The sequence below is a fragment of the Mesorhizobium sp. M1365 genome, assembly GCF_040317865.1.
Taxonomy (GTDB): domain Bacteria; phylum Pseudomonadota; class Alphaproteobacteria; order Rhizobiales; family Rhizobiaceae; genus Mesorhizobium.
Window position 1 is genome coordinate 54604 of record NZ_JAMYLG010000017.1, and the last position, 53429, is coordinate 108032.

47 protein-coding genes and 2 pseudogenes (1 of these 49 running past the window's edge) are annotated in these 53429 nt (G+C 61.8%); 23 read left to right on the forward strand and 26 right to left on the reverse strand.

Annotation, left to right across the window (positions count from 1 at the left end; all coding sequences use genetic code 11):
* The 7 genes from NKH04_RS19285 to NKH04_RS19315 form a co-directional block, all read left to right on the forward strand.
* A protein-coding gene (locus NKH04_RS19285; protein WP_353044767.1) for an alpha/beta fold hydrolase crosses the window boundary here: on the forward strand, nt 1–76 show its end. 1724 nt of this gene lie to the left of the window's left edge; the window shows 76 of its 1800 coding nt (coding positions 1725–1800); its start codon lies off the left edge, out of view; its stop codon occupies nt 74–76.
* Nucleotides 77–81: 5 nt separating this feature from the next.
* The gene (locus NKH04_RS19290; RefSeq protein WP_352919684.1) at nt 82–1140 is read left to right on the forward strand and encodes an LLM class flavin-dependent oxidoreductase; all 1059 of its coding nucleotides are present in this window, start codon (nt 82–84) and stop codon (nt 1138–1140) included.
* Nucleotides 1137–2612 carry an aldehyde dehydrogenase gene (locus NKH04_RS19295; RefSeq protein ID WP_352540532.1) on the forward strand — a complete coding sequence of 492 codons (1476 nt, stop codon included), beginning with the start codon at nt 1137–1139 and terminating at the stop codon, nt 2610–2612. The genes NKH04_RS19290 and NKH04_RS19295 overlap by 4 nt, the downstream gene beginning before the upstream one ends.
* A gap of 83 nt (nt 2613–2695) precedes the next feature.
* Nucleotides 2696–3715 carry an ABC transporter substrate-binding protein gene (locus tag NKH04_RS19300; RefSeq protein ID WP_352646106.1) on the forward strand — a complete coding sequence of 340 codons (1020 nt, stop codon included), beginning with the start codon at nt 2696–2698 and terminating at the stop codon, nt 3713–3715.
* A 66-nt stretch (nt 3716–3781) separates the two neighbouring features.
* Complete coding sequence (locus tag NKH04_RS19305) at nt 3782–4642, forward strand: ABC transporter permease (protein WP_502906645.1); 861 nt, start codon at nt 3782–3784, stop codon at nt 4640–4642.
* A 1-nt stretch (nt 4643) separates the two neighbouring features.
* Entirely contained in the window at nt 4644–5444 is an 801-nt protein-coding gene (locus tag NKH04_RS19310; protein WP_352774140.1) for an ABC transporter permease, read from the forward strand.
* Nucleotides 5441–6517, forward strand: a complete 1077-nt coding sequence (locus NKH04_RS19315) for an ABC transporter ATP-binding protein (protein ID WP_352575042.1) — start codon at nt 5441–5443, stop codon at nt 6515–6517. The genes NKH04_RS19310 and NKH04_RS19315 overlap by 4 nt, the downstream gene beginning before the upstream one ends.
* A 505-nt stretch (nt 6518–7022) precedes the next feature.
* Here NKH04_RS19315 and NKH04_RS19320 read toward each other — a convergent pair.
* The 4 genes from NKH04_RS19320 to NKH04_RS19335 form a co-directional block, all read right to left on the reverse strand.
* Nucleotides 7023–8060 (reverse strand): phosphatidylglycerol lysyltransferase domain-containing protein, encoded by a 1038-nt coding sequence (locus NKH04_RS19320; RefSeq protein ID WP_352816444.1) that lies wholly within the window; start codon nt 8058–8060, stop codon nt 7023–7025.
* Nucleotides 8061–8328: 268 nt separating this feature from the next.
* Nucleotides 8329–9051, reverse strand: coding sequence for a glycosyltransferase (locus NKH04_RS19325; RefSeq protein WP_352766550.1), 723 nt, complete (start codon nt 9049–9051; stop codon nt 8329–8331).
* 108 nt (nt 9052–9159) lie between these two features.
* The gene (locus tag NKH04_RS19330) at nt 9160–9933 is read right to left on the reverse strand and encodes a glycosyltransferase family 2 protein (RefSeq protein ID WP_352502417.1); all 774 of its coding nucleotides are present in this window, start codon (nt 9931–9933) and stop codon (nt 9160–9162) included.
* Between the two features lie 113 nt (nt 9934–10046).
* Entirely contained in the window at nt 10047–11210 is a 1164-nt protein-coding gene (locus NKH04_RS19335) for a glycosyltransferase family 4 protein (protein WP_353044768.1), read from the reverse strand.
* Between the two features lie 221 nt (nt 11211–11431).
* Between NKH04_RS19335 and NKH04_RS19340 the strand changes: the two genes are divergently transcribed.
* The gene (locus NKH04_RS19340; protein WP_353044769.1) at nt 11432–12412 is read left to right on the forward strand and encodes a glycosyltransferase family 2 protein; all 981 of its coding nucleotides are present in this window, start codon (nt 11432–11434) and stop codon (nt 12410–12412) included.
* Nucleotides 12413–12442: 30 nt separating this feature from the next.
* Here NKH04_RS19340 and NKH04_RS19345 read toward each other — a convergent pair whose 3' ends face one another.
* The 11 genes from NKH04_RS19345 to NKH04_RS19395 form a co-directional block, all read right to left on the reverse strand.
* The gene (locus tag NKH04_RS19345) at nt 12443–13132 is read right to left on the reverse strand and encodes a sulfotransferase family protein (protein ID WP_353014143.1); all 690 of its coding nucleotides are present in this window, start codon (nt 13130–13132) and stop codon (nt 12443–12445) included.
* A 20-nt stretch (nt 13133–13152) separates the two neighbouring features.
* Complete coding sequence (locus tag NKH04_RS19350; protein ID WP_353044770.1) at nt 13153–13932, reverse strand: sulfotransferase domain-containing protein; 780 nt, start codon at nt 13930–13932, stop codon at nt 13153–13155.
* 301 nt (nt 13933–14233) lie between these two features.
* The gene (locus tag NKH04_RS19355; RefSeq protein WP_353044771.1) at nt 14234–15412 is read right to left on the reverse strand and encodes a glycosyltransferase family 9 protein; all 1179 of its coding nucleotides are present in this window, start codon (nt 15410–15412) and stop codon (nt 14234–14236) included.
* Nucleotides 15402–16586: a glycosyltransferase family 9 protein gene (locus NKH04_RS19360; protein ID WP_352613690.1), complete on the reverse strand. Its 1185-nt coding sequence runs from the start codon at nt 16584–16586 to the stop codon at nt 15402–15404. Before NKH04_RS19360 ends, NKH04_RS19355 begins: the two co-directional genes overlap by 11 nt.
* 9 nt (nt 16587–16595) lie before the next feature.
* Nucleotides 16596–17777 carry a glycosyltransferase family 9 protein gene (locus tag NKH04_RS19365; protein ID WP_353022666.1) on the reverse strand — a complete coding sequence of 394 codons (1182 nt, stop codon included), beginning with the start codon at nt 17775–17777 and terminating at the stop codon, nt 16596–16598.
* A gap of 6 nt (nt 17778–17783) precedes the next feature.
* Entirely contained in the window at nt 17784–19571 is a 1788-nt protein-coding gene (locus NKH04_RS19370; protein WP_352471929.1) for an ABC transporter ATP-binding protein, read from the reverse strand.
* A 237-nt stretch (nt 19572–19808) separates the two neighbouring features.
* Nucleotides 19809–20351, reverse strand: coding sequence for a class I SAM-dependent methyltransferase (locus NKH04_RS19375; RefSeq protein WP_353044772.1), 543 nt, complete (start codon nt 20349–20351; stop codon nt 19809–19811).
* A gap of 388 nt (nt 20352–20739) precedes the next feature.
* Nucleotides 20740–20994: a DUF6894 family protein gene (locus tag NKH04_RS33235; RefSeq protein ID WP_352977186.1), complete on the reverse strand. Its 255-nt coding sequence runs from the start codon at nt 20992–20994 to the stop codon at nt 20740–20742.
* 215 nt (nt 20995–21209) lie between these two features.
* On the reverse strand, nt 21210–21500 hold the full coding sequence (locus NKH04_RS19385) for a hypothetical protein (protein WP_353014155.1): 291 nt from the start codon (nt 21498–21500) through the stop codon (nt 21210–21212).
* A gap of 195 nt (nt 21501–21695) precedes the next feature.
* Complete coding sequence (locus tag NKH04_RS19390) at nt 21696–22220, reverse strand: hypothetical protein (RefSeq protein ID WP_353044773.1); 525 nt, start codon at nt 22218–22220, stop codon at nt 21696–21698.
* A gap of 27 nt (nt 22221–22247) precedes the next feature.
* A complete protein-coding gene (locus NKH04_RS19395) occupies nt 22248–22673 on the reverse strand; it encodes a hypothetical protein (protein ID WP_353044774.1) in 426 nt (141 codons plus the stop codon).
* A 49-nt stretch (nt 22674–22722) separates the two neighbouring features.
* On the opposite strand from NKH04_RS19395, the gene NKH04_RS19400 reads away from it, so the two are divergent.
* The gene (locus tag NKH04_RS19400) at nt 22723–24048 is read left to right on the forward strand and encodes a methyltransferase family protein (protein ID WP_353044775.1); all 1326 of its coding nucleotides are present in this window, start codon (nt 22723–22725) and stop codon (nt 24046–24048) included.
* Between the two features lie 33 nt (nt 24049–24081).
* Here NKH04_RS19400 and NKH04_RS33240 read toward each other — a convergent pair whose 3' ends face one another.
* On the reverse strand, nt 24082–24654 hold the full coding sequence (locus NKH04_RS33240; RefSeq protein WP_502893790.1) for a DUF982 domain-containing protein: 573 nt from the start codon (nt 24652–24654) through the stop codon (nt 24082–24084).
* Between NKH04_RS33240 and NKH04_RS19410 the strand changes: the two genes are divergently transcribed.
* From NKH04_RS19410 to otsB, 4 genes are all read left to right on the forward strand, one after another.
* Nucleotides 24640–25701, forward strand: coding sequence for a glycosyltransferase family 4 protein (locus NKH04_RS19410; RefSeq protein ID WP_353044776.1), 1062 nt, complete (start codon nt 24640–24642; stop codon nt 25699–25701). The genes NKH04_RS33240 and NKH04_RS19410 overlap by 15 nt on opposite strands.
* Nucleotides 25702–25748: 47 nt before the next feature.
* Nucleotides 25749–27911: an amylo-alpha-1,6-glucosidase gene (locus NKH04_RS19415; protein ID WP_353044777.1), complete on the forward strand. Its 2163-nt coding sequence runs from the start codon at nt 25749–25751 to the stop codon at nt 27909–27911.
* Nucleotides 27912–28090: 179 nt separating this feature from the next.
* Nucleotides 28091–29872 carry an alpha,alpha-trehalose-phosphate synthase (UDP-forming) gene (locus tag NKH04_RS19420; RefSeq protein WP_023674969.1) on the forward strand — a complete coding sequence of 594 codons (1782 nt, stop codon included), beginning with the start codon at nt 28091–28093 and terminating at the stop codon, nt 29870–29872.
* A complete protein-coding gene (gene otsB, locus NKH04_RS19425) occupies nt 29869–30630 on the forward strand; it encodes a trehalose-phosphatase (protein ID WP_031211298.1) in 762 nt (253 codons plus the stop codon). Before NKH04_RS19420 ends, otsB begins: the two co-directional genes overlap by 4 nt.
* 17 nt (nt 30631–30647) lie before the next feature.
* On the opposite strand, the pseudogene NKH04_RS19430 reads toward otsB, so the two are convergent.
* Nucleotides 30648–30857 (reverse strand): annotated as a pseudogene (locus NKH04_RS19430) (ABC transporter ATP-binding protein); the annotation flags it as partial.
* On the opposite strand from NKH04_RS19430, the gene NKH04_RS19435 reads away from it, so the two are divergent.
* Nucleotides 30853–31245: an MmcQ/YjbR family DNA-binding protein gene (locus tag NKH04_RS19435; protein ID WP_352474256.1), complete on the forward strand. Its 393-nt coding sequence runs from the start codon at nt 30853–30855 to the stop codon at nt 31243–31245. The pseudogene NKH04_RS19430 and the gene NKH04_RS19435 sit on opposite strands and share 5 nt — an antisense overlap.
* Nucleotides 31246–31438: 193 nt before the next feature.
* Entirely contained in the window at nt 31439–32896 is a 1458-nt protein-coding gene (locus NKH04_RS19440) for an NCS1 family nucleobase:cation symporter-1 (protein WP_352474257.1), read from the forward strand.
* A gap of 29 nt (nt 32897–32925) precedes the next feature.
* On the opposite strand, the gene NKH04_RS19445 is transcribed toward NKH04_RS19440, so the two are convergent.
* From NKH04_RS19445 to tpiA, 5 genes are all read right to left on the reverse strand, one after another.
* Nucleotides 32926–33465, reverse strand: a complete 540-nt coding sequence (locus NKH04_RS19445; RefSeq protein ID WP_352474258.1) for a DUF1697 domain-containing protein — start codon at nt 33463–33465, stop codon at nt 32926–32928.
* 10 nt (nt 33466–33475) lie between these two features.
* A complete protein-coding gene (gene pyrG, locus NKH04_RS19450; RefSeq protein ID WP_352448839.1) occupies nt 33476–35104 on the reverse strand; it encodes a CTP synthase in 1629 nt (542 codons plus the stop codon).
* Nucleotides 35105–35251: 147 nt separating this feature from the next.
* Nucleotides 35252–36373 (reverse strand): L,D-transpeptidase, encoded by a 1122-nt coding sequence (locus NKH04_RS19455; protein ID WP_352502401.1) that lies wholly within the window; start codon nt 36371–36373, stop codon nt 35252–35254.
* Between the two features lie 199 nt (nt 36374–36572).
* Nucleotides 36573–37025, reverse strand: a complete 453-nt coding sequence (secG, locus tag NKH04_RS19460) for a preprotein translocase subunit SecG (protein WP_353044778.1) — start codon at nt 37023–37025, stop codon at nt 36573–36575.
* 163 nt (nt 37026–37188) lie between these two features.
* Nucleotides 37189–37956 (reverse strand): triose-phosphate isomerase, encoded by a 768-nt coding sequence (gene tpiA, locus NKH04_RS19465; RefSeq protein ID WP_352474263.1) that lies wholly within the window; start codon nt 37954–37956, stop codon nt 37189–37191.
* A gap of 142 nt (nt 37957–38098) precedes the next feature.
* On the opposite strand from tpiA, the gene NKH04_RS19470 reads away from it, so the two are divergent.
* From NKH04_RS19470 to NKH04_RS19490, 5 genes are read left to right on the forward strand one after another with little or no spacing between them, the layout of a single operon-like run.
* Entirely contained in the window at nt 38099–39991 is a 1893-nt protein-coding gene (locus tag NKH04_RS19470) for a SurA N-terminal domain-containing protein (protein WP_352772201.1), read from the forward strand.
* Entirely contained in the window at nt 39988–40998 is a 1011-nt protein-coding gene (gene trpD / locus NKH04_RS19475; protein ID WP_352616138.1) for an anthranilate phosphoribosyltransferase, read from the forward strand. The genes NKH04_RS19470 and trpD overlap by 4 nt, the downstream gene beginning before the upstream one ends.
* Nucleotides 40999–41002: 4 nt before the next feature.
* Nucleotides 41003–41815: an indole-3-glycerol phosphate synthase TrpC gene (gene trpC / locus NKH04_RS19480; protein WP_352474266.1), complete on the forward strand. Its 813-nt coding sequence runs from the start codon at nt 41003–41005 to the stop codon at nt 41813–41815.
* 2 nt (nt 41816–41817) lie between these two features.
* Nucleotides 41818–42324, forward strand: coding sequence for a cyclic pyranopterin monophosphate synthase MoaC (moaC, locus tag NKH04_RS19485; protein ID WP_352474267.1), 507 nt, complete (start codon nt 41818–41820; stop codon nt 42322–42324).
* A complete protein-coding gene (locus tag NKH04_RS19490) occupies nt 42324–43529 on the forward strand; it encodes a molybdopterin molybdotransferase MoeA (protein WP_353044779.1) in 1206 nt (401 codons plus the stop codon). The genes moaC and NKH04_RS19490 overlap by 1 nt, the downstream gene beginning before the upstream one ends.
* Nucleotides 43530–43536: 7 nt before the next feature.
* Here NKH04_RS19490 and NKH04_RS19495 read toward each other — a convergent pair whose 3' ends face one another.
* Together NKH04_RS19495 and kynU are read right to left on the reverse strand one after the other, a co-directional pair.
* On the reverse strand, nt 43537–44367 hold the full coding sequence (locus NKH04_RS19495) for a hormone-sensitive lipase (RefSeq protein ID WP_352872420.1): 831 nt from the start codon (nt 44365–44367) through the stop codon (nt 43537–43539).
* Nucleotides 44368–44462: 95 nt separating this feature from the next.
* Nucleotides 44463–45709: pseudogene (gene kynU / locus NKH04_RS19500) on the reverse strand (kynureninase).
* Nucleotides 45710–46157: 448 nt separating this feature from the next.
* On the opposite strand from kynU, the gene lexA reads away from it, so the two are divergent.
* Nucleotides 46158–46892 carry a transcriptional repressor LexA gene (gene lexA, locus NKH04_RS19505; RefSeq protein WP_353044780.1) on the forward strand — a complete coding sequence of 245 codons (735 nt, stop codon included), beginning with the start codon at nt 46158–46160 and terminating at the stop codon, nt 46890–46892.
* Here lexA and NKH04_RS19510 read toward each other — a convergent pair.
* The gene (locus NKH04_RS19510) at nt 46886–49351 is read right to left on the reverse strand and encodes a ComEC/Rec2 family competence protein (protein ID WP_353044781.1); all 2466 of its coding nucleotides are present in this window, start codon (nt 49349–49351) and stop codon (nt 46886–46888) included. The two genes, lexA and NKH04_RS19510, sit on opposite strands and share 7 nt — an antisense overlap.
* 96 nt (nt 49352–49447) lie before the next feature.
* Between NKH04_RS19510 and gltX the strand changes: the two genes are divergently transcribed.
* Entirely contained in the window at nt 49448–50869 is a 1422-nt protein-coding gene (gene gltX, locus NKH04_RS19515) for a glutamate--tRNA ligase (protein ID WP_353044782.1), read from the forward strand.
* Nucleotides 50870–51048: 179 nt separating this feature from the next.
* Nucleotides 51049–52377, forward strand: coding sequence for a citrate synthase (gene gltA / locus NKH04_RS19520; protein WP_023674946.1), 1329 nt, complete (start codon nt 51049–51051; stop codon nt 52375–52377).
* A gap of 134 nt (nt 52378–52511) precedes the next feature.
* On the opposite strand, the gene NKH04_RS19525 is transcribed toward gltA, so the two are convergent.
* Nucleotides 52512–53429: lipid-A-disaccharide synthase (locus NKH04_RS19525; protein WP_353044783.1), on the reverse strand; the 918-nt coding region annotated here is incomplete at its 5' end.

Genomic DNA, 53429 nt, shown 5'->3' on the forward strand with positions numbered 1-53429 from the left:
CAACGAGGTCGAAGGCGAAGTCCGGCCGCTCGCCAAGTCCTCGCCTTCTCAAATTTCTCTTTCCGGCCGCGGGTGAAGCCGATGAAATTTTCGCTTTTCGTCCACATGGAGCGATCGGATCCGGCCAAGCCGCATTCCGAGCTTGTCGGCGAGCTGGAGGACCTGGTTGTCCAGGCCGAAGAGGCAGGGTTCGAGACTGCCTGGATCGGCGAGCATCACGGGATGGAATTCACCATCTCGCCGAACCCGTTCATCAACATCGCCTGGCTCGCCGCCAAAACCAGGCGCATCCGGCTCGGAACAGGAACCATCGTCGCGCCGTTCTGGCACCCGATCAAGCTTGCCGGCGAAGCAGCGATGGCCGACGTCGTCACCGGCGGCCGTCTCGACATCGGCATTGCGCGCGGCGCCTACGCTTACGAATACCAGCGACTTTTCCCAGGCCTTGAGGCCTGGGTCGCCGGGCAGCGTATGCGCGAGATGGTGCCGGCGATCCGGGGCCTTTGGGATGGTGATTTCGAAGTCGCCGGCGAGTTCTGGTCGTTTCCTTCAACCACCTCGTCGCCCAAGCCGCTGCAAAAGCCTTATCCGCCGATCTGGGTGGCCGCACGCGATCCGAACTCGCACGACTTTGCGGTTTCCAGCAAATGCAACGTCCAGGTGACGCCGCTTGCCTCCGGCGATGGCGAAGTGGCCAGCCTGATGGAGCGTTTCAACGCGGCGTGCAATGCCCACCCCGACGTACCAAGGCCGGAGATTATGCTGCTGATGCATACTTTCGTCGCCGAGGATGCAGCGGAGGCTGACCGGCTCGCGCAGGATCTGTCGCAGTTCTACTGCCAGTTCGGCGCCTGGTTCCAGAACAAGAAGCCGGTGCACCAGGGCATAATGGAAGCGCTGACCGAAGACGAGATCGCGGCCATGCCGCAATATGCGCCTGACAAGATCAGGCAGAACCTGGTCATTGGCGAAGCCGACGAGGTGATCGCCAGGCTGAAGGCCTACGAAGCGCTCGGCTACGATCAGTATTCGATCTGGATCGACAGCGGCCTTTCCCATCGGCGCAAGAAGAAATCGCTGCAGCTCTTCATCGACAGGGTGATGCCGGCCTTTTCCGAACCGAAAGCCGGAACGCGATGAGCACCACTCAATTCAGGAACTATATTGACGGCAGCTTCGTCGAAGTGGCGGCGACCTTCGACAGCGTCGATCCCTCGACGGGCGCGCCATGGGCGAAGATGCCCGCTGCATCGTCTGATGACGTCGACCGCGCCGTCGAAGCTGCTCACCGGGCGCTTGGCTCCGGCACGTGGCCGGCAATGACGGCAACGGCACGCGGCAAGCTTCTGGTGCGGCTCGGCGATCTGGTGGTCGCCAATGCCGACCGGCTGGCGGAACTCGAGACGCGCGATACCGGCAAGATCATCCGCGAGACCCGCGCCCAGATCGCCTATGTCGGCGACTATTACCGCTATTATGGCGGGCTGGCCGACAAGCACGAGGGCTCGTTTGTTCCCATCGACAAGGCCGACATGGAAGTGACCATCCGGCCGGAGCCAATCGGCGTCGTAGCCGCCATTGTGCCGTGGAACTCGCAGCTCTTCCTGTCCGCCGTCAAGCTCGGGCCGGCGCTGGCGGCCGGCTGCACCATCGTTCTGAAAGCATCGGAAGACGGCCCTGCCCCGTTGCTGGCCTTCGCTGAACTCGTCCATGAGGCGGGATTTCCCGCCGGGACCGTGAACATCCTGACCGGCTTCGGCCACGATTGCGGTCACCGGCTGACCAGTCATCCGCTCGTCGCCCGCGTCGCCTTCACCGGCGGTCCCTCGACCGCTCGGCAGATCGTCAGGAATACGGCGGAAAACCTCGCCTTCACGACGCTCGAGCTCGGCGGCAAAAGCCCGGTCGTGGTGTTTGCCGATGCCGATCTGGACAGCGCCGCCAACGCGGTCGTTGCCGGCATCTTCGCTGCCACCGGCCAGAGCTGCGTCGCCGGCTCGCGGCTGCTGGTCCAGCGCTCCGTGAAGGACGAATTCCTCGACCGGCTCAAGCGCAAGGCCGAGGCGATCAGGATTGGCGATCCGCAGGATCCCGCGATCGAAATGGGACCGCTCGCCACCTCGCGCCAGCGCGAATGGATAGAGAAGATCATTGCTGAAAGCCTGGCCGCGGGCGGGCAACTGGTCACCGGCGGCATCCGCCCCGCGGGCATGGCGGACGGCTTCTATTACGCGCCGACGATTATCGACGCGCCTGATCAGACGCTTGCCTGCGTGCGCGAAGAGCTCTTCGGCCCGGTGCTCTGTGTGCTAGCCTTCGACAGCGAAGCTGAAGCGCTTTCGCTCGCCAACGACACGAAGTTCGGCCTGGCGTCCGGCGTGTTCACCACCAATCTGGCAAAAGCCCACCGCATGGCGCGCGGCATCCATGCCGGCGTTGTCTGGATCAACACCTATCGGGCGGTCTCGCCGCTGGTTCCGTTTGGCGGCTACGGCCAATCCGGGCTCGGCCGCGAGGGCGGCCTCGATGCGATCCGCGACTACACGCGTTCGAAATCGGTGTGGATACGCACCTCCGACGACCCAATTCCCGATCCTTTTGTCATGCGGTAGCCGCCGCTGGCCGGAGATGCGCGATCAAGGCGAAAACGACCGATCGCCAACAGACACCAACGAAAACAACAGAGGAGAACGACATGAAACTGATCATCACCGGCTTCCTTGCCGGATTTATTGCAACGACAGTTCTGGCAACGACGGCCGCAAAGGCCGAGGACATGGTCTTCACCAGCTGGGGCGGGACGACCCAGGAAGCGCAGACCAAATCCTGGGCCGAGCCGTTCACCGCTGCATCCGGCATCAAGGTCATGCAGGACGGCCCGACGGACTACGGCAAGCTGAAGGCGATGGTCGACAGCGGCAGTGTCAACTGGGACGTCGTCGACGTCGAGATGGATTTCGCCATCAAGGCGGCCAAGGACGGTCTGCTCGAGCCGATCGACTTCAAGACCGTGCCGAAGGCCGACCTCGATCCGCGCTTCACCACCGATCACGCCGTCGGCAGTTTCTACTATTCCTTCGTGCTCGCCTGGAACAAGGGCGCCGTTTCGGGTGAACCGGCCGGCTGGGCCGACATGTTCGACCTGACGAAGTTCCCGGGCAAGCGGACCTTCTACAAATGGTCGGCGCCCGGTGTCATCGAGATCGCGCTGCTGGCCGATGGTGTTCCGGCGGACAAGCTCTATCCGCTGGATCTCGATCGCGCCTTCAAGAAACTCGATACCATCAAGTCGGACATCGTCTGGTGGGGCGGCGGGGCGGAGTCGCAGCAATTGATCGCATCCGGCGAAGCAACGTTCGGCCAGCTGTGGAACGGCCGCGTCTTCGCACTGGACAAGGATGGCGCCGATGTCGGCGTCTCCTGGAACCAGAACCTGACCGCAGCCGACGTTTTGGTGGTACCGAAGGGTGCCAAGAACAAGGATACGGCGATGAAATTCCTCGCCGCGGCGAGCAGCCCCGCCGGCCAGGCCAAATTTGCCGAAGCCAGCGGCTATGCGCCGATCAACACCAAGGCCAAGGCAGAGATGCCGGCCGATGCCGTGAAATCGCTGCCGGACGCTCATGTCGACGGACAGATCAATCTCGACATGAACTACTGGGCCGCCAATCGCGACACCATCGCCGCGCGTTGGTATGCCTGGCAGGCGAAATAAGCCCGCCCTTGAACCGCAATGGACGAGACGGTTCGCGCCGTCTCGTCCCGTAGCCGGGTCGCTGTCATGTCGGTCGAAACACGCCGGAACTTTGGAACGGTGCGGGTGCCGGCAGGTCTCAATGGCCTGCTGCCGGCCCTGATTCTGATTATGCTGTTCTTCGTCGTCCCCGTGCTGGCGCTGCTTTTGCGCAGTGTCACGGAGCCCGAGCCAGGCTTGCAGAACTATGCTGCCCTGCTTGGTGACGGCACCTATGCGCGGGTGTTCTTCAACACATTCCTGGTCGCGGCGTTGGTCACCATCGTCACGGTCCTTGTCGCCTTTCCGGTCGCCTGGATGCTGGCGATCATGCCTTCGGGACTGGCCTCGATCATCTTCGGCATCATCATTCTGTCGATGTGGACGAACCTGCTCACCCGCACCTATGCCTGGATGGTGCTCCTGCAGCGTACCGGCGTCATCAACCGGACGCTGATGACCATCGGCGTCATCGACCACCCGCTGCCGCTCATCAACAATCTCACCGGCGTCACTATCGGCATGGTCTATATCATGCTGCCCTTCATGATCCTGCCGCTGGTCGGCACGTTACGGGCGATCGATCCGATGACGCTGCGTGCGGCGTCGCTGTGCGGCGCAAGCCCTTTCCAGGCGTTCCGCCGCATCCTCGTGCCGCTGTCGCTGCCCGGCGTCGCCGCCGGCGGCCTGATGGTCTTCGTCATGTCGCTCGGCTACTTCGTAACGCCGGCACTGCTCGGCGGCACGTCGAACATGATGCTTGCCGAAATGATCGCGCAGATGGTCCAGTCGCTGCTCAACTGGGGGCTCGGCAGCGCCGCTGCCTTCATCCTGCTTGTCGTCACCATGGTTCTCTACGCGCTGCAACTCCGCCTTGTCGGTGCCAGGCGCATGAGCGGAGGCATCTGAGATGCTGCTCGACTATGACCGCATAGGTTGGCTACGGGTTGCCCTGCTCGGCTTCACCGCGCTGGTCGCTGGCTTTCTTCTGTTGCCGGTGGTCTTCATTGTCCTGCTCTCCTTCGGCTCGTCGCGCTGGCTGGCTTTTCCGCCGCCCGGCTGGACGCTCAAATGGTACCAGGAGCTTTTTGCCGATCCGGCCTGGCTCGACGCCGCGCTGACCAGCGCTCGGATCGCCACCATGACGGCGATCCTGGCAGTAGCGATCGGCCTGCTCGCCTCCTTTGCCCTGGTTCGCGGAAGGTTTGCCGGACGTGAGATCCTGCGCGGCCTGCTGCTGACGCCGATGGTGCTGCCCGTCGTTGTCTTCGCCATCGCCATCTACGCCTTCTTCCTTCGCCTTGGGCTCGGCGGCACCACCATCGGCTTCGTCATCGCCCACACCGTGCTGGCGCTGCCCTTCGCCATCATTCCGATCGCGACCGCGCTCGAAGGGTTCGACAAGTCGATCGAGGACGCGGCAATCGTCTGCGGGGCAAGCCCGCTCGAGGCCAGGCTCAGGATCACCTTGCCGTCAATCCGGATCGGCATCTTCTCCGCCGCGATCTTTTCCTTCCTCGCGTCGTGGGACGAAGTCGTGGTGGCGATCTTCATGGCCAGCCCGAGCTTGCAAACCTTGCCCGTCAAGATCTGGGGCAGTCTGCGGTCGGACCTCAGTCCGGTGATCGCCGCTGCCTCCAGCCTGCTGGTCGGGCTGACGCTTGCCCTGATGGTGATGACGGCGCTGCTGCAGCGAAAGTTTCGGACATGACCCACCCTTTCCTCTCCATCCGCAATCTGCGCAAGGCGTTCGGGGCGATCGTCGCCGTGCACGACGTCACGCTGGACATTCCCAGGGGCGAGTTCCTGACCTTCCTCGGGCCCTCCGGTTCGGGAAAATCGACGACGCTCTACGCGATCGCCGGCTTTCAGGACCCGACTTCCGGCGATGTCTTGCTGGAAGGAAAGTCGCTGCTTGCAGTGCCTTCGCACAAGCGCAACATCGGCATGGTCTTCCAGCGCTACACGCTGTTTCCGCATCTGACGGTGGCCGAAAACGTCGCTTTTCCGCTGCGGGTTCGCCGCCGGCCGGACGCCGAGGTGAAGAAAAAGGTCGCCGACATGCTGGCCCTGGTGCGGCTCGAAAGCTTTGCCGGACGCTTACCCGGTGCGCTGTCGGGCGGCCAGCAACAGCGCGTCGCGCTGGCCCGGGCGCTGGCCTACGATCCTCCGATCCTTTTGATGGACGAGCCATTGTCGGCGCTCGACAAGAAGCTGCGCGAGGAAATCCAGGGCGAAATCCGCCGCATCCATCGCCAGACCGGCGTCACCATTCTCTACGTCACCCACGATCAGGAAGAGGCGCTGCATCTGTCGGACCGAATCGCCCTGTTCAAGGATGGCCGCATCGAGCAGACCGGCACCGGCGAGGATCTCTATCTCAGGCCGGCGACCGATTTCGTCGCCGGCTTCATCGGCAATTCGAATTTCCTCGCCGCCGAACATCTCGGCACCACCAACGGCACGACAACGATCCGCATGACAGACGGTTCGGTCATATCCGGAGTCAGGGCCAACGGCACGTTCGGCAAAGGCCAGAAGACCAGGCTGATGATCCGGCCCGAAGCCTTTAGCATGGAGCGGAGCCCGGCGAGCGCGGAACTGAATGTCGAGATCGTCGACATCGCATTTTACGGCGAGCGCCGGCGGATCGTCGCGCGCATCGCCGCTGGACAGGAGGTTGACATCAGGCCGACCTCCGCCGCCATGCAATCGCAGGATGTGTGGCCCTGTAGCCGGCAGGTCTTTTTCGATCCCGCTGCTGCATTCCTGTTTCCGGCCTGACCAAGCCGCGGTGGATCGCCGCCCTTCAACGCTTCGCAGCTGATTGGATGGCGGGAGCAACTCCTGTATCCATTGACAGTCGTCATGCTCGGTTGGAAGATGAAGAAGGTCAGCGGCGATAGCCATACGGGAAGGCAATGGTCCAACCGCCAGATACCGGACACCATCCTGGCAGCGTCGTCGCGGTCATCGTCATTTGTTTGATCATCGTTGCTTTGTTCTTCATAGGCTTCAGATACTCAAGGCCAGGCCAGGGTACCCTCGTTATTCCCGGCGGTACGCTGCAGCAACCGTGAATCCGACCCATTGGCGCTGACGCGAAGCCGTTCTCAGGCTGCCAAACGTGCCCGGCGGGACTGGGGGACGCCGCAGAATGGGCCGACGGTTCGCAGCCGGTCTTTTGCTTCCCGCCGCGGCATTCCTTTCCCGCCTAAACTAAACAACCAAGCCTGACCGGTGTGAGGTCGACCATACCAGGAGACGACGAGCGCTCAGCCACCAGGCACTAGACGGCCCTGATCAGCCGGAGCAGAGAAAGCGCTTCGAAAAAGGTCCCCTTGCGAAAGGCAAGATAGGTCGGCTCTTCGACACCATGGAACCGGCGCTTGAAGGCCGCCTGCCCCTGCAGATTGAAGCGGGTGCGATTGACCCAGGGGGAGTCATAGGCACGCTGGAAGGCGTGCCGCCAGAAATCGCTTTCGGCAAACCCGCTAGGTCCGATTTCGACAAGCGGCGACAGGCCTAGGGTGACGACGGAAACACCTTCATCGCGAAAGCGGTCGACCGCGAATTTGGTCAGGCCGATCTCGGCATGCGCCGAGGCATCGATGTGCTTGCGCTTGAACGAGGTGGTGTAGCCGATGACCTTGCCGTCGCTGAACAGCGGATCGAAATCCAGCAAGGCCACGAGTTCCCCATCCGGACCGTGCAGGACGAAACGGCGCATATCGACGCCAAGGTGATCGGCAAAGGGCCTGTTGAGAAATCTCATCTCCCAGCGCTTGACAATGCGGTCGGCCCGCCAATTCTGGGAGAGCCTGGCAATCTCGTCGAGGAAGACAGTCCCGTTGTCCTCTGCGAAGGAAAAACCCTTCTTCAAGAGCCAGCGTTCGGAATAGCGCACTGTCTCATTGCGCTTTCCGGAAAAGTCGTGTCCGGGCAGGACAAGCCTGGTATCGACGCCGAGGCGGTTGACCTGATAGCCAAGCCCGGCAAGCACGCGCGCCGTCTGGTCGCCGATCTGCACGAACCACGGGCTGCCGGCAACCTCGATGAAACGTCGGATATAGTCGCGCCGATCGGCCGGGGCAGCCACTGGATCACCGAGCGCGAAATGATGTCGCGTTTTGCTGCCGTAAGCGATGTAGCCCTGGGCATCGCCGAAGTAGTGAAGCCCCCTCTGCACGGCGGTCGAATAGGCAAGGGAAAAATCACCATGGCGACGGACCAGCGTCAGGCGCTCGACATGGTTCAGCTGCAGCCGCGGTATTTTAGGCCCGCGGTTCTCCAGGAAACGATCGAGGCGTCTTCGCAGTGACGGCATGGTCGACTTTCGCGTGCCGGCTAGGCCGATGAAAGAGCTGACGGACTCCAAACCGATCATATTGGCGCGAGCTGAACCTTATCTCAGCGCGGCATGGTTACCCGGCCGGTGCCGCCAGATTCGTAGGCGCAATCTGCTCCGGTCCCGCCCCCCGGCGGCAACACGTTGTCGACGCCCAGCACCTGACGGCTGGTTGCTGCGCCCTTGGCGACACGAAAATCAATGCCACTTTCGGAAGCGCCTAGGTCACCTGCCAAACACGATGTTCTTATCGAACGGCGCTCTGAGAAGATTCCGCTTGATCGGAAGCCAGGAACTCGTCGCGTTCTGCTATCCACAAATCGGCGTAGTCGACATTCTGCCATTCGGCAAACCACGGGCCGCCGCTGGTATAGTGGACCGCCTTAGGTGTGCCGACCGCAGGCTTTTCATTCCAACCTTCGAGCCAATTCCACTCTACCGGCAATGAGCCCAAATCTTTGTCGGCAACCCACTGCATTCGGTGAAGATAGGCGCCACTTTCCTGATTCACGACCTCTGGCGTGAGCGATCTGACCGAAGGATGCGCGCAGTTGAACAGCATCAGCGACGACCAGTTTTTCCGAGGATAGGACGTCTGGACCACACCATCCATCTTGGTTGTGGCCTTCGGCGTATAGTCATGCTGGACGCAATAGACCGCCTTGTCTGAGTCCGTATATTTCAGCAGGCCTGCGACGTCACCAAGCCACAGGAAATCGCAATCGCAAAACAGGGCCCAACCCGTGTAGTCGGCGAGAAAGGGCGTGAGGAAGCGCGTGTAGGTGAACTCCGTTGAGGCGAGCGGGTCTTTTTCCCGCCAATATAGCCCGCGGGCACGCATCTCGTCCTGTTTGATCGGAATGACGGAGATAGGCGCCGACGCATGTTTGAGCAGCGAGTGTCGCGCGACGTCGTACGCGATCGGCTCACGACTGTCCCATCCGATAAATACCCTAAACGCATCAGTCATATTCACTACCCTGGCTTTCGATTTTTACGGTCGTACACTAACTAGTTGGCGATGGCTCGGCAACAAATGCGGTCAACCAAGCCGGTTTCTCACAGATTTGTCCTGGCCTCAGCCTTGCGTTTTTGGGTGGACCTGGCCTCGCATTCCCAATGCGACACGAGCCCATTTCTGATAGGTGTAGCTGGCCGAATACGCGGCCACCATCGCACCAATGGAACCGTCCAGAAATCCCAGCCGGAAAATATAGCTGCGCACATAGGCCCAGACCGAGCGCAAGACCGCCTTGCCTATCGAGCTTTTTTTGCCCTCGGCAAGCAGTTGCGCGGCGGACGCTTCTGCGTACCGGCCGATCTTGTCGTGGGCATCTGCCAAGTCGGTAATGGAATCGTGCTCGATCGGCTGGGACAATCGGCTGACCTTCCCGTTCACCAATACCTTCTCGTGCACGGTGTCGTCGCTGAACCGCCCGGAGCGGCGACGGAAGAGCCTGAGCACCAGATCGGGCGACCAGCCGCTATGGCGGACAATGTGCCCGCAAAAGCGCGATCTTCTCGGTATTTCGAAGCCGTCATTGGCTTTTGGGTCGGCGATTGCGGCCCTTATTTCCGCGCCGAGCGGCGCCTCCACCCACTCATCGGCATCCAGCGACAGGATCCAATCCCCCGTTGCCGCGGCCAGCGCACGGTTTTTTTGCGCGCCAAAACCGGGCCAATCGACGGTCATCAGAACCTTTGCCCCCAGAGCACCGGCAATCTCCCTGGTTCTGTCGCTGCTGTTGTTGTCGAGAACGACGATCTCATCGGCAAAATGGACCGACTGAAGGCATTGCGCGATGGACGCCTCCTCGTTGCGGGTGATGATAATGACCGAGAGCGCCGGCACGGTCAGAATGCTCCGGCATCAAGGCTGCCACCGTCATTCGAATGCATCTGCAGCATCGGTTCCCGGCCCGTTAGCAAACTGAGGGTACTAACCTAATTCAACAAAGTCGAAAATCATTTCAGATCAAGGCTTTCATAAAGCGCCATCATTCGCTTGATCATGACATTGAAATCATAGTGTTCGGCCGCCGCTCTCACCCGGGCTGCGGTGTCAGGTCGTGACGACAACTGCAGCGCGTGCGCGAGCGCTGCAGCGAGGTCGCTTTCGCTGGCCGCATCGCAAACGAGCGTCGGCTCGAACCGCTCGACAAGCTCGCGCGCTCCACAGCCGGTGCTTACCACGGCGGGCAAGCCGCTGGCCATCGCTTCAATGACCACTGTGCCGAAAGGATCATAGATGGAAGGCAGCACGGCAATATCGGCCGCGCCGTACCACGGCAGCATGTCTTTCTGCGGCCCCAGCATCTTGAGCCGTGTGCCGAGACCGAGCCTGTCACCGGCCTGCCTGAAGGCGTTGGCGCGCGAATCATGGCCGATGACCCACAATTCAGGCTCGCCATCGAGCCTGGCGGCCGCCTTCATCAGTGCAAGCAGTCCTTTTCGCGCAAAGCCCGAGCCGACAAACAGGACGACCGACCTGTTTTCGTCGACGTCGAGCCGCGCGCGGATTGTCGCCCGATGCTGTTGGCGCAGCTGCAGGTTGAAGCGGTCGAGATCCACCCCGTTGGGAATATGGTGCACATTTTCCGCCGGATAATCGTAGTGACGGACAATGTCCTCGGCGACCATCTTCGAAATCGCTATGACAGCTTTGAGCCGTGGGCTGGCATAGGTTGCGCGCTCGAGGCGCAGCGTCTGGCGGTGAAAGGGGCTCAGCGCCATTGCCGCCCTGCCAAGCCGCGTCTCGAAACGCCGCCGCTCGGCAAGATAGGCGGCATGAACGCCCTCCCCGGCCCGGAAGACATCGCAGCACGGGAGGCGATCGTTGCTCTGCACCAGCGCCGGCGGCATCTCGGCGATCTTGCGGCAGGCGGCTTGAGCAAAGGACGTCGCCCGCAGCGAACGCGGAAACCGCCGACCGGCACAATGGATGAACTCGATGCCTTCATAACGCGGCCAGTCGCCGGACAGCACGGCCACCCGCCGCTGACGCGCGGCGAATGCGGCCATGATGTTTTCCAACATGATCTCGCCGCCACCGAAGGGCGCATAACGCTGGCGCACGAACAGGATCGGCCTGTCGAATTGAATTTCGGTGCCACGAATGCCGGCGTACATAGGGTCTGGGCTCCGGCCTTGTTGCCATCTGACGATGTCTATAGAGGCCAGCTCGCATCGGCAACACTTGGAAAGCTCCCCCGCCGGAACTCAGAACAGGCCTGTGTCGATTGTCCGCAACTGCTTGCGATTTGCCTAACGGTGCTGCATGTAGAAATTAACTGCAAACAGCGGATCAGCGCCAGCTCCAGCCGGTGACCGCCATGAGGGGAATCGATGGCTTGAGCAAAGCAACCTGGCCCGCCATTGTCCGCCGGACGATTACCGACACCGCCATATATCGGCTGAGACACACCTTCGGAAGACGGGCAGAAGTGTCATCGCTGCGGCCGATAACGCCCCTTAACGCGAATGACCTGCCTTTGATCCTCATCATCCGCAACGAGGCGGACAGGCTACCCCCGTTCCTGAAGCACTATCGCGAACTCGGCGTCACCAGATTCGCCGTCCTCGATGATCGCTCGACCGACGGCACAGCTGAGCTTCTGGCCGAGCAGCCAGATGTCGATCTATTCAGCTCGCCGGTCACCTATTCGCAGTCGGACCTGGGAAACCTTTGGCGGCAGCGGATTGTGCAGATCTATGGTCAGCCTCGCTGGTATCTGACCGTGGATGCGGACGAATATCTTGTCTATGACGGCATGGATCAGCATCCGCTCGGTGCGATGGCCGACTGGCTGAAGCGGCGCGGAATGACACGCCTGCTGGCGCCGATGATCGACATGTATCCGAGCGGAAGCATCTGGGACGTACCCTTCGATCCCATCGTGCCGCCATGGCAAGTTGCAGACCATTTCGACGGCAGCGGCTATGAGGTGACGAGGAGCCCCCGGCATCTCAAGATCACAGGCGGCCCGAGAACCCGGCTTTTCGCCAGGCAGCACAAGTTGACCAAGTTCCCTCTGATATATGTTGATCGCCAGACGATTTTTACGTCGATTCACTCACCGCTGCCCTACTGGCGAAACTATATAAAGGGATTGGCTGGCCTGCTTCATTTCAAGTTCTTCGCCGATTTCAACGACAAGGCGCAGGTCGCGGTGGCGGAAGGTCAGTATTGGAACGGCGCTTCCAAATATCGCCAGTATCATGAGGTATCGAGCGGTAAAGCCGCTCTCAGCGCGATGAGCGAACAGTCAATGCTGTACGAAGGCGCTCACAGCCTGTTCAAAACGGGTTTGATCGACAAAATTGATTGGTAGACGGCATTTCAAGCAGATGCCGAACCGACATCATGCATAACCGAATGCTTTCATAAGCTGGGCACCTCGTCCTTGTACCAGGTCCTGTAGCTCGGCGTTTCCAAGTTCGGAGCGCCATCTTCCGCTCCCGTCATAGATCGGCTGATTGACCTGTTGGTTCCGGAGCACCGCATGTGGCGTCTCGCCGCTGGCGTCGGTCGGCTTGAACCACTGCTGCGGGTTCTTGTGATAGTCGAGGAGATCCGGGCTGAAGGTTACATCGAGAAAGCCGCATATCTGCTCGACGACTTTGGCCGGATTCTCGACCAGGTCCTCATAGCGATAGATCAGCACATCCGGCTTTCCCCGTTCCGCAAGAACCAGCGCATTGTCGCTGATCCAGCGGTCGAGAGCCTCCGTTGGGTCGCCAAGTCGTTTGATCAGGGACGCTACGACGTCGCGTCCATCTCGCACCGGCATGACGAAACGCGCGCCGGGCACGAGCCGGCGAATGCGGGCGACACGGCGGATATGCCGCGGTGTCTTTTCAAGCAGCACGTTCTTTCCAGCATCGAGCGCCGCCCGCTTCAGTTTCCAGAAGCGGAACATGGCCAGTGGCGTCCACTTGAAGAAAATGTTGGTTTCCTGGAGCGGCAGGTAGACGTCGGGATGCGACGCAAGGATCGTCGCAATCAACGTCGTCCCGCTATGGCCGCAGCCGCAAATGAATCCGGTCCGCATCACCATGTCGGCAATGCTCCCTAACCCAAGGCGACCCGGGCGCGGTTATCGACGCGAGCGTAGCACAAGCCGTTCGTGCTAAAAACCTTGTCCAGCTTCTCCCAATATTCGAACTTAGCCAACTGCTCGTCACAATAGGCCACATCGTCCTCGGAAAGATATTCGCCGTAACCGCCTATCTTGCCCCTGCGCACCTTGAAGCTTTCGGGATCATTCGCATCGCGCGGCTGTAATATCTTGCCGTATCGATCGGACAGATCACCGGTCGATTCACTCACTTTCATCTTGTCGAACGTTCGGTTGTTCGCCACCTCGACAAGCGTCCGATCGTCAGCCTGCTGGTTCAGGAATCCAAGGATCGCGCGAAGGACACCAGCGGTATCCCGATGCATATCTTCATATTGAAGATACCGGATTTCGCGCATCCGGGGCATGGCCGCGAACCAATGCAGATTGAATCTGATGATCTTTTCAATCCCATGATTGTCGCTTCTGATAAAATCACTGAACGATCCCGCTGGAAGCATGTGGCGCTTCTGAACCTGAAAGTACCCTGAGACCACCGTATCTCTTGGATCGCGAACAAGCATTATTGTTCTTCTCTTCTTGTATCGAGATTTATTCTCCTTGAGGCTCGATTTCGGTCGAAGTAACTTGTGGTCGGTTCCGTCGTGAATGTATTGAACTTCAACTCCGAGATCGTCCAGCATGACACGTAGCCACGTGCGCCCCGATTTTGGAAAGGATACGATAAGAGGAAGAGGCGGCGCTTTGGCCTGGAAAAATTTTAGAAAGGACATGGGAGAGACCTCCATTAGATTATCAGAGCTGGCGCCCGAACCGCTGCCGGCCAGACCAACCCCATTACTGGGCGCCTAAGCCTACGGCTAATTCGAACACAAGGCAGAAATGCCAGCAAGAATTGCGATCCTCTGCGGGGCGAATTGGCCTTTACTATATCCCGGTTCGGAATGCCTTATGTTTTTTGGCCTGTTGCGACGACTGTTCGACGCGGGCGGTCCATTCCACGATCCGTCGGCCGAACCCTTAATGCGGATCGCGTCGAAGCGTCTTCAGTGACGCCCTTTCGGACGACATGCATTAGCCACTCACTTTTGTGAGCCATGGCGCCAGGATGGCCTCGGCCTCGCCCATCACCACGGACCAGGGGCGTTCCCGTTTCGAGACCAGCACGGCCGATGGATAGTAGGGCGTGCGGTCGCCCTCGACCGGCCAGGAGCGCTTGAAGCCGTCGCCCAGAATGAAAATCGAGGGGATGCCGAGCGCGCCCGCCAGATGCGCTCCGGTATTGCTGATGGTCACCACGGCGTCCATCGCGGCAACCTGCGCGGCGAAAAGGTCCATGTCGACGAGCTGATCGACCGATCTGTCATGAAGAATGCGCTCCGGCTCACCGTCGGTCAGGAACTTCAGATCGGTCTCGATCTGGCCGTACTGCAGCGAGACGAACCGGAGGTCCGGTCGGCCTATCAGGTTTCGCCAGGCGGCAAGCGGCGGCAGGTCTTTGCCAGGATTCGAGCTGCCCCATGCGATACCGACCAACGGCCGTCCTTCATGCCGGTAGCGGGCGCAAAGTTCAGCGACCCGGGCCGGATCCGGCTTAAGGGGCACGAAATGCTCGCGGATCGTCGCCTCGTCGGTCTCGAAAACGGCAGTCAGATGCTGGACGCCGGCGAAGGCCTGCGCCTCGCCATAGGCAGCCTTGCCGTCAGCGCCGACCGGCCGCACATCGGCGGTCGGAAAAGTGCGCTGAAAGAGCGGTACCAGGCGGCGCTCGACCAGGACGATCGAACGGGCGGCGCGCCCCAACGCACAGCCGACGGAACTCGCATGATGGATCGCGGTGGCCAGACCCTGCTTTTCGGTTTCCATCAGATCGACAAGCAGTGTCTGGCCCGAAATATCCTGGCCCAGCCACTCGCCATCGACGCGGCCGTTGACGATGTGGCGTCGGGCGATCCTGAGTTCGGCGGCTGCGCCATAGGCGCCCATCCGCATCAGCGCCTTGCTGAGCTCGTCGATCAGGTGGACCTCGCCCCTCGACTTCGCAATGGATCCAAGAGCCAGGGCTTTCGGCAGTGCCGCCGGCCAATCGCGGGACTCGACGCTTCGCCGATAATCCGCCATCTGATCGGCAATGTCGCCATCGCGCCAGCGAAGGAAGAGCTGCCGCCGGTGACGTCGGAACCAGACCTTGTATCTGTAGCCTGCAAGCGCGACAGCGCGGCGCAACCGGCCGAGAAGTTGGCTACCCTCCATCGCCAGCTCCGCCGATGATTTGCATGACCCGTCCGCCTGCTTCCTGGACTGCCGACGCCCAGGCTCGGCCGCCTTTTCGGACCAGTCGAACGCTCGGATATGCGGCGACGGTCTCACCGAAAGCAGGCCAGGACAGCCGAAATCCATCGTCGAGCATGACAATCGTCGGCACGCCGAGCGCTCCGGCGAGGTTGGCGCCGGTATTGCTGATCGTGACCACCGCGTCGAGCGCCGCAATTTGGGCGGCAAAGCGGTCCATGTCCGTCAACTGGTCGACTGAAGCGTCATGGATGATGCGCCCCGGAGCGTGGCGCTCGAACTCGGAGAGGGCCGGCCCGACATCGCCATATTGCAAGCTGACCAGGCGCCCCGGCAGGCTGCTGAACAGCGTCCGCCAATCGTCCAGAGCCGGCAGATCCTTGCTCTTGTTCAGGCTTCCCCAGGCAAATCCGATCAGGGGACCTGGGCCGCCATCGAGATAGGTGCCGCGCAGCTCGGCAACCAGTCGGCGGTCCGGCTCCAGCGGAACGAAGGGCGCGCGTGCCGCCGGGTCGTCCGGCCAGAAATGCTTTGCGAGTGTCTCGAAACCGGCAACGACATCGGCGTCCACTGCCGCCATGTCCTCTTCCCCTTCAATCCTGACATCAAGCGCAGGATATGTTCTGCGATAAAGCGGTGCCAGTCGCGGCTCGACGAAGACAATGCATCGACCGGCAGCCGCGACCACTGGACCAAGCAGCGACGCGAACTGGAAAAAGATCGCCAGGTCGCCTTCGCGACGATCGACGAGAAGCGTGCGATCCGCAAGATCACTGCCATCCCAATCGGGTCTGCCGCGCTGCTTGCTCGCCGCCATCAACTGCCAGATGCGATTTCCTCCGTCGAGACGCCTCAGTCCGCGCCCCGCTTTCTTGATCAGGCCGAGATCGCCAAGCTGCTCACCAAGCGCGCCAAGCGCCAGTGCATGGTCGCGAGCAGTTTGCCAGTCACCACGCTGCACGCTTTCCTCCATCAGCCTCATATGCCTTTCGGCGCTTTCGTCGGCGTGGCGCGAGGGACGTCTAAGAAGTTCCTTTGCCCGCTCGAGAACCTTCTGCAGCCGCTTGCCGACGGCGCCTTGCGGGCGCAGATCGGCGGTTTTTGCCTTCTGAAGGATGGTTCGTCTGTTCTGCACGGCGATGTTCTATCGTCCTCGGGGAGCGTCGGAAAGCGTCGTCAGGATCGACGAGAGCCGCCGGCCGGCTTCGTCGAGCACCAGCGACCAAGGGCGTCCCTCCTTGCGAATGACAATGCCCTTCGGATACCAGGGTGTCCGGTCGCCGGTCACCGGCCATGCCGTCTGAAAATTATCGTCGATGAGGAAAACACTCGGCACGCCAATGGCTCCGGCAAGATGGGCCGCCGTATTGCTGATCGTCACGACAGCATCGAGTGCGGCGACCTGTGCGGCGAAACGGTCCATGTCGACCATCTGGTCGACGCTGTCGTCAAAGATCAGACGCGCGTCGTTGCCGTTGCGAAGGCGCCGCAACGCCGGCTTGACCTGCCCGTACTGGAGCGAAACGAATGTCGCTGGCGTCTGGGCGATGAACCGTGCCCATTCAGGAAAATCAGGCACGTCCTTGGTATGGGACTTGCTGCCCCAGGAGAGACCGACCAGCGGCAGATCCGTCATCGAGCGATAGCGCTTGCGGAATGTCTCGACGAGTTCAGGATCTGCCCGCAGCGGCACGAAGTCGGCAGCAAGTTTTTCGGCATCGCGTCCGAACACCCAGGCGAGATCTTCGAAAGTCGCGTGTTTGTCGCCGACCACATCCCGCTGCGCCGGGACCACGGTCGCCTTCGGGAACGTTCGCTGCAGAATTGATACCAGGCGCGGCTCGACCCGGATTGTTGCGCTTTGCGCATAGGCAGCGGCAGCGCCGGCCAGTCGCGCGTGGCGGATAACCCGGCCAAGGCTGCGCGGGTCATCCTCCACAAGATCGATCAGCAGTGTATCCGATCCGAGATTCTCGCCGGTCCACTCGTTGGCGCCTTTCCCTTTCCGCAGCCGGCGAGCGGAAAGCCGAAGCTCAGCTGCCCGCGCAAAGTTGCCAAGGCGTTCGAACGCCTGGCCCGCCTTCTGCATCAGCTCGGGGTCGCGATTATGATCGGCCGTGACAGCCATCTCATTGGTACCGGCTTCAAGGCCTTTCCAGTCCCTGCGCACAATCAGGGCCGCAACCTTGGCCTGCAGCTCAAGAATGGAACGAGGCTGCTTGCGACCGGAAAACAACCCGCGCACCGCCTTTTTGTACCGGCGCACCTGAAGGCCCAGTCCACCAATCACATACCGGACATAGGAACCGTGATAAAAGCTGGTCATCGGCCTTCAGCGCAATACGCTCTGCCGCAGCTTTTTGCCGCTTTCGACCATCGGATCGGCCGTCTCCAGGTGGAATATCGAACGATATATCTCGCTGTGCTTGGAAAGCTGGTCATGCGTTCCAGCATCGACAAGCTGTCCGGCGTCAAACACGAGAATACGATCGGCCGCCTTGATTGTAGACAGCCTGTGCGCAATGCAGATCACTGTGCGCTGAAATGTGTTGTCGAAGGCTGCCTCCATGACTGCCCGTTCGTTTTCACCGTCAAGCGCCGATGTCGCTTCATCATAGACGATTACCGCAGCATTCTTGAGCAGGGCGCGTGCGATGGCAACGCGTTGTTTCTGCCCGCCGGACAGGTTGGTGCCGCTTGGCCCGACAAGCGTGTCGAGCCCGTTTTCGAGCGCCGAAGCAAAGCTGGTGACCCGGGCGAGGTTCGCAGCGGATTCGATTTCCTGATCCGTGGCATTCGGGCGGCCGTCGCGAATGTTGTCGCGGATCGAGCCTTCAAACAGGAAGACGTCCTGTGACACAAGTGCGATGTTATCGCGGACGTCGGCCAGGCTGATCTTCGAAATGTCCTTTCCGTCGATCAGGATCCTGCCCTTGTCCGGCTCCATCAGACGCAGGATTAGATTGACGATGGTGGTCTTGCCGGCGCCGGAGCGGCCGACGATCGCCAGCTTCTCACGAGGTCGGACATCGAAGGAAACACCCTCGAGCGCGGGGCTGTTGCCGTCATAGGAAAAGGCCACATCTTCAAAGCGGATACCACCATCGACGTCGGTCAGACGCTCGCCCGCGATCGCGAGTCGCCGCTGCTCGGGCGTGTCGATCAAATCATACATCTGCTCGACGGCGACCATTTGCTTCTGAATGTCGACATTGACCCGGGCCAACCGCTTGGCAGGCTCATAGGCAAGCAGGAACGCGGTAATGAAGGCCATGAATTCGCCGGGCGTCTTGCCGTTGCCGAGGGTCTGCCAGCTGGCGTACATAACGAAAAGCCCGATGATCACGCCGCCGCCGGTCTCCATCAATGGGCTCATCAATGCTGACGTCCGGTTGATCTGGATGCCACGTCTTTCCATCTTGCGGACGGCCTTTGCAAAGCTGGCGACGGCCTTGTCCTCGAGCTGGAAGGACTTGATGGTGCGGATGCCTTCGACGGCTTCCGTGCCGATCGACTGGACCTGCGCGGCCAATTCCGTCTCGCCCCTCGCCAGCGCCTTGAGCTTCCTGGTTATCGCGCCGACTGACAGGAACAGCATCGGCAGAACCGCCACGGATATCAGCGACATCACCGGGTCCTGCTTGACCATGACGCTGGCCAAGGCAATCAGGGTCAGCAGATCAGAGACGGCGCTGCTCGTGAGGGTGAGAATAACGGTCGCCCCGGCGCGCGCGTTGAACATGATTTTGGAGATGAATTTTGCCGGATGCTGGTTCGCGAAACGGCTGATGTCGAAACGCACCATTCGAGAAAATTGCCGGTTTTGCAGGTCCGAAACGATAGCCCGGCGAATCTTTCCCGTTGTGACGGTCTGGCAGTAGGCAGCTATGCCCTTGACCAGGAAAATGCCGATGATGACGACGCTGATACCCGATACAGCGGCAGCATCTCGCTCGACATAGATGGTGTTGATCATGACTTTCATGATCCAGGCCGTCGCGCCGACCGCGGCAGCAGCAGCGATCGAGCACAGCAAACCTGTCACATACAGCATCTTGTGCGGCGGCAGATTTTCGCCAATCAGACGCTTGATCAGCGGATATGCCGGGACCGTTGACACTCGTTTCTTTGCAATCATCTTGTCGCCGCCCGTTGCGATCCCGTCCGGTCTTCGTGTTGTCTTGAAGCACGAGACGGTTTCGATCACCTGTCTGTGGCTTCGTTCCCGACCGCAGTCAATGCCGAACCGGATCCTTGCACGTCATCGGCCTATGACCGTCGGTTCCTCGCATCCGAGCATAGCGGACCCCAGCCACGCGGCTCTTGCGCCATTCGTCGTCGGCCGCGCTATGCCTGGTCAGTGTTTCGCGAGGACCATGAGATGGCTTCCAAGAGGCGATGTGTGATTGCTTTTGATTGAAAAGCCCACATCCGAAAGCACCGCGATCATCTCCTTATCCTTGCCAGGAGGGACGCGGGCAACGATCGTTTGAGCACGCCCGGCGATATCGCACAGCACGCGTCGCGCCTTGTCCGCGCCGAGGCTCCACTGCATGTGATGGTAGACCGCCAGCAGCATGACGACGTCGTACTGCGGTTGGAGAACATTTTGCAGCTTCCGGCTGCCAAGATCGAGACAATCGAACCGGCTTTGGACCGGACAACCCAGGAAGATCATCCTGGCCGTCTCGATATGCGGCTTGAGAATGTCGATCCCATGGATCGAACTCGGTCCTAGCTTGGATATCTCATAGGCGACAACACCCATGTTGCAGCCGACATCGAGAATGGATTTCCCGGCGTAGTCGACCTCTGCTGAGAATAGGCCGTCCAGTCTGTCGTCCCACGTTCCCTTGAATCTCTTTTGCTTATTTGACCACCACAAATCATTGTTCTCCAAAAACGGCGCCGGACTGGTTTCCTTGACGGAGGGGGACCGTGCGCCCGGCCTAACTCGGTCCAGTTGCTGGCGCGCAAACGACACTGTCCTGAGCGTCCTGTAAACGCAACCGCGGGAGAAAGGAACTCCTGATCACAGCATCCTGCGAAGACGTTTCGGTAAGTTGACGAACACCCGGCCCGACAAATCGACATACTGGTTGGAAATGGCAACGTCGCTTGGCGCCCCCGTAGGCAAGGCAAGCCATATTTGTTCTTGCTTTGTGCCGGCAGCTATGCTACTAATTTGGCTATGGTGCTGATTTGCACCAACGACCGTCTTGCCGCGACATGCGGTTTTTCAGCCAGGCTCGATCAAAGCTCGCCCGCATCGCGGGGCTTTTGGCCAATCACGGCCGAGTGCCGGCCTTTTCGGCAGCTTCCGAGAATGGAAATCGGAAAAGCAGCTTCCGGTTCTCGTCGCAGATTTCGAAGGAAAGACCTGTCAGGACCGGGCTGCCGCTGAGCAGGCCCTCGGCCAGGATTTCCTTGGCCGAGGCCATTGCGTTATCCTGAGCCGCGGACAAACCGTCCAACTCCTGACCCTCGAAATCTTCCGTCAAGCGGCCCTCATTGTTTCGGAAATGGAAAAAATATCTCGGCATGGCTGCTCCGGTCGGTCGGTTTCTCTAATGCATGTCGCGCAAAACTGTGCAGCGGTTTTGCGGCAACGACATGCACAAAAACAGGCACTTACAGCGCATCGCATGAGGCCGATCGACGCGATGCGCTTTAGTGGCGAGCGCCTCAGGAACAGCGTCGGATTTGTGCACGACAGCACCGTGCGATTTTGGCGTTGGGATTCATGGCGTTTAGGCCTTCATGCGTCAGGTCGATCGAACAGCACCCCCAGCCCGTGTTCGAACGCACATGCCGCAATCATGTCGTCCAGGACTTTTCCGGAGGCCGGGCAATTCGGCATGACAGCCCTGATCGCGATCTCAGCCGCTGCGGTGGAAACCGCATCGTGGCGCCTCTTCCTGGTCTCCATGTATTGCTCGAGCAGAATTTTCAGGCGCCGCGCGGCAATCTCGTCAACGACCATCGTTCTCCCTCGATTCGGCACAATCCGTCTTCCGGGTCTGTCCTCCGGATGAAGGTCCGCTGCCATTGGGTAGCAGCGGACCACTCGGCTGGGTGAGCCAATGACCCGAGGCGGGGGTGTCTCGGACCGACACCACAATAGCTTCGGCAGGCCACTCGTTCCACAGACCGCTGTCGTTGGTAATTTTCGTACACTGAGCATTGCCGCAGACAGTCTGCGACGGTGGGATTTTTGCGTTATGCCCGTAGCCTGATAACCGGATCAGCTTCGGCTTCGATCGACATAGCTGTAGATGCCCGCGCCGATCGCGACCGCTCCTACAGTGATCAGAATCGATGGCACACCCATTAACGTGGCGATGATCCCCCAGACAATGGCGACGGCAATTGCGCCGGCCGTTCCCAGCACCAGTCTAAGCCGTTTCGACATTTTCCGTTTCCCCCAAAGTGCATCTTCCTTTTTCTGGTCGAAATACCGCAATGCGGCAGCATTGTCTGCGCTTTGTTCAACTTTTTTCGCCGCCCCTGAGCCCGACCGCTGAGGCGTAAGCGATCCGTATGCGGCCTTGTTGCAAATACCCACTCGACAATCAGGAAGCTTGGGCGCGAGCCCGAGAAGCGAGGCGTCAGAAAGCGAGGTATCTATGCAAAATTTTCGGAATTTACTCCGGTTCTCGATCGTGGCCATGGCGGCCACGACAACCGCAATAGTGATCACCGGCCTTACCCCCGAGACAACCGAAGCGAATTTGATTTGCCATAGGTTGGTCTGCAAGAAGGCGAGCAATGAACACAGTGCTTTCGGCACCAAATATCAGCGCAAATGCACCTGCGAAAATACAAACGAGGGCGCCAACAACCATCGCTCGCCACACAACCTCAACAACAGGCCCATCGGTGGCTCAAGCAGCAGCAGTGGTTCGAGCGGCACCAGCAGTTCGAGCGGCAGCAGCGGTTCGAGCGGCAGCAGCGGATCGAGCGGCACCAGCGGTTCCAGCGGCACCAGCGGTTCGAGCGGTAGCAGCGGTTCGAGTGGCAGCAGCAGGTCAAGCGGCAGCAGCGGATCGAGTGGGAGCAGCGGATCCAGCGGCAGCAGCGGATCCAGCGGCAGCAGCAGTTCGAGTGGCACCAGCAGTTCGAGCGGCGGCAATGACGGAACAAGCAGCTGCGGCTCAAGCGGATCGAGCAGTAGCAGCGGATCCAGCGGCGGCAACGACGGGACAAGCAGCAGCGGATCCAACGGCAGCGGTGGAGTGTAGCAGCTGCTCAAGTGGCACCAGCGGCGGCGGGTGGGCACACTACGTGATCCGTGGCGGCCGCCGACGACGATCAACCCCCATGACAACGGGAGTAGCAGCTTGACGCTCCAACCGAAATCCGCGACCGCGCCCCTCACCGGCCTTGCAGGACTGTTTGGTCTTGCGCTGGCCGTCGGAGTGCTCGTCAACAGAAGCTGGCCTGTGCATTTGCAGGCCATGACTGTCATTGCAGCTACCGCGGCAGCGATGATCGCGGTCGACACGGCCTATTTCCAGACTTTCCGGAGGCGTTCGACGGGATTGCAGGCGAAGCCGATGCGAGCGCTTGAAGTCAAGCGCGTCGTGCGCAAGCTCATCGGCTTCATCGTCACGCTCACGACCATTGCCGCAGTCTACTGGATAGTGCCGGAATACCGGCGTGGGTTTTACGCCCCCTACTGGGCGGCGCTTTACGACACCATGCCGGCGCTGCTCGTCGCCGCGCCGTTTTATGTTGCCTATGTCGACCGCCGGCTGACCGATCCAGAAGATTCATATGCCGAAATCGGTGCATTCGTCCTCAGCGGCGCCGTGCCGCAAAGGACCGAGCAGATACGCCAGCACGTGCGGGGCTGGATCGTCAAAGGCTTCTTCCTGCCGCTGATGTTCGTCTATCTGTGCTCCACACTGGGTTCGATCCTTGCCGGGCTGGAACAACCGTATCGATTCGACATCATGCGCTGGCACGCTTTTGCAATCGATCTCCTGTTCATGGTGGATGTTCTTGTCGCGGTCGTCGGCTACGTCTTCACGCTGCGCGTCCTCGACAATCATATCCGCACCGTCGAGCCCACCGTATTCGGCTGGCTGGTTTGTCTTGCCTGTTATGAACCCATCAACGCCGCCACCCGTGCCTACCTGAACTACGAAACGGGCGCCAACTGGACGGCGGTGATGCCCTCACCGGCGCTCCAGGTTTTCTGGGGATCGGCGATCCTCTTCTGCATCTTGATTTTTGTCTGGTCCACCGTGAGCTTTGGCCTGAGATTTTCCAATCTCACCAATCGCGGAATCATCACCTGCGGACCGTATCGCTGGATCAAGCATCCGGCCTATGTTTCGAAAAACCTCTCCTGGTGGCTGGTCTCCCTACCTTTCCTCACCGCCGCAGGACCCGCTGAAGCGCTGCGGCACTCCGCTATCCTGCTCGCGCTCAATGCCATCTACGCACTCCGCGCCATCACCGAGGAATGCCATCTGTCACGCGACCCCGATTACGTCGCCTATTGCGAGTACATCAGCGAAAACGGCGCCGTTGCTCAGCTCAAACGACTGTTCGCGAAAGCGAGGCGGTCGCCGATCGGGCGCTCAGGCTGAATGCCCTTGCTCGGACCATCTGCGGCAGCTGGCCTATCGCCTCAAGGCGTGATCGCGATGCCGATCCTCGCCGCTCATCGGCAACGGCCGATCGCCCTCGAGCAGGCGGGTGATCCGGGCGAAGCCGGCAAAAGCCTTTCTCGCTTCCTCGGCCGACATCCGGCCGGCCATGGCCGCAGCGCAGCAATTCACGGCGCACTGGTAAACCGGCCCGCGCCGCCCGGCCGGCCATTTTCGCAAGAATGCCATCGCTTCGGCAACGCTGTCGATCTCCTCCACGGGCTGTCCCTGTCCGCGCAAAATCCGCACGGGCGAAAAGAATTGCAAGCGGTCCATCATTTCCTCCCCGTCGACCGGATGCGTGCGATCGAACCCCACTAAACTCGCGAACCCGACTTTGGTTCCCGGCAAAACATGGCTTGGCCTGAAAAATGTTTGCTGGACGAGACGAGCAACGGTCGACGCGCCCGGCAGCTCCAATTGGGTGACATCTTGCCCCAATTGGGTGGCATCTTGCCATTGTACGGGAACGTTAGCGCGGCTGATGCATTTCGATGCCACGAGCAGTCTTTTTGAGGGAAATGCCAAAACATGAGAATAGCCCATGTGGCGCCGCTCCATGAATCCGTGCCACCCCGGTTCTATGGAGGGACGGAGCGCATCGTCTCCTATCTGACCGAAGGATTGGTCGAGCTTGGCCATGACGTGACCCTGTTCGCCAGCGGCGATACCAAGACGTCGGCGAAATTGGTGGCGTGTCGCGAGCGCGCGCTCCGTCTCGATCCGCGCCCGCACAAATCCGAAACCGCGGCGCATCTCTCGATGCTCGCCGAGGTGAGGAGCCGTGCGCAACAGTTCGACATCATCCATTTCCATCTCAGCCACTTCCTGCATTTTCCTTTCTTCGAACACATGCCCGACCGGACGGTGACGACACCGCATGGCAGGCTCGACTATGTCGACCTGGCCCCGGCCTACGAACATTTTCCGCGCTTTCCGATGATCTCGATTTCGCGTAGCCAGAGAACCGGGCTACCCAGGGCAAATTGGCTGGCGACCATCCATCACGGGCTACCGATCAATACGTATGAGCCGACTTTCGAGACGGAGGTGGACGAGCCGTATCTGGCCTTTCTGGGCCGGCTGTCGCGCGACAAGCGCCCGGACCGTGCCATTGAGATCGCCTTGCGCTCCGGGCTGAAACTGAAGCTTGCGGCAAAGATCGGCGACGACGACCGCCCTTTTTTCCACGACACGGTCGAGCCGCTGATCGACGGCGACCGTGTCGACTATATCGGCGAGATCGAAGAGGACAGAAAAGCGGAATTCCTCGGCAAGGCGGCCGGCCTGCTGTTTCCGATCGATTGGCCGGAGCCGTTCGGTCTTGCCGCGATAGAGGCTATGGCCTGTGGCACGCCGGTGATCGCCTGGAGATGCGGTGCCCTGCCGGAGATCATCGACCACGGCGTGACCGGTTTCCTTGTCGATACGGTCGATGCTGCGGTCGCCTCGATACCGGAATTGCTGCGCCTCGACAGGCGACAGGTGAGAGCCGTGTTCGAAAACCGTTTTTCTGCCACGAGAATGGCCCACGACTATGTGGCTGCCTATGCGCGCCTGATCGGTACTCCCGGTGAAGCGAGAGCGTCCTGATCGGCGTCATTGTGGACATTGGAACGAAACGACAGAGCTTGTGACGTATGAATCAACTCGACGAGCGTAAGCTTGATCCCGCCGTAGCCCTTGCCTCCCTCGACGAGGTTGCGCCCCGGGAGCCGCACCGGCTGTTCGCCCTCAAGCAAGCCGACTGCTTCGCGGTGGCCGACGCCTATGGCGACATCCGCGGCGCCGGCGATGGCTTTTTCCGAGACGACACGCGTGTGCTTTCGGAATTCCGGCTGACGGTCGGTGGCCGGCAAATGTCGTTACTCGGCGCCTCGCTCAGCCAGGACAATGTGCTTTTCACCTCGAACCTGACCAATCTGCCGATCCAGAGTGTCGGTGGTCGCGACATTCCGCAGGGCGCGATCCACATAGAACGCGTCAGGCTGCTTTGGCAGGACCGGCTGTTCGAGCGCATCACCCTTTCCAACTACAGCCAGGAATCGTCGGCCATTCGGGTTTCCTTGCATTTCGCAGCAGATTTCCGCGACATGTTCGAGGTGCGCGGTTCGACCCGGCTCAAGCGCGGAATAGCCCACGCCGCCGAGACCAGTCCGACATCCGTGGTGCTTCGATATGACGGGCTGGACCAACTCGTGCGCCTGTCGGCGATCTCGTTCTCGCAGGCGCCGGACAATTTGACCGCCAGCCGCGCGGATTTCCTGGTTGCGGTGACGAAGCGCAGCAGCGAGGTCCTCTATATCGAGGTCGGCCCGGAAGTGGCGGAGACACCCGACCGCGACCGTTTTCGGGCTGCCGCCGCCCGCGCTCGTTTCGGCATGCGCGCCAAACGCCGCCACGGCGCGACGGTGCACAGTTCCGGCCGCGTCTTCAACGACTGGATCGAACGCGCGCGCGCGGACGTGGCGCTGCTGACCACCGAGCTTGCAACCGGACCTTACCCCTATGCCGGCATACCCTGGTTCTCGACGGCATTTGGCCGTGACGGGGTGATTTCCGCATTGCAGATGCTGTGGTTGAATCCTGGGCTGGCGCGCGGCGTACTCGCCTTTCTCGCCCAGCATCAGGCGACCGAAACGTCGCCGTTCAGCGATTCGCAGCCCGGCAAGATCATGCACGAGACCCGCAAGGGCGAGATGGCGGCACTGCGGGAGCTCCCGTTCGGCCGCTATTACGGCGGCGTCGATACCACGCCGCTCTATATTCATCTCGCTTGCGCCTATGCGGATCGTACCGGCGACATCGCGTTCGTCGACAGCCTGTGGCCATCGCTCTGTGCAGCGGCCGAATGGACGGAGGAGACAAGCCGCGCGACCGGCTTCGTTACCTACCAGCGCGGCGCCGAGACCGGCCTTGCCAACCAGGGCTGGAAGGACAGTTTCGATTCCGTCTTCCATGCCGATGGCCGCATGCCCAAGGGGCCGATCGCCCTGGTCGAGGTGCAAGGCTACGTCTTTGCCGCGTTCCGTGGGCTGGCGGCGCTCGCCCGCCGCCGCGGCGAGGACGACAAGGCCGATCATTGGGAGGAACGCGCCGAAACCATGCGCGCCGCGGTGGAACGCCATTTCTGGATGGACGATCTCAATTTCTATGCACTGGCGATCGATGGTGCAGGCGAGCTCTGCAAGGTACGGACGTCGAATGCCGGCCATCTTCTCTTTGTCGGGCTGCCCGAGCCGGAACGGGCGCAGATGGTCGCCGATCAGCTGCTCTCCGCGTCGTTCCACTCTGGTTGGGGCGTGAGGACGCTGGCCGACGATGCGATATTCTTCAATCCGATGTCCTACCACAATGGTTCGATCTGGCCGCACGACACCGCCATGTGCGGTGCAGGCCTGGCACGTTATGGCGTGCGCGACAGCGTGGTTCGGCTGATGAGCGGCACGTTCGAATCGGCTGTCCATTTCAACATGCGGCTGCCGGAACTGTTCTGCGGCTTTACCCGGTCGCCGGGCGAAGCGCCCATCGCCTATCCCGTCGCGTGCCTGCCGCAAGCCTGGTCAGCGGGATCGGCCTTCATGCTGATGCAGGCCTGCCTTGGGCTCGAAATCGACGGCTGGAACAGCGAAATCCGGGTCACCCGCCCAAGGCTGCCGATCGGCATCGACACGCTGACATTGCGGCATCTGGGTGTCGGCTCGACAGTGGTCGACCTCACATTCCAGCGTGTCGGCGACCGGGTCGTCGCCTTTCTTGCCGACCGGTATGAGGGGATGGTGCCGCTCATCGTGCGCACTTGATGCCGCCGCGCTCCGGCGCATCGAAAATGACGCGCGCGTTGCAATCGTCCGGAACCGATAGCCTCTTTGTGCGTTGCAAAAATGGGCGGGATGGGGACGCTGTCGTTGTCATACGGCGGCGAACCAGAAAACAAATAAAAAAAACGGCTATCGGCCGGCCGGAGGCGAGATCACATTCCATGTCAGATTATACTGTAAACCTGCTCTGGGTTTTGCTGATTGCAAGTTTTGGCTTTTCCGCTTTTGCCATTCTCCTGTCGATATCCCGCCAGCGCCGCGGTCGCGCAACGGCCGCCGCATACACGCCGAGCGAGGATGTCGCCTCGGAAGCGGCACGCAAGGTGCTGCGCGAGTTCGAAAAGAACGGCCAGTCCGCCGATGCGGCACTGGTCACGTGGTCGCCCGACACGTTGCGCAAGATCCTGGCCGACGACCTGCCGGACGCACAGGTCATCGTGGTGTCCAACCGCGAACCCTACATCCACAACATCAAGGACGACGGGGTCCAACTTTTGGTGCCGGCCAGCGGCCTGGTTTCGGCACTCGAGCCCATCACCCGCGCCTGTGCCGGCACCTGGATCGCCTATGGCGGCGGCACGGCAGACCGTCTCACCGTCGACAAGGACGACCGGGTGCAGGTGCCGCCAGGCAATCCGTCCTACACGCTGCGCAGGGTCTGGCTGACGGAGGAGGAATATCAGGGCTACTATCTGGGCTTCGCTAATGAGGGCCTATGGCCGCTTTGCCATATCGCCTTCACCCGCCCCGTGTTTCGCGCCTCGGACTGGGACGCCTACGAGGCCGTCAACCGCAAATTCGCCGATACGGTGGTTGCCGAAGCCCGCAACGAACGGCCGATCGTGCTGGTGCAGGACTATCATTTCGCGCTGCTACCGCGCATGATCCGCCAGCGCCTGCCGGACGCGATAGTCATCACCTTCTGGCATATCCCGTGGCCTAATTCGGAAGTATTCAGCATCTGTCCGTGGCGTGAGCGGATCCTGGAAGGACTGCTCGGCAGTTCGATCATCGGCTTTCATACCCAATTCCATGCCAACAACTTCACCGAAAGTGTCGACCGCTTTCTGGAGAGCCGGATCGAACGGGCAGACGCGGCAATCTCCTATGGTGGGCAGACCACATTGGTCCACGCCTATCCCATTTCCATAGAATGGCCGGCCCAATTGCTGGCAAAACTGCCGTCTGTGGAGGAGTGCCGCGCCAGCGTGCGCGACAGATTCGGCCTGTCTGCGGATACCAAACTATGCGTTGGCGTCGAGCGCCTCGACTACACGAAAGGCATTCTCGATCGCTTCCATGCCTTGGACGAATTGTTCACGAGATATCCCGAATGGATAGGCAAGGTGGTTTTCCTGCAGATCGCCGCGCCGAGCCGGGGGACATTGCCCGCCTACCAGCAACTCCACGACGAATGCCGCCGCTGTGCCGAGGAGCTCAACCGGCGCTATGGCAGCGAGACATACAGCCCTATCCTGATGGTCGCCGAACATCATCGGCAGGAGCAGGTCTACGAGGTCTATCGTGCCGCCGACATCTGTATGGTCACCAGTCTGCATGACGGCATGAACCTTGTCGCCAAGGAATTCGTCGCAGCGCGCGACGACGAACAGGGCGTGCTTTTGCTCAGCACCTTCGCCGGTGCCTCGCGCGAATTGCTGGAAGCACTGATCGTCAACCCCTACGATGCGGCCATGATGAGCGAGGCGCTGTTGCAGGCGCTGACGATGACGCCGGAAGAGCAGCGCGAACGTTTGCGGCCGATGCGCGAGATGGTCCGCGACAACAATGTCTACCGCTGGGCCGGCAGCATGCTGCTGGACGCCGCGCGCCTGCGCAAACGCGGCGATCTCGACAGGGTGACCGGAACCGGCGAGCGCCCGCCATCGAACACCAACAACGTCATCTCGATGTTCGAGCGGGCTCGGAAGGCAGCGTCGTGAAAAGCTTTGAACAACCACCGGCGTTGAACCTGTCGGAAGGGCAATGGGCGCTCTTTCTCGACATCGACGGAACCCTGCTGGAACACGCTGCCCATCCCGACGCGGTGTTCGTCGGCGAGGAATTGCGCAATCTGCTCGAACGCATCGAGCGGCGGCTGGATGGTGCGGTCGCCTTCATCACCGGCCGATCGATTCCCGCCGTGGACAAGCTGTTCCACCCGCTGAAGCTGCGGATTGCCGGACTGTATGGGCTGGAGCATCGGCTGACGCCGAGCGGTCCGATCGATGCCGCCGACGCGCCGGCCGACATCGCCGCCCTTGCGGACGAGATCGAGGCCGAACTGGGCAGCGGCAAGGTCTATGTCGAGCGCAAGGGGCCGGTCCTTGCCGTTCATACAAGAGCAGCACCGCAACTGCTTGCACCCGCAATCCAGCTCGTCGAACAGGCATTGGCCCGGCTTCCGAAGGGTTATCGGGTGCTTCCGGGAAACGCCGGCGTCGAGCTCATGCCTTTGGAAGCCGTCAAAGGTGCTGCCATCCGGCGTTTCATGGACATTCCGCCCTTTGTTGGCCGGCGGCCGATATTCCTCGGAGACGATACATCGGACGAACACGGTTTCGAGGCGATCAATGAAATTGGCGGCATCTCCATCCGCGTGAAGCCGAACGGACCGACGGCCGCAACCTATGTCCTCGACGACGTGACGGGCGCAATAGCCTGGCTCGAGGCCAGTTTCGAGACGTCGGCGGTGGCCTGATCGCGCCGTGGCCCGGTTCAGCTGATCTTCCCGTCCACTATGTGAATGCGGCGATCCATGCGTGCGGCCATGTCGAGGTCATGCGTGACTGCCACGACCGTCTTGCCGCGTTCGCGCACCAGATTCTGCAGGATTGTGAACACCTGCTCCGAGCTCTTGCTGTCGAGGCTCCCCGTCGGCTCGTCTGCCAGGATAGCCACCGACAGCGATGGAGGAGAGTTGATGAGTAGGAAATCGCGCGCTTCGACCGATGCCGTTCTCAAGGAACTACGCGCCTTCGGCCTCACCTATCCAGGCGCCGAGACAAAGAGTCCGTGGCCTGGTCACGACGATCTCGCGGTGAAAGGCAAGACCTTTGCTTATTTGAGCCTTGAAGGCGAACCGTTCAGCATCTCCCTCAAACTCCCCTACAGCGGCGACGAGGCGAGAAAGCTCCACTATGCGTCGCCGACGGAGTACGGCCTTGGCAAGAGCGGATGGGTGACGTTCGAACCAGCACCGGACGAACTGCCACCGATGGGACAACTGAAGTCATGGCTCGATGAGAGTTATCGCGCACAAGCGCCCAAAAAGCTTGCCGCCCTGATCACGCACAAGGTGGACTCTGGAGCTTAGGTCGAGCGATTGGTGTCACCCCACGAATCGCCGGCGCTAGAAGCTCAACGACGCCACGCCGATAAGCGCGTTTCTCATTGAATGACTTTAAGCCCAAAGCCGGCAAATCGTCTGCTTGCCGGTTCCCCTGCGTCAGGCTTAACCTGCGTGCCATGCGTGGAGGCGCGTGCGGTTGCAAGGGGAGGACATAGCAATGACAATACAAGGCGCATCACCGGACCTGTACAATGAGGATCTCGCTCCGGCGAAGGTTCGAAACTGGGGACCGTTCTCGATCTTCAACGTCTGGACGTCGGACGTCCACAGCCTGTGGGGCTACTATCTCGCTGCCAGCCTGTTCCTGTTCTGCGGCGGCTTCGTCAACTTCATCATCGCCATCGGTATCGGTTCGCTGATCATCTATGCGTTGATGAACATGGTCGGCTATGCCGGCGTGAAGACCGGGGTGCCCTACCCGGTCCTGGCGCGTGCCTCCTTCGGCATCTGGGGCGCCAACATACCGGCGCTGGTGCGCGCCATCGTCGCCTGCTTCTGGTACGGCGCGCAGACGGCGGCCGCCTCCGGGGCGATCGTAGCCCTGCTGATCCGCTCGCAATGGTTCGCCGACTTCAACCAGAGCACACATTTCCTCGGCCATTCCGGGCTCGAGGTGATCTGCTTCGCCGTCATCTGGGCGCTGCAACTCCTGATCATCCAGAAAGGCATGGAAACGGTGCGCCGCTTCCAGGATTGGGCCGGACCGGCGGTGTGGGTGATGATGCTGATCCTGGCGATCTATCTTTGCATCAAGGCAGGCACCTTCGCTTTCACCAGCGACATCCCGATGGATGTGCTGCTGGAAAAGACAAAGGACGCGGGCGTGCCGGGCACGCCGGGCTCCTGGACCTCGCTGTTTGCGGTGGCCGCGATCTGGGTGACCTATTTCTCCGCGCTCTATCTCAACTTCTGCGATTTCGCGCGCTACGCCCCCGACAAGGCATCGCTGCGCAAGGGCAACATCTGGGGCCTGCCGGTCAATCTTATCCTGTTCTCGCTGGTCGCCGGCGTTACGACGATCGCCGCCTTCGACGTCTATGGCGAGGTGCTGCTGCATCCCGACCAGATTTCGGCGAAATTCGACAGCTGGTTCCTGGCGGCGCTCGCAGCCCTGACCTTTGCGGTGGCGACGCTCGGCATCAATGTGGTGGCGAACTTCGTGTCGCCGGCCTTCGACTTCTCCAATGTCTTTCCACGCCAGATCGACTTCAAGAAGGGCGGCTACATCGCGGCGCTGATCGCGCTGGTGCTCTATCCATTCGCGCCCTGGGAAGGCAGTGCCGCCTCCTTCGTCAACATCATTGGCGCAACGATGGGGCCGATCTTCGGCGTGATGATGGTCGACTACTATCTGATCCGGAAGGGCGAGGTCGACGTCGAGGCGCTCTACAGGGAGAATGGCGAATTCCGCTTTCAGGGCGGCTGGCATGTCAATGCCTTCATCGCCGCCGGTATCGGCGCGGTCTTCTCCTCGATCCTGCCCAACTTCACCAGCCTGCTGCCGTCATGGTGGGGCGTCTATGGCTGGTTCTTCGGCGTGGCAATTGCCGGCGTCATCTACTACGTGCTGCGCACCATGGCACTCGGTGCCGGAGCCAGGATAGCCAAGGCCTGAGCGATTTGGGGCGGCGCGAGCCGCCCCGTTTATTCTGCGACCATCTCGGCCAGGCGGCGCACCGTATTCCAGTTGCGCGAGGTGCCGATGCCGAGACGTTTGTGACTGACCGCCGCAAGCAGCCGCGAACTCGGCGTCTCGCGGGAAAAGACGATCCAGATGTCGCCGCCGACAATCCGCAGCTTCTCGTCCTTGCCGGCATACGCCTCAAGCGCCGCGGCGGTCTCGGCGGGAACGGGCGCCCGCATCACGCGCACCGCCACCTGGTCCGCGGCCTCAGCCGATTCGGCTGGGAACGGATTGCTGGCCGCCATCCTCAGCCAGCCGTCGGCGCGGCGCACGATGATGTCGACGTGGCGGCCGAAAGTCTTTGCGAACGTCACCTCCAGCCGCTGCTCCAACGCCGCAAGTTCTGTTTCTTGCGCCTCGAAAACCAGATTGCCGGTCGCCACCAGCGTGCGCGGGTTATTCAGACCCAGGCCTTCGGCCATCGCCTTCAGATCGGACATGACGACCCGCCGCCCCTCGCCCAGGACAATGCTGTAGAGCAGCGCGACGTAAGTTTGCATGGGCGGCTAGTTAGACCAGCCGCGACTGCTCTACCGCCGCCTCGATGAAGCTGGCAAACAGCGGGTGCGGATCGAGCGGCCGGCTTTTCAACTCGGGATGGTACTGCACGCCGATGAACCAGGGGTGGTCGGGATATTCGACCGTTTCCGGTAGCACGCCGTCCGGCGACATGCCGGCAAACACCAGGCCGCAATCCTCGAGCCGCTCCTTATAGTCGACATTGACCTCGTAGCGGTGGCGATGGCGTTCGGAAATCTGCGTATCGCCATAGATCTCGGCGATCTTCGATCCCTTGGCAAGGTCGGCCTGGTAGGCACCGAGCCGCATGGTACCACCAAGGTCGCCGGTTTCCCTGCGCTTTTCCAGCATGTTGCCCTTCAGCCATTCGGTCATCAAGCCGACAACCGGCTCCTCGGTTGGACCGAACTCGGTCGATGATGCGTGCTCGACGCCGGCCAGCGAACGCGCCGCCTCGATGCAAGCCATCTGCATGCCGAAGCAGATGCCGAAATACGGCACCTTGCGCTCGCGCGCGAACTTCGCCGCCAGGATCTTGCCCTCCGAGCCGCGCTCGCCAAAACCGCCGGGGACGAGAATGCCATGGACCTTCTCCAGCCACGGCGCCGGGTCTTCCTTCTCGAATATCTCGCTTTCGATCCAGTCGAGCTTGACCTTGACCCGGTTGGCGAGGCCGCCATGCGACAGCGCCTCGATCAGCGATTTGTAGGCGTCCTTGAGGCCGGTATATTTGCCGACGACGGCAATGGTCACTTCGCCTTCCGGATTGTGGATGCGGTTGGACACCGCTTGCCACCGTTCCATGCGCGGCTTCGGCGCCGGATCGATGCCGAAGGCCGCCAGCACTTCCGAATCCAGCCCTTCATTGTGATAGGCCATCGGCACGTCGTAGATATGCGGGACGTCGAGCGCCTGGATGACGGCGCTTTCGCGGACATTGCAGAACAGCGACAGCTTTCTGCGCTCTTCCTTGGGGATCGGCCGGTCGGCGCGGACCAGCAGTATGTCGGGTGCAATGCCGATGCCGCGCAACTCCTTGACCGAATGCTGCGTCGGCTTGGTCTTCAGTTCGCCTGCCGTCGGAATGTAAGGCATCAAGGTCAGGTGGACGTAGACGGCGTTGTTGCGCGGCAGGTCGTTGCCGAGTTGGCGGATCGCCTCCAGGAACGGCATCGCTTCGATGTCGCCGACGGTGCCGCCGATCTCGCACAGCACGAAATCGTAGTCGTCATTGCCGTTGAGGACGAAATTCTTGATCTCGTCGGTGACGTGCGGAATGACCTGCACGGTGGCGCCGAGATAGTCGCCGCGCCGCTCGCGCTCGATGATGTTCTTATAGATGCGGCCGGTGGTGATGTTGTCCTGCTGGTTGGCCGAGCGGCCGGTGAAGCGCTCATAATGGCCAAGATCGAGATCGGTCTCGGCCCCGTCATCGGTCACGAAGACTTCGCCGTGCTGATAGGGCGACATCGTGCCGGGATCGACATTGAGATAGGGATCGAGCTTTTTGATGCGTGCGCGATAGCCCCGCGCCTGCAAGAGAGCCCCAAGGGCCGCTGCAGCAATGCCTTTTCCAAGTGAGGAAACCACGCCGCCTGTGATGAATACATATCGCGCCATGGGAGTCATCGCTTAACGCGGCCGAATTGATTCCGCCAGAGAAAAAACCGCCGCGAAGGCTTTTTCCCAAGAAGGCGCTCTGGTCGTTGGCGTATCAAAACAAAAGGGCCGGCGAGGCCGGCCCTTTTGGCACGATCTGTCAAAGCGTCAGATGATGACGACTTTGGTGCCTACTTTCACCCGGCGGTAAAGGTCCATGACGTGCTCGTTGATCATACGGAAGCAGCCATTGGAGGCGCTGGTTCCGATTGACTGCGGCGCGATGGTGCCGTGAATGCGCAGGTGGGTATCTTTCTTGCCGTCGTAAAGATAGATGGCGCGCGCACCGAGCGGATTGTCGCCGCCGCCGGGCATGCCGTCCTTGTACTGGCCATAGTGCTTGGGTTCGCGCTTTTGCATATCCAGCGTCGGAATCCAGCGCGGCCATTCCTGCTTGTCGCCGACGGCAACCGTACCCTTGAACTGCAGGCCTTCCCGGCCGACCGCGATGGCATAACGGCGGGCGGTTGACGATGATTCGACGAGGTAGAGACGACGGGCGCTGGTATCGATGACGATGGTGCCGGGGTTGTAGCCGGTGAATTCGACCTCCTGCGGCACGAATTCCGGCTTGACCTTGAACTGCCGCTTGGCCTGCTTCCTTTCCAGCGCGGCGTCGAGCGCGCGTGTTTCCGGAAGCAGCGACATCGACGAAGAGGATGTGCCGCCGAACAGTCCCGCGAACAGCCCGACGCTCTGCGGCTTCTGCCCGACCGGTTCGCTGCGCAACTCGCCATTGTTGCCGGTCAGCGCAACGTTCATGGCCTCGGCCGGGATCGGCTCGGCCGACTGGATCGGCGCAATGGGCGTAATCGGTTCGATGATGTTGACGGTCTTCTTCTTGGCCGGCGTGGCGTCAGCCACCTTGGCCGTTGCGAGCGGCTGGCTCTTCTTGGCAAGGAACGCCTGGCGTTCCGCATCGGCTTTGCCTTTCGCCGCCTCGCGCATCGCCAGCTTCCTGGCTTCGAGTGCCTTGGCGCGAGCGGCGTCCTTGTCGGCTGCGATCTTGGCTTCGATCTTGCGGATCTGCGCAAGGTCGTCCGGCGTCGGATCTTTCTTCTTCTTGAGAAGCTTCAATTGCGCTGCATCGCTTTTGGCAGCGACCTTGACGACGTCGGTTGTTGTTGCGGCTTTGTGGGCCGAGTTTGCCGTCGGCATGGCCGCGAAAGCGGGCGCACCTAGGCTGAGCACGGCACAAAGGCCGGCAAAAATGAAGCTGCGAAGCTGCATGGGGAAGATCCGATCGTTCAATGCTTGTTGCCCACGGCGTCGCCCGGCGCCCCCCAAGGACGCCGAGAATGCCGCGTGCAACGTATAATCGATTAGCCGGAAGCGCCTCAAGCGTGAGGCGCAGTCGAATCTTCGTGATCGTGCGGCATTTGCCGCGACTGTGTTCAAACGACAACAGATCGCGGCATAAGTTGCCCTATTACTGGTTGGGGACCTGCGGCGTAGCCGGCGCGGTGGCGCCGTTTGTCGCTGGCGGCGTCGCCGGAGCGGTTGGCGGCGGCGTCGTTGCCGCGCCATTGCCGGACGGCTGGGTCGGCGCCGTGGTGCCCGACGCCGGCGTCGGCGTCGTGGTTCCAGGCAATTGGTTGAGTACGCCCTTGCCTGCTCCGTCCGAGGTCGCCGGCACGCGATCGAGAATGTCGATCGGCTTCTCGCCATAGCGCGCAACGATCGACAGTGTCAGCGAAGTGACGAAGAAAGCGGCAGCCAGGATCGCCGTCGCCCGCGTCAGCGCATTGGCGGCGCCACGCGCGGTCATGAAGCCCGATCCGCCGCCGATGCCGAGGCCGCCGCCTTCGGAGCGCTGCAGCAGCACCACGCCGACAAGCGCGAGCACGACCATGAGGTGGACGACGATCAGTACGGTTTCCATAATTTACCCTGGCAAGGCCTTGTGCGGCCGCTGATTTGGAGGCGGCTCAATACAATGCTTTGACGGCATTTCCAAGCCCGTGGCCGGAATATGGGAAGCAATGCGTCCTTTGCAACGATTTCGACGCCGGCCGTCCGCTCAAATGCAGCAACCAGCCCTTGTATCAAGCGATGTTTCGATAGGCTTCCGCGATGCCGAGGAAGTCCGCCGCCTTTAGGCTGGCGCCGCCGACCAGCGCGCCATCGACATTCCTGACGCCGAGCAACTCGATGGCGTTGGACGGCTTGACCGAGCCGCCGTAGAGAATGCGCATCTTGGCCGCCGTATTGCCGAGCTTCCGTGCCAGTTCTTCGCGGATATGCGCATGTGCCTCGGCGACGTCGGCGGCGGTCGGGGTCAAGCCGGTCCCAATCGCCCATATTGGCTCATAGGCAATGACGGTGTTGGAAGCCGTGGCGTTTGGCGGGACCGAGCCAGCGACCTGGCGCGACAGCACGTCGAGCGTGGCTCCTGCTTCTCGTTCGGCTCTTGTCTCACCAATGCAGATGATGGCCACCAGCCCGGCGCGCCATGCGGCGGAGGCCTTGGCCTGGACCAAGGCATCGTCCTCCTTGCGATCGGCGCGGCATTCGGAATGGCCGACGATGACATGGCTGGCACCTGCATCCTTCAGCATCTCGGCCGAAATGCAGCCGGTATAGGCGCCGCTCTCCTCGGTGTGGCAATCCTCTCCGCCGGCCCGCACCGGCGTGCGCGACAGAATCTCGGCGGCGTGCGCAAGCAAGGTCGCCGGCACGCAGACCACCGCTTCGGTCTCGGCGTCGAGCCCACTCATGAAGCCGTTGCCGATCATCCTGATCTCGTTGAGCGAGGCGCTGGTGCCGTTCATTTTCCAGTTGCCGGCGACGAGCGGGCGGATTCCAGTGGTCATGGGATTTGTTTCTCCGGGCAATTTCCAGCTGGCCCTCACTATCAAAATCAGGCCACAAAGCAATCGACAGTGGGCAGGAAGGGCGCTATTGCGCTTGTTTCAGACTCGGCGCATGCGAAATGCGCAAAAATCGGAAGTACTCATGCTTGGTATGTTGAGAAGCGCGGCGGGGACCTGGGTCGCGAAACTGCTGCTGTCATTGTTGGTGTTGAGCTTCGCCATCTGGGGCATCTCGGGGCGGCTGATGGGCGGTCTTGCCGGCCATGACGCCGTGATTACGGCCGGAGGCACCAAGGTCTCGATCAACGAATACCGCCTCGCCTACGATCGCCAGCTCAGCGTCATGTCGCAGCAATTCGGCCAGCGCATCAGCCGTGAGCAAGCGACGGCGCTCGGCATCGACAACCAGGTGCTGGCGCAACTCGTGTCGGGTGCCGTCCTCGACGAGCAGGCCCGCAAGCTCGGCCTCGGCCTGTCCAAGGACCGGCTCGCCGAACTGACGCGTGAAGACCCGGCGTTCAAAGGGCCTGCCGGAACCTTCGACAGGAGAACCTTCGAGTACCTGCTTCGGCAGGTCGGCATGCGGCCGGAAGACTATTTGAAGAACCGCGCCCAGGTCGCGGTCCGCCAGCAGATCGTCGAGGCGGTTTCGGACGGCCTCAAGGCCCCGGATACATTCTTCAAGGCGGTCGCGCTCTATCGCGGCGAAGATCGCACCATCGACTACCTGACCTTGCCGAAATCGCTGGTCGAACCGATAGAAGCGCCGTCCGACAGCGCGCTTTCGGCCTATTTCGAGGAAAACAAGAAAACCTACGCCGCTCCCGAATACCGTAAGTTCTCCTATGTCAGGCTCGAACCGGAGGACATCATGGATTTGAGCGCGGTGACCGACCAACAGGTCAGCGACGACTACAATAAGAACAAGGCGCGCTACACCACGCCGGAGATGCGCACCATCGAGCAGCTTGTGTTCAAGACACCTGATGCCGCAAAGGCGACGCTCGATTCGCTCAGGACCGGCGCGACCTTCGACAAGATCGTCGCTGCCGAAGGCAAGACGCCGGCAGACACGCTGCTCGGCACGCTGGCCAAGGACAAGATCGCCGACAAGGCGGTCGCCGATGCTGCCTTCAAACTGAACGTCAATGAGGTCAGCCCGGTCGTACAGGGCGCCTTTGGTCCCGTTCTGCTGCGCGTCACCGAGATCAAGCCCGAAGTGGTGAAGCCGCTGGCCGAAGTGTCCGAGCAGATCCGCAAGGACCTGGCACTGGGCGAGGCAAGCCGCATCTTGCTGGACGTGCACGACAATTACGAGGATACGCGCGCCTCGGGCAGTTCGCTCGCCGAGGCAGCCGCCAAATTGAAGCTGAAGGTCGTCACCATCGATGCCATCGACCGCACCGGCCAACGGCCGGATGGAAGTATCGTCAAAGACCTGCCGGAATCGCCGGCACTCATCAAGGCGGTGTTCGAATCCGAACCCGGAACCGACAATGAAGGCCTCACCACCGCCGATAACGGCTTCGTCTTCTACGACGTGAGCGCGATCACGCCTGCCCGCGACCGCACATTGGACGAAGTCCGCCAGAAGGTCGTGGCCGACTGGACCGCGGCGGAGACCACCAAACGGCTCACCGCAAAAGCACAGGAGCTCGAGAAGCGTCTCAAGGCTGGCGTCACGCTCGAGGTGATCGCCGGTGAGCTCAAGCTCGAAAAGCAGACCAAGCGCGGCGTCAAGCGCGATGCGGACGACGTCGATTTCGGCAAGGAAGGCGCCGCCGCGATGTTCGGCGTCGGCGAAGGCGGCACCGGGTTGATCCCCTCGCCCACGGGCGACGGACAGATCCTGTTCAAGGTTGCCGAGGTATTCGAGCCTGCCGGGGCCGATGCCAGCTCAGTGCCCCAGGACGCACAGAAGTCCTTCACCTCCGGCATGTCCGACGACCTGCTCGACCAGTTGGTCGCGCAGTTGCAGACGCAATATGACGTCCGCATCGATCAGGCGGCCGTAACCCAAGCCCTGGCCAGATGAGCGCGCTGAAGATCCACATCGCCAAGGTCGCCGCCGGCAGCGCTCTTTCCTTCGAGGAGGCGCGCGAGGCCTTCGACATCATCATGTCCGGCGATGCTACCCCCGGCCAGATCGGCGGCTTCCTGATGGCATTGCGCGTGCGCGGTGAGACCGTCAGCGAGATCGCCGGCGCCGTCGCCACCATGCGCGCCAAGATGCTGCGTGTCGAAGCTCCCGAGGGTGCCATCGACATTGTCGGCACCGGCGGCGACAATTCGCACAGCGTCAACATTTCGACCGCATCCGCTTTCGTCATCGCCGGCAGCGGCGTGCCCGTCGCCAAGCACGGCAATCGCGGGCTGTCCTCGCTGACCGGCGCCGCCGATGTGCTGATCGCATTGGGCGTCAAGATCGACATCCCTCCGGAGACGATCGGCCGCTGCATCCACGAGGCCGGCGTTGGCTTCATGTTCGCGCCGGCGCATCACCCGGCGATGAAGCATGTCGGCCCGACCCGGGTCGAGCTCGGAACCCGCACCATCTTCAACCTGCTGGGCCCGCTTTCCAATCCGGCGAGTGTCAGACGGCAGATGGTCGGCGTGTTCCTGCCCGAATGGATCATGCCGGTGGCAGAAACGTTGAAGGAACTTGGTGCCGACCATGCCTGGATCGTCCATGGCGACGGCTATGACGAGATCACCACCACCGGCGAGACACTTGTCGCCGAATTGGCCGGCGGCGAGATCCGCAGCTTTACTCTGACCCCGGAAGCCGTCGGACTGAAGCGGCACACCAAGGACGAGTTGCGCGGCGGCGACGCCGCCCACAACGCCCAGGCACTGCGCGACATGCTGGGCGGCGCCGCCGGCGCCTTTCGCGATACGGTGCTGATGAATGCCGGCGCCGGGCTGGTGGTGGCCGGCAAAGCGACGACCCTCGCCGACGGCATGGTAACGGCGGCGCAGGCCATCGACAGCGGCCGCGCGCTGAAAGTGCTCGACAGGCTGATCGAGATTTCGAACGGTTAAAACCATGTCCGACATCCTGCGCAAGATCGAGGCTTACAAGCGCGACGAGATCACGGCGGCCAAGGCGCGCGTGCCGCTGGCCGAGATCAAGGCACGGGCGACGGATGCCGACGCGCCGCGCGGCTTTCTTTCCGCCCTTGAAGCAAAGCGCAAATCCGGCAGGTTCGCGCTGATTGCCGAAATCAAGAAGGCTAGCCCATCCAAAGGCCTGATCCGCGCCGATTTTGATCCGCCGGCGCTGGCCAGGGCCTATGCGAAGGGCGGTGCCGCCTGCCTTTCGGTGCTGACCGACGCACCCTCCTTCCAAGGCGCGCCCGAATTCCTCACCACTGCGCGCGCTGCCGTCGAGCTGCCTGCCCTGCGCAAGGATTTCCTGTTCGACCCCTATCAGGTCTACGAGGCCAGGGCATGGGGCGCCGATGCCATCCTGATCATCATGGCCAGCGTCGACGACGCGTTGGCAAGAGAACTCGAAGCGACAGCGTTCGGGCTCGGCATGGACGCGCTGGTCGAAGTGCATGACGAGGCTGAAATGGAACGCGCGCTGCAGCTGTCGTCGCGACTGATCGGTATCAACAACCGCAATCTCCGGACCTTCGAAACCAGCCTGCAGACCTCGGAGCGGCTGGCAGCGATGGTGCCGGCCGACCGCCATCTGGTCAGCGAGAGCGGTATCTTTTCGCACGACGATTGCCGCCGGCTGGAGCAGAGCGGAATTGCGACTTTCCTGGTCGGCGAGAGCCTGATGCGCCAGCAGGACGTGGCCGCGGCAACGCGCCTGCTGTTGACGGGCAAGGCGCCGGCAGAGGCCGTTTGAGGATGGCGGCCACCCTCACCCATCTTGGCGCGCAGGGCGAAGCCAACATGGTCGATGTCGGCGACAAGGCTGTGACGGTGCGCACGGCAGTCGCAGAAGGTTTTGTCGCGATGCGGCCCGAGACGCTGGACATGATCCTCGCCGGCGACGCCAAGAAGGGCGACGTGCTGGGCACCGCGCGCATTGCCGGCATCATGGCGGCCAAGAAGACGCATGAACTGATCCCGCTTTGCCATCCGCTGCTGCTGACCAGGATATCTGTCGATATCGAGGCGGACGCCGCGCTGCCCGGCCTGAAGGTGACAGCATTGACCCGCGTCACCGGTAAGACCGGCGTTGAGATGGAGGCTCTGAGTGCCGTCTCGGTCGCTTGCCTGACCATCTACGACATGGCCAAGGCGGTCGACCGCGCCATGGTCATCTCCGGCATAAGGCTGGTTGAAAAGACCGGCGGCAAATCCGGCGACTACAAGATCACCGGAGACGGGGCCACCGAGGCAGGCCGATAATGGTGCTGGTCCCAGTTGCCGAGGCGCTCGAGCGCCTGCTGGACGGCGCAGCAGCGCTGCCGGGCGAACGCGTCGCACTGCTGGATGCCGCCGACCGCGTGCTGGCGGAGCCGGTTGTGGCGCTCCGCACCCAGCCGCCGTTCAACGCCTCCGCCATGGACGGCTATGCCGTGCGGGCGGCCGATATCGCGTCCGTACCGGCAAGGCTTTCGGTGGTCGGCATGGCGCCGGCCGGACGCGGCTTTGCCGGAACGGTGCAGCAGCGGCAGGCCGTGCGCATCTTTACCGGCGCGCCGCTTCCCGAAGGCGCCGACACTATCGTCATCCAGGAGAACGTCCGCGATCTCGGTGGCGGCAGCGTCGAAGTGACGGAACGGACGGTGCAGGGGCGCAACATCCGCCGCCTCGGGCTCGATTTCGCCAAGGGCGATGTCCTGCTGCCCAAAGGCCGCCTGCTCGACCCGGCGGCCTTGTCGCTGGCGGCATCGGCCAATCACCCCGAGGTGCGCGTGGTCAAACGGCCGCTGGTCGCCATCATCGCCACCGGCGACGAATTACTGCCGCCGGGCAGCGATCTTGGCCCCGACCAGATCATCTCCTCCAACGCCTATGGTGTCGCCGCTGCCGCACAGTCGGTCGGTGCGCGCGCGCTCGACCTTGGCATCGCGCCGGACCGCAGGGAGGCGATCGCTGCGCTGGTTGAAAAGGCCGTGAAGGCTGGCGCGAACGTCATCGTCACGCTGGGCGGTGCCTCGGTCGGTGACCACGACTTCGTCCATGACGTGCTGACCGGGCAAGGCATGACGCTCGATTTCTGGAAGATCGCCATGCGGCCGGGCAAGCCACTGATGTTCGGGCGGCTGGGAGACATTCGCTGCATCGGCCTGCCCGGCAATCCGGTGGCAAGCCTGGTCTGCACTCAGCTCTTCCTGAAGCCGCTGCTGGCGCGGCTCGGCGGCCGCGCCTTTCAGCAGGATATACGTCGGGCACGGCTCGGTGCCGCCATGCCGGCCAACGATCTCAGGCAAGATTATGTGCGGGCTGTTGTCATAGATGACGCCGGTACGCTCGTGGCGACGCCGTTCGGCATCCAGGACTCCTCGATGCTGAAAATGCTGGCCGATGCCGACGGGCTGATCGTTCGCGCGCCGTTCGCGCCTGCCGCGGCGGCGGGCTCCCCCTGCGACGTACTGATGCTACGCTGAACCTGCCTCACTCCGAAATCAAGGTCCGGGTCAGCGGATGGTCTGGATCGGCCAAACCGTCGATGATGTTGAAATGATGCCGGTCAGGCTCGACCACCGAGCTGGTCGCGGTACCCAGGCCGATCCAGATGTTGGCCAGCAACGCGCTCTGACGCAGGAATTCGGCGCGCTCGCCGCCGCCGGCCCAGCAGGTCAGGCGGGCCTTGTCCATCGGGCGCAGCAGCACCGGACTTTCGGCCTGCGCCTCGGCCTCATCGATCGCCAGCGTCTCGTTCATGCCGGTGCGCATGATCGGGCGCAAATCGTGCACCCCCGAGATCGACACCACATGACGAACGCGCCGGACCACTTCGGTCGCCAGCGGCGTCGTCGCCGTAACCATCCGGCTAACAAGATGGCCGCCGGCCGAGTGCCCGGTCAGCATCAGCGGCCCTGCAACCATCGCCGCCGCCTTGCCGATCGCCGCGCCGACCTCCTTGACGATGCCGCCAATGCGTATCTGCGGACAGAGCGTGTAGGACGGCATCGCCACCGCATAGCCGCGATCAACAGGGCCAGCGGCAAGATGCGACCAGAAATTCTTGTCGAATTCCATCCAGTAGCCGCCATGAACGAACACCACGAGTCCCTTAGGCTTGATGGCCGGCAGGAAAAGATCGAGCCGGTTGCGTGGATTGTCGCCATAGGCCATGTCGAGCCGCGCCCTGCCCTCGGTCGAAAGCACGTCGCGGAAAACCCGCGCGGGCTCGATCCAAGCCGCCGGCCAGCGATCGCTGCCGGCTATGTTGGCGCCGTTGGCATAGGCGTTGTCCCAATCGGCAATGTGACGTTCGAACACCCTGCGCCTTCCCTGGCATATGGCCTTGCAGCGTAGCCGTAAGCATCGCGCGGCGCGTCGTCGCCAGCCTCACGATTCCAGCTCTCGCATCAATCTCAAGTGACAGCTGCTTTGATGGCGAAGCGCGCATCCTTCCACGCACCGGTGTGCAGGATGTCCTCAAGCACTTTGACGGCCTGCCAGACATCGGCGTAGCCGACATAGAGCGGGGTGAAGCCGAAGCGCATGGTCGATGGCGCGCGAAAATCGCCGATCACGCCTCGTTCGATCAGCGCGCGCATGACCTGGTAGCCATGCTCATGCATGAATGAAATCTGGCTGCCGCGTTTTTCCCCATCGCGCGTGCTTTCGAGCGTGAGCCCGTAAGTGCCGCACTTTGCCTCGACAAGCTCGATGAACAGATCCGCCAGCGCGATGCTCTTCTTGCGCACCGCCGTCATGTCGACATCGTTCCAGATGTCGAGCGCGCCCTTCAGCGTGCGCATCGACAGGACCGGCTGTGTGCCGCACAGAAACCGGCGGATGCCGGTGCCGGCCGCATAGCCTGGCTCGAAGGCGAAGGGCCGTGCATGGCCCCACCAGCCGGTGAGCGGCTGCTGGATGTCGGAAAGATGCCGCTCAGCCGCATAGATGAAGGCAGGCGCGCCCGGGCGCCATTCAGATATTTGTAGGTGCAGCCAACGGCAAAATCGGCGTTTGCCTTGTCGAGTTCGACTGGCATCGCGCCGGCGGTGTGGCAGAGATCCCAGACGATCATCGCCCCGGCTTCCTGAGCCCTGCGCGTCAGCGCCGGCATGTCGCGCAGTTCGCCCGACTTATAGTTGACGTGGTTGACCAGCACCACAGCGGTGCGTTCGTCGATCAGCTCTTCGATGGTCGGCGCGTCGACTCCCGAGAGGCGCAGCAGCGTATCTTTTCGCGTCGAAACCACACCCTCGGCCATGTAGAGGTCCGTCGGAAAACTATCGCCCTCGGCGACGATGACCTGCCGCTCCGGTCGCATGGCCATGGCGGCGTGCAGCAGCTTGTAGATATTGACCGATGTCGTGTCGCAGACCACTGTCTGGCCGGCCGCGGCCCCGATCAGGCGCCCGAGCTGGTCGCCAAGTTCAAGCGGCATGTTGAACCAGCCGGCCGTGTTCCATGCGCGGATGAGATCATGCGACCATTCTTCGGTCGCGGCCTTGTGCAGTTCATCGAAAGCGGCACGTGAAGCAGCTCCTAGCGAATTGCCGTCGAGATAGATCACTCCTTGCGGCAACACAAAGCGGTCGCGCATCGCGCGCAGCGGATCCGCGGCATCCATCGCCTTTATGGCCACGAGATCGGGAATTCCTGTCATGATTTGTCTGCTCCCCCAAGATCCAACGCAACGCCGGACACGCATCGACTGTTCTTCCATTACTTGGTTGCGCGCAGCAAGGCTCCACCGGCGAGAAGCAGCCTGACCAGGCGGTGGAAACCGGGACTTAACCCGAGGTTGGCGTTTTGAGTTCGTTTCGTTCACGGTGCATTGACCAAACCGCACAGTCGATACGGGTTCAATTCCGTGCCTTTTGCCGACCGACGGCCGATGCCAGTGCCGCCTTCTAGGAGGCCAGAAGGGCGCAAACGAAAGCAGAATCAAGGCGATGAGGCTCGCGGCGGTGAAAATGCGTTAACGCCGGTAGGGGACGTCGTTTGTTTCCCGAGCCTTAACGCATTCATTAAACTTTAAACAGTTGCGGAACACAACTGGAACAGATAGTGTTTGTTCTGGGTTTGTTTTTCTGATTCTGTTGGGGGTCGCTATGCTGACACGCAAACAACACGAACTGCTTATGTTCATCCACGAAAGGTTGAAGGAAAGCGGTATCCCGCCTTCATTCGACGAGATGAAGGAAGCGCTCGACCTGGCTTCCAAATCCGGAATCCACCGGCTGATTACGGCGCTGGAGGAGCGCGGCTTCATTCGCCGTTTGCCCAACCGGGCCCGTGCGCTGGAGGTGCTACGCCTGCCTGACTCGATCGCCCCCGGCCTCAATGCGGCACGCAAGTTCTCGCCGAGTGTCATCCAGGGCAGCCTTGGGCAAGGCGCCCCTCGGCAGGGCAAGCCGACATCGTCGCGCGTGCCCGCAGCCGGAAATGACGACGATGTCGTCGCCGCCGTTTCGATCCCGGTAATGGGCCGCATCGCTGCCGGTGTGCCGATCGACGCCATCCAGCACCAGACGCATTCGATTTCGGTGCCGCCGGATATGATCATGGGCGGCGAGCATTATGCGCTCGAGGTCAAAGGCGATTCGATGATCGGGGCCGGCATTTTCGACGGCGACACGGTGATCATCCGCAATGCCGATACGGCGAGCCCCGGTGAGATCGTGGTGGCACTGGTCGACGAGGAGGAAGCGACGCTGAAGCGGTTCCGCCGCAAGGGCGCCTCGATCGCCCTGGAAGCCGCCAATCCGGCCTACGAGACGCGCATCTTCGGACCAGACAGGGTCAAGGTGCAGGGCAAGCTCGTCGGACTGATCCGCCGCTACTGAGTTCCGCCCTTGGCGCCGGCTTTGGGATTGTCGGCCCTGCGGTATGGCGGCAGGCCCCGTGCCGCGCGTGAAAATTTCCGTTGCACGTGCCAGGGCCGGTATGATTTTTCGACGGCGAAGCGGATCTCGGCGCGTGTTGCCGCTTGTGGATCGAAATAGACGGCGGCACTTCCCGCGCGCGCCAGTTGCCGTTTGGTGACGACGAGGACCAGCCGGTCGTAGTAGCAGGGGTTATGGGCGGTGGCGTCGTCGATGACGATCAAGCTGGCAAAGGCGCAGGCTGGCCGCGCAGTATCGCGGTCCGTGGCTTGCGCGATGATCGCGCCGGATGGATGCCTGGCAAGGCAGAGGCCGTCCGTGCAAATGAACGGCATGCCCGGCGGTAGGTCGGCCGGATCGGCAATGTCGAATTGCGGGTCGTTCTTTCCAGGTGTTTCCGGCGCGACGATAGCCTCTGATGTGAGCGCGCGTTTCCAGTTGTCGATGGTGAACTCATTCGGGCGTGCCCGGTTGACCGCGAGTTCACCGCTGCCGATCGGCAGCGCGACCAGCCGTGCGTCCTCCGAGACCAATACGTCGGGTATGCGTGTCTGCGTTGTCGTCAGCAAGCCGGCGAGCGCAAAAGGAAGTGCCGCCAGCCGCAACCACGTCGTCGCCATGCTGGCAATGACGAGGGCGATCGTCACCAGAAGGACGGATCTCAGCGAAATCAGCCCGACCGCATCGATCGGCGAGCGCTCCGAGATCCACCCGGACAGGGCGATCATCGCCGTCAGCCCCTTGCCCATGACATAGAGAAAAGGGCCATCCGCACCGAACGGCATCGCCAGCGCGCTGAGAACGGCGAAGGGCATGACGACCAGTGACACGATGGGCATGATGGCCAGATTGGCGAACAGGCTGAGCGGCGCCACGCGCTGGAAATGCCATATGGCGAAAAGCGCCGTGGCGCTCCCTGCAATGATCGAGGTCATCGCCAGACCGCACATGCCCAGCAGGACCTTTCGAGTGGCAAAGCGTAGCGGCGACTGCCGCGGCGGCGGCGTGGTGGCCCTGCCGGCGCGGTAATCGGACCAGCCTGCATAGGCGCCGACAAGGGCCGCCGTCGCGGCGAAGGACATCTGGAAACTCGGACCGACCACCTCGTGCGGCGACACCAGGATGACCGCGATGGCCGAGATCGCCAGGTTGCGCATGGTGAGCGCGGCCCGGTCGAACAGCACGGCGATAAGCATCACCGCCAGCATGATGAAGCTGCGTTCGGCCGCCACGACAATGCCGGAAAAGACGAGGTAGGCCGCAATCGAAAAAAGCGCGGCGGCCGCGGCATATTTCTTGACCGGCCGTCGCGATGAGAAATCGGGAAACAGCGCGAAGGCACCCCGCAGCAGCGCCATGATGGTGCCGGCGACCAACGCCATATGCAGCCCCGAGATGGAGATGATGTGGTAGATGCCGGTGCGCCGCATCGCTTCGTTGATCTCCTCGGGAATGCCGGCGCGCACGCCGACGATCAGCGCAGCAGCAATCTCGCCCTCGGCACCGCCGATGCGGCTGCGGATATGGTCGGCGATGGATTCACGCGCGTCTTCGATCGCGGAAGAAAGCTGCGCGGCAAGCGGCATGCTGTCCGACGACACGATTTTCGGATTGCCGAGAAAAAAGCCGCTGCCGCCGATACCGGCGAAATAGCTGTCGAAGGAGAAATCATAGCTGTCGGGCCGCACCGGGCCGGTCGGCGGCAGCAGCCGCACATAGCCGGTGATCTCGGAACCGGCGGTCAGCTCAGCCGGTATCTTCATCGCCGAAACGCGGACCCGTTCCGGCATGTAGCGCAGTGTCGGCCTGGCGGTTGAGATCACATCGATTGTCAGCCTGATGCGGCCGCTCGCCATGGGCTCGTACGATACGACGCGACCCGTCAGCCGCGTCGAGATTTCGGAGCCGAGCATATGCGTTCCGACACGCCATGTTTCGAACTTGGCGGCAAGTACGCCAAGCGCGCAGAGCAGCGCCACCATGAAGCACAGGCGCGTCCTGGGCCATGACCGCGAGACGACGGCACAAAGGGTCGCGAGGAGCGCGATTGCGATCGGCTGTGGAAAGGCCGGCTCCACCGACAGCCCGAAATAAACGACCACCCCGCATGCGAGGAACACCGGCACCAGCAGGAAGGCGATGCCGCGGTCGAGTTCCAGACCGGCCGCTGTGGTTACGCTGTTGCGGATACGGGACGGTGACGGGAGGCGGAAACGCCTGCGCAGGCGTACGATAGGCGCGCCCGCGGGCACGAGAACCGTTGCTGGGTCGCTGGCCGGCAGCGACGGAGCATCGAAGCGCGGAGCAGGTAGCAATGCCGGTGCCGGCAGGACAGGCGGGGGAGCGGCAAACAGCAAGCGTTCGCTGACGTCGCTGCCAACGTCCTCGCCCTCGCCCGCACCACGGCCTCGCACAGCCATCGGGTCTGCCCCTTGCGCCCTCGACCTCCTATGCTACATGAACGCGCAACGCGCGAAAGTCCGCAAACCCACTTCCTTCGCCCGCCTGAGAGTTCCATGCCCGATAAGGTCGTCACCCGTTTTGCCCCCTCGCCCACCGGCTATCTGCACATTGGCGGCGCGCGCACGGCGCTGTTCAACTGGCTGTACGCCAAGCACACGGGCGGCACGATGCTGCTGCGTATAGAGGATACCGACCGTGAGCGGTCGACGGATGCGGCGACGGCAGCCATTCTCGACGGGCTTTCCTGGCTCGGACTCACCTGGGACGGCGCGCCTGTCTCGCAGTTCGAGCGCGCGCCGCGCCATCGCGAGGTGGCCGAGGAGCTGGTGCGCGTGGGCAAGGCCTATTACTGCTACGCGACGCCGGCGGAGCTGGAGGCGATGCGCGAGGCAGCGCGAGCCAAGGGGCTTCCGCCCCGCTATGATGGGCGCTGGCGCGACCGCGACCCGTCGGAGGCGCCGCCCGGCGCCAAGGGGGCGATCCGCATCAAGGCGCCGACAGACGGCGAGACGGTGGTGCATGACCGCGTCCAGGGCGACGTGCGCTTTCCCAACAAGGATCTCGACGATTTCATTATTCTGCGCTCGGACGGCAATCCCACCTACATGCATGCCGTCGTCGTCGACGATCACGACATGGGCATCACCCACATCATCCGCGGCGACGATCATTTGACCAACGCCGCACGCCAGACCGTAATCTATCACGCCATGGGCTGGGAGGTGCCGTCGATGTCGCATATCCCGCTGATCCACGGTGCCGACGGCGCCAAGCTGTCGAAGCGGCACGGTGCGCTTGGCGTCGAAGCCTATCGCGCCATGGGCTACCTGCCGGAGGCGCTGCTCAACTATCTGGCGAGGCTTGGCTGGAGCCACGGCGACGATGAGATCATGTCGATCGCCGACATGATTACATGGTTCGACATTGGCGACGTCAACAAGGGCGCCGCCCGTTTCGACTTCGCCAAGCTCGAGGCGCTTAACGGCGTGCATATGCGCCGGATGAACGACGCGGCGCTGCTCGACATCTTCATCGCCACTCTGCCCTATCTAGAAGGCGGCCCGGCAATCGCCGCTCGCCTCGACGACAGACGCAGGGCGCAACTGCTTGCCGCGTTGCCGGGCCTGAAGGAGCGCGCCAAAACGCTGGTCGAACTTGTTGAAGGGGCTGCATTCCTTTTCGTCGAACGGCCGCTGCCGGTCGACGAGAAGGCGGCGGCGCTGCTCAGCGGTGAGGCGCGCGCGATCCTGCGGGGCGCTCATGCGGCACTAGCCACGGTTTCGGGGTGGTCTGCCGCCTCAGCCGAAGCCGCGATCCGCGACTATGCGCAGGCCGCCGGCCATAAACTCGGCGCCGTGGCCCAACCTTTGCGCGCCGCGCTCACCGGCAAAAGTACCTCGCCAGGTGTGTTTGATGTGCTTGCCGTGCTTGGCCGCGAGGAAAGCCTGGCGCGGATCGCTGATCAAATCGATTAGCAAACTGGCCCAAGAAGATTGGCATTGAAAGGTGTGTTTCGCAGTGCAACATTGGGTCTTGGCCTAATCTGCCGCGCAGATTCAATTGCGGGCGCAAATGTGCGTATTCCGATGCTTTTGACGTGTTGGGTTCAGATATTTTGCCTTTGCCGGCCTGAGGAAACAAAAAGGAGTTTGCTATGACCGAACCTGCGACAAAAATGGAATTTGGCGGCAAAACCCAGGCATCGACGGCCAAGCTGGAACTCGGCGGCAAAACCCATGAATTCAAGATACGAAGTGGTTCGGTAGGACCGGACGTCATCGACATCGGTTCGCTCTACAACACCGCCGGCGTCTTTACCTACGATCCCGGTTTTACGTCGACGGCGAGCTGCGAATCGGAAATCACCTTCATCGATGGCGATGCTGGCATTCTTTTGCACCGCGGCTACCCGATCGACCAATTGGCCGAGCACGGCGACTTCCTCGAAGTCTGCTATCTCTTGCTCTATGGTGAACTCCCGACCAAGGCGCAGAAGGACGATTTCGACTACCGGGTGACGCGCCACACTATGGTGCATGAGCAGATGTCGCGCTTTTTCACCGGCTTCCGCCGTGATGCGCATCCGATGGCGGTGATGTGCGGCGTGGTCGGCGCGCTGTCGGCCTTCTATCACGATTCCACCGATATCTCGGACCCCTATCAACGCATGGTCGCGTCAATGCGGCTGATCGCCAAGATGCCGACGATCGCGGCGATGGCCTATAAATACCACATCGGCCAGCCATTCATTTACCCGAAGAACGAGCTGAATTTCGCAGCCAACTTCCTGCATATGTGCTTCGCCGTGCCTTGCGAGGAATACAAGATCAATCCGGTGCTGGCCCGCGCGATGGAGCGCATCTTCATCCTGCACGCCGATCACGAACAGAACGCCTCGACTTCGACCGTCCGCCTGGCCGGCTCGTCGGGCGCCAATCCTTTTGCCTGTATCGCTGCCGGCATCGCCTGCCTGTGGGGTCCCGCACATGGCGGCGCCAACGAGGCAGCCCTGAACATGCTGGGCGAGATCGGTCATGTCGATCACATCCCGGAATTCATTGCGCGCGCCAAGGATAAGAACGATCCGTTCCGATTGATGGGATTTGGCCACCGCGTTTACAAGAATTACGATCCGCGCGCCAAGATCATGCAGAAGACCGCGCACGAGGTCCTGGGCGAGCTCGGCATCAAGGACGATCCACTGCTCGACATCGCCATGGAGCTGGAAAGGATCGCACTGACCGATTCCTATTTCATCGAGAAGAAGCTCTATCCGAACGTCGATTTCTATTCCGGCATCACGCTGAAGGCGCTGGGCTTTCCCACCACCATGTTCACCGTGCTGTTCGCGGTCGCCCGCACCGTCGGCTGGATCGCGCAGTGGAAGGAGATGATCGAGGATCCGCACCAGAAGATCGGTCGCCCGCGCCAGCTCTATACCGGCGCGCCGGAACGGGACTACGTGCCAATCGCGAAGCGGTGAAGGTGGTGAATGGTGAATGGTGAATGGTGAATGGTGAATGGTGAATGGTGAATGGTGAATGGGAGTAGCGAAGCGTCGCTCCCTGTCCATAGAAACCGCTATTCACAATTCACTATTCACAATTCATAATTCACTCACTTCCTCACCATCCCCATCACCACCCCCGCGGCAATCTCGCCTGACGGCTTGGCGGTTGCCATACGCCCGGCAATGTCGGCAAAACCATGCTTCTGCCAGGTGCGGTAGGCGGTATCGGAGCACAGCGCTTCCAACTGCCGCGCCAGATAATGCGGCCGCACATATTGATTGTAGTGTTCCGGCACAACCGGTCGGTCGGCAATGAGATTGGGCAAGGCTGCGCTCCATACTTTGATCAGCGGCTGCGCCATGCGCATGACCGGATCGAGCCGGTAGCAGGAGATCATTGGCACACCCGCCAGTGCCAGTTCCAGCGATACCGTCCCCGACGCGATCAGCGCCGCATCCGCCTTGCCGAAGGCCTGCCATTTGCGTTCGGCATCAAGGATGATCTCCGGCTTCTCGTCCCAGCTCGCGACCGAGGTCCTGACCAGGTCGGCGACGTGCGGCACCGTCGGCAACAGCAGGCGCAAGCGGTGCCCGCGCGCCCGCAGGATCGACAGCGTTTCGCCGAACGGCCCAACCAGGCGCCGCACCTCGCCGCGACGCGAACCTGGCAGTACAAGCAACGTTTTGACGTGATCTGCGGACAGGTCACGCGGCTGCGCCTGCGCCCTGGCGGCACTGATTATGCCCGGATCGTGTGCAAGGCGATGCCCGACATAGGTGCCGGGCGGCCCGCCCAGGCGAGCGAGTTCCTTCACCTCGAACGGCAGGATGCAAAGAATGTGATCGACATATGGCTTCATCGCCGCCGCCCTGCCCGGCCGCCACGCCCACACGCTCGGGCAGACATAGTGGACGATCGGGATAGTCGGATCGGCGGCACGCACCTTCTTGGCGACGCGCAGCGAGAAATCCGGACTGTCGATGGTGATAAGGCAATCGGGCTTTTCACCGGCAATCGCGTTTGC

Bases quoted from the DNA above. Each gene is read 5' to 3' on its own strand.
- NKH04_RS19290 (WP_352919684.1), top strand. From the start codon at position 82: ATGAAATTTTCGCTTTTCGTCCACATGGAGCGATCGGATCCGGCCAAG.
- NKH04_RS19295 (WP_352540532.1), top strand. From the start codon at position 1,137: ATGAGCACCACTCAATTCAGGAACTATATTGACGGCAGCTTCGTCGAA.
- NKH04_RS19300 (WP_352646106.1), top strand. From the start codon at position 2,696: ATGAAACTGATCATCACCGGCTTCCTTGCCGGATTTATTGCAACGACA.
- NKH04_RS19305 (WP_502906645.1), top strand. From the start codon at position 3,782: ATGTCGGTCGAAACACGCCGGAACTTTGGAACGGTGCGGGTGCCGGCA.
- NKH04_RS19310 (WP_352774140.1), top strand. From the start codon at position 4,644: ATGCTGCTCGACTATGACCGCATAGGTTGGCTACGGGTTGCCCTGCTC.
- NKH04_RS19315 (WP_352575042.1), top strand. From the start codon at position 5,441: ATGACCCACCCTTTCCTCTCCATCCGCAATCTGCGCAAGGCGTTCGGG.
- NKH04_RS19320 (WP_352816444.1), bottom strand. From the start codon at position 8,060: ATGCCGTCACTGCGAAGACGCCTCGATCGTTTCCTGGAGAACCGCGGG.
- NKH04_RS19325 (WP_352766550.1), bottom strand. From the start codon at position 9,051: ATGACTGATGCGTTTAGGGTATTTATCGGATGGGACAGTCGTGAGCCG.
- NKH04_RS19335 (WP_353044768.1), bottom strand. From the start codon at position 11,210: ATGTACGCCGGCATTCGTGGCACCGAAATTCAATTCGACAGGCCGATC.
- NKH04_RS19345 (WP_353014143.1), bottom strand. From the start codon at position 13,132: ATGCGGACCGGATTCATTTGCGGCTGCGGCCATAGCGGGACGACGTTG.
- NKH04_RS19350 (WP_353044770.1), bottom strand. From the start codon at position 13,932: ATGTCCTTTCTAAAATTTTTCCAGGCCAAAGCGCCGCCTCTTCCTCTT.
- NKH04_RS19355 (WP_353044771.1), bottom strand. From the start codon at position 15,412: ATGGAGGGTAGCCAACTTCTCGGCCGGTTGCGCCGCGCTGTCGCGCTT.
- NKH04_RS19365 (WP_353022666.1), bottom strand. From the start codon at position 17,777: ATGACCAGCTTTTATCACGGTTCCTATGTCCGGTATGTGATTGGTGGA.
- NKH04_RS33235 (WP_352977186.1), bottom strand. From the start codon at position 20,994: ATGCCGAGATATTTTTTCCATTTCCGAAACAATGAGGGCCGCTTGACG.
- NKH04_RS19385 (WP_353014155.1), bottom strand. From the start codon at position 21,500: ATGGCAGCGGACCTTCATCCGGAGGACAGACCCGGAAGACGGATTGTG.
- NKH04_RS19410 (WP_353044776.1), top strand. From the start codon at position 24,640: ATGAGAATAGCCCATGTGGCGCCGCTCCATGAATCCGTGCCACCCCGG.
- NKH04_RS33240 (WP_502893790.1), bottom strand. From the start codon at position 24,654: ATGGGCTATTCTCATGTTTTGGCATTTCCCTCAAAAAGACTGCTCGTG.
- NKH04_RS19415 (WP_353044777.1), top strand. From the start codon at position 25,749: ATGAATCAACTCGACGAGCGTAAGCTTGATCCCGCCGTAGCCCTTGCC.
- NKH04_RS19420 (WP_023674969.1), top strand. From the start codon at position 28,091: ATGTCAGATTATACTGTAAACCTGCTCTGGGTTTTGCTGATTGCAAGT.
- NKH04_RS19435 (WP_352474256.1), top strand. From the start codon at position 30,853: ATGAGTAGGAAATCGCGCGCTTCGACCGATGCCGTTCTCAAGGAACTA.
- NKH04_RS19440 (WP_352474257.1), top strand. From the start codon at position 31,439: ATGACAATACAAGGCGCATCACCGGACCTGTACAATGAGGATCTCGCT.
- NKH04_RS19445 (WP_352474258.1), bottom strand. From the start codon at position 33,465: ATGCAAACTTACGTCGCGCTGCTCTACAGCATTGTCCTGGGCGAGGGG.
- pyrG (WP_352448839.1), bottom strand. From the start codon at position 35,104: ATGGCGCGATATGTATTCATCACAGGCGGCGTGGTTTCCTCACTTGGA.
- NKH04_RS19455 (WP_352502401.1), bottom strand. From the start codon at position 36,373: ATGCAGCTTCGCAGCTTCATTTTTGCCGGCCTTTGTGCCGTGCTCAGC.
- secG (WP_353044778.1), bottom strand. From the start codon at position 37,025: ATGGAAACCGTACTGATCGTCGTCCACCTCATGGTCGTGCTCGCGCTT.
- tpiA (WP_352474263.1), bottom strand. From the start codon at position 37,956: ATGACCACTGGAATCCGCCCGCTCGTCGCCGGCAACTGGAAAATGAAC.
- NKH04_RS19470 (WP_352772201.1), top strand. From the start codon at position 38,099: ATGCTTGGTATGTTGAGAAGCGCGGCGGGGACCTGGGTCGCGAAACTG.
- trpD (WP_352616138.1), top strand. From the start codon at position 39,988: ATGAGCGCGCTGAAGATCCACATCGCCAAGGTCGCCGCCGGCAGCGCT.
- trpC (WP_352474266.1), top strand. From the start codon at position 41,003: ATGTCCGACATCCTGCGCAAGATCGAGGCTTACAAGCGCGACGAGATC.
- moaC (WP_352474267.1), top strand. From the start codon at position 41,818: ATGGCGGCCACCCTCACCCATCTTGGCGCGCAGGGCGAAGCCAACATG.
- NKH04_RS19490 (WP_353044779.1), top strand. From the start codon at position 42,324: ATGGTGCTGGTCCCAGTTGCCGAGGCGCTCGAGCGCCTGCTGGACGGC.
- lexA (WP_353044780.1), top strand. From the start codon at position 46,158: ATGCTGACACGCAAACAACACGAACTGCTTATGTTCATCCACGAAAGG.
- NKH04_RS19510 (WP_353044781.1), bottom strand. From the start codon at position 49,351: ATGGCTGTGCGAGGCCGTGGTGCGGGCGAGGGCGAGGACGTTGGCAGC.
- gltX (WP_353044782.1), top strand. From the start codon at position 49,448: ATGCCCGATAAGGTCGTCACCCGTTTTGCCCCCTCGCCCACCGGCTAT.
- gltA (WP_023674946.1), top strand. From the start codon at position 51,049: ATGACCGAACCTGCGACAAAAATGGAATTTGGCGGCAAAACCCAGGCA.